Source organism: Enterococcus sp. AZ071 (genome assembly GCF_050499065.1).
Lineage (GTDB): Bacteria > Bacillota > Bacilli > Lactobacillales > Enterococcaceae > Enterococcus_A > Enterococcus_A ferrettii.
This window is the reverse complement of the sequence record NZ_JBIPAS010000001.1, coordinates 3,040,515-3,098,185: the sequence shown is the minus strand read 5'-3', so window position 1 is coordinate 3,098,185 and position 57,671 is coordinate 3,040,515. Positions and strand designations below refer to the sequence as shown.

At 37.3% G+C, this 57,671-nt stretch carries 41 protein-coding genes and 2 pseudogenes (1 of these 43 only partly in view); 6 read left to right on the top strand and 37 right to left on the bottom strand.

Translation table 11 applies throughout. The features are described from left to right. The 14 genes from IGI49_RS15180 to IGI49_RS15115 form a co-directional block, all read right to left on the bottom strand. A protein-coding gene (locus tag IGI49_RS15180) for a transketolase family protein (protein WP_429962372.1) crosses the window boundary here: on the bottom strand, nt 1–818 show its 5' portion. Its footprint begins 139 nt before the window's first position; only the first 818 of its 957 coding nucleotides appear in the window; it begins with the start codon at nt 816–818; its stop codon lies off the left edge, out of view. Next, nucleotides 819–1,664 (bottom strand): transketolase, encoded by an 846-nt coding sequence (locus tag IGI49_RS15175; RefSeq protein ID WP_429962371.1) that lies wholly within the window; start codon nt 1,662–1,664, stop codon nt 819–821. 17 nt (nt 1,665–1,681) lie between these two features. Further along, nucleotides 1,682–3,046, bottom strand: coding sequence for a PTS ascorbate transporter subunit IIC (locus IGI49_RS15170; RefSeq protein ID WP_207700547.1), 1,365 nt, complete (start codon nt 3,044–3,046; stop codon nt 1,682–1,684). Between the two features lie 59 nt (nt 3,047–3,105). Continuing rightward, a complete protein-coding gene (locus tag IGI49_RS15165; RefSeq protein WP_207700546.1) occupies nt 3,106–3,387 on the bottom strand; it encodes a PTS sugar transporter subunit IIB in 282 nt (93 codons plus the stop codon). Beyond that, nucleotides 3,387–5,411 carry a BglG family transcription antiterminator gene (locus IGI49_RS15160; RefSeq protein WP_429962370.1) on the bottom strand — a complete coding sequence of 675 codons (2,025 nt, stop codon included), beginning with the start codon at nt 5,409–5,411 and terminating at the stop codon, nt 3,387–3,389. The genes IGI49_RS15165 and IGI49_RS15160 overlap by 1 nt, the downstream gene beginning before the upstream one ends. Nucleotides 5,412–5,736: 325 nt before the next feature. After that, nucleotides 5,737–6,219, bottom strand: a complete 483-nt coding sequence (locus IGI49_RS15155; RefSeq protein ID WP_429962369.1) for a GNAT family N-acetyltransferase — start codon at nt 6,217–6,219, stop codon at nt 5,737–5,739. Nucleotides 6,220–6,303: 84 nt separating this feature from the next. Further along, the gene (locus IGI49_RS15150; RefSeq protein ID WP_429962368.1) at nt 6,304–7,215 is read right to left on the bottom strand and encodes an EamA family transporter; all 912 of its coding nucleotides are present in this window, start codon (nt 7,213–7,215) and stop codon (nt 6,304–6,306) included. 45 nt (nt 7,216–7,260) lie between these two features. Then, entirely contained in the window at nt 7,261–7,419 is a 159-nt protein-coding gene (locus tag IGI49_RS15145) for a hypothetical protein (protein ID WP_429962367.1), read from the bottom strand. 239 nt (nt 7,420–7,658) lie between these two features. Continuing rightward, the gene (locus tag IGI49_RS15140) at nt 7,659–8,192 is read right to left on the bottom strand and encodes a helix-turn-helix domain-containing protein (protein ID WP_429962366.1); all 534 of its coding nucleotides are present in this window, start codon (nt 8,190–8,192) and stop codon (nt 7,659–7,661) included. Between the two features lie 323 nt (nt 8,193–8,515). Continuing rightward, on the bottom strand, nt 8,516–8,941 hold the full coding sequence (gene spx, locus IGI49_RS15135; protein ID WP_429962365.1) for a transcriptional regulator Spx: 426 nt from the start codon (nt 8,939–8,941) through the stop codon (nt 8,516–8,518). A gap of 493 nt (nt 8,942–9,434) precedes the next feature. Further along, a complete protein-coding gene (locus tag IGI49_RS15130; protein WP_429962364.1) occupies nt 9,435–9,767 on the bottom strand; it encodes a MoaF-related domain-containing protein in 333 nt (110 codons plus the stop codon). Nucleotides 9,768–9,895: 128 nt separating this feature from the next. After that, nucleotides 9,896–10,498: a hypothetical protein gene (locus tag IGI49_RS15125; protein WP_429962363.1), complete on the bottom strand. Its 603-nt coding sequence runs from the start codon at nt 10,496–10,498 to the stop codon at nt 9,896–9,898. 142 nt (nt 10,499–10,640) lie between these two features. Beyond that, a complete protein-coding gene (locus IGI49_RS15120) occupies nt 10,641–10,871 on the bottom strand; it encodes a hypothetical protein (protein WP_429962362.1) in 231 nt (76 codons plus the stop codon). 303 nt (nt 10,872–11,174) lie between these two features. Further along, on the bottom strand, nt 11,175–11,957 hold the full coding sequence (locus tag IGI49_RS15115; RefSeq protein WP_429962361.1) for a PhzF family phenazine biosynthesis protein: 783 nt from the start codon (nt 11,955–11,957) through the stop codon (nt 11,175–11,177). Nucleotides 11,958–13,067: 1,110 nt separating this feature from the next. Here IGI49_RS15115 and IGI49_RS15110 point away from each other — a divergent pair. Next, entirely contained in the window at nt 13,068–14,552 is a 1,485-nt protein-coding gene (locus IGI49_RS15110; protein WP_429962360.1) for a helix-turn-helix domain-containing protein, read from the top strand. Between the two features lie 298 nt (nt 14,553–14,850). Here IGI49_RS15110 and IGI49_RS15105 read toward each other — a convergent pair whose 3' ends face one another. The 10 genes from IGI49_RS15105 to IGI49_RS15060 all read right to left on the bottom strand — a co-directional run bounded on the left by IGI49_RS15105 (nt 14,851) and on the right by IGI49_RS15060 (nt 31,695). Continuing rightward, entirely contained in the window at nt 14,851–16,086 is a 1,236-nt protein-coding gene (locus tag IGI49_RS15105) for a hypothetical protein (protein ID WP_429962359.1), read from the bottom strand. Between the two features lie 12 nt (nt 16,087–16,098). Next, entirely contained in the window at nt 16,099–16,857 is a 759-nt protein-coding gene (locus IGI49_RS15100; RefSeq protein ID WP_207705349.1) for a hypothetical protein, read from the bottom strand. Nucleotides 16,858–16,872: 15 nt separating this feature from the next. Beyond that, a complete protein-coding gene (gene lepB / locus IGI49_RS15095) occupies nt 16,873–17,409 on the bottom strand; it encodes a signal peptidase I (RefSeq protein ID WP_207705350.1) in 537 nt (178 codons plus the stop codon). Continuing rightward, complete coding sequence (locus IGI49_RS15090; RefSeq protein ID WP_429962358.1) at nt 17,406–19,568, bottom strand: glucosaminidase domain-containing protein; 2,163 nt, start codon at nt 19,566–19,568, stop codon at nt 17,406–17,408. Before IGI49_RS15090 ends, lepB begins: the two co-directional genes overlap by 4 nt. 9 nt (nt 19,569–19,577) lie before the next feature. Further along, a complete protein-coding gene (locus IGI49_RS15085; RefSeq protein WP_429964927.1) occupies nt 19,578–21,290 on the bottom strand; it encodes a class C sortase in 1,713 nt (570 codons plus the stop codon). A gap of 107 nt (nt 21,291–21,397) precedes the next feature. Next, nucleotides 21,398–22,063 (bottom strand): pilin N-terminal domain-containing protein, encoded by a 666-nt coding sequence (locus IGI49_RS15080; RefSeq protein ID WP_429962357.1) that lies wholly within the window; start codon nt 22,061–22,063, stop codon nt 21,398–21,400. Nucleotide 22,064: 1 nt separating this feature from the next. Beyond that, nucleotides 22,065–26,771: a SpaA isopeptide-forming pilin-related protein gene (locus IGI49_RS15075; RefSeq protein WP_429962356.1), complete on the bottom strand. Its 4,707-nt coding sequence runs from the start codon at nt 26,769–26,771 to the stop codon at nt 22,065–22,067. A 492-nt stretch (nt 26,772–27,263) separates the two neighbouring features. Beyond that, a complete protein-coding gene (locus IGI49_RS15070) occupies nt 27,264–29,057 on the bottom strand; it encodes a SpaH/EbpB family LPXTG-anchored major pilin (protein ID WP_429962355.1) in 1,794 nt (597 codons plus the stop codon). 221 nt (nt 29,058–29,278) lie between these two features. Further along, nucleotides 29,279–30,028 carry a winged helix-turn-helix domain-containing protein gene (locus tag IGI49_RS15065; protein WP_347298792.1) on the bottom strand — a complete coding sequence of 250 codons (750 nt, stop codon included), beginning with the start codon at nt 30,026–30,028 and terminating at the stop codon, nt 29,279–29,281. 560 nt (nt 30,029–30,588) lie between these two features. After that, nucleotides 30,589–31,695, bottom strand: coding sequence for a tyrosine-type recombinase/integrase (locus IGI49_RS15060; RefSeq protein ID WP_347298791.1), 1,107 nt, complete (start codon nt 31,693–31,695; stop codon nt 30,589–30,591). A 1,799-nt stretch (nt 31,696–33,494) separates the two neighbouring features. Here IGI49_RS15060 and IGI49_RS15055 point away from each other — a divergent pair. From IGI49_RS15055 to IGI49_RS15035, 5 genes and pseudogenes are all read left to right on the top strand, one after another. After that, nucleotides 33,495–34,472 (top strand): hypothetical protein, encoded by a 978-nt coding sequence (locus IGI49_RS15055; protein WP_429962354.1) that lies wholly within the window; start codon nt 33,495–33,497, stop codon nt 34,470–34,472. A gap of 139 nt (nt 34,473–34,611) precedes the next feature. Beyond that, nucleotides 34,612–35,013, top strand: coding sequence for a hypothetical protein (locus IGI49_RS15050; RefSeq protein ID WP_429962353.1), 402 nt, complete (start codon nt 34,612–34,614; stop codon nt 35,011–35,013). Between the two features lie 104 nt (nt 35,014–35,117). Then, nucleotides 35,118–35,726, top strand: a complete 609-nt coding sequence (locus IGI49_RS15045) for a hypothetical protein (protein WP_429962352.1) — start codon at nt 35,118–35,120, stop codon at nt 35,724–35,726. Nucleotides 35,727–36,026: 300 nt separating this feature from the next. Further along, nucleotides 36,027–36,184: pseudogene (locus IGI49_RS15040) on the top strand (IS256 family transposase); the annotation flags it as partial. A 351-nt stretch (nt 36,185–36,535) separates the two neighbouring features. Beyond that, entirely contained in the window at nt 36,536–37,888 is a 1,353-nt protein-coding gene (locus IGI49_RS15035) for a C39 family peptidase (protein ID WP_429962351.1), read from the top strand. A 536-nt stretch (nt 37,889–38,424) separates the two neighbouring features. Here IGI49_RS15035 and IGI49_RS15030 read toward each other — a convergent pair. The 13 genes and pseudogenes from IGI49_RS15030 to IGI49_RS14970 form a co-directional block, all read right to left on the bottom strand. Then, nucleotides 38,425–38,679, bottom strand: coding sequence for a hypothetical protein (locus IGI49_RS15030; protein WP_429962350.1), 255 nt, complete (start codon nt 38,677–38,679; stop codon nt 38,425–38,427). Between the two features lie 237 nt (nt 38,680–38,916). Beyond that, a complete protein-coding gene (locus tag IGI49_RS15025) occupies nt 38,917–39,381 on the bottom strand; it encodes a hypothetical protein (protein ID WP_429962349.1) in 465 nt (154 codons plus the stop codon). A 719-nt stretch (nt 39,382–40,100) separates the two neighbouring features. After that, nucleotides 40,101–40,322, bottom strand: a complete 222-nt coding sequence (locus IGI49_RS15020; protein WP_429962348.1) for a hypothetical protein — start codon at nt 40,320–40,322, stop codon at nt 40,101–40,103. Next, nucleotides 40,323–41,033 (bottom strand): ABC transporter permease, encoded by a 711-nt coding sequence (locus IGI49_RS15015; RefSeq protein ID WP_429962347.1) that lies wholly within the window; start codon nt 41,031–41,033, stop codon nt 40,323–40,325. Then, a complete protein-coding gene (locus IGI49_RS15010; RefSeq protein WP_429962346.1) occupies nt 41,017–41,760 on the bottom strand; it encodes an ABC transporter ATP-binding protein in 744 nt (247 codons plus the stop codon). Before IGI49_RS15010 ends, IGI49_RS15015 begins: the two co-directional genes overlap by 17 nt. Then, nucleotides 41,753–42,418 (bottom strand): TetR/AcrR family transcriptional regulator, encoded by a 666-nt coding sequence (locus tag IGI49_RS15005; RefSeq protein WP_429962345.1) that lies wholly within the window; start codon nt 42,416–42,418, stop codon nt 41,753–41,755. The genes IGI49_RS15010 and IGI49_RS15005 overlap by 8 nt, the downstream gene beginning before the upstream one ends. A gap of 261 nt (nt 42,419–42,679) precedes the next feature. Beyond that, entirely contained in the window at nt 42,680–43,372 is a 693-nt protein-coding gene (locus IGI49_RS15000) for a hypothetical protein (protein WP_429962344.1), read from the bottom strand. Between the two features lie 64 nt (nt 43,373–43,436). Beyond that, nucleotides 43,437–45,293 carry an RHS repeat-associated core domain-containing protein gene (locus tag IGI49_RS14995; protein ID WP_429962343.1) on the bottom strand — a complete coding sequence of 619 codons (1,857 nt, stop codon included), beginning with the start codon at nt 45,291–45,293 and terminating at the stop codon, nt 43,437–43,439. A 222-nt stretch (nt 45,294–45,515) separates the two neighbouring features. Next, nucleotides 45,516–45,623, bottom strand: a pseudogene (locus IGI49_RS14990) (recombinase family protein); the annotation flags it as partial. A 252-nt stretch (nt 45,624–45,875) separates the two neighbouring features. After that, nucleotides 45,876–46,229: a DUF3969 family protein gene (locus IGI49_RS14985; protein WP_429962342.1), complete on the bottom strand. Its 354-nt coding sequence runs from the start codon at nt 46,227–46,229 to the stop codon at nt 45,876–45,878. 12 nt (nt 46,230–46,241) lie between these two features. Then, nucleotides 46,242–55,661: a DUF6531 domain-containing protein gene (locus IGI49_RS14980; protein WP_429962341.1), complete on the bottom strand. Its 9,420-nt coding sequence runs from the start codon at nt 55,659–55,661 to the stop codon at nt 46,242–46,244. Between the two features lie 23 nt (nt 55,662–55,684). Next, on the bottom strand, nt 55,685–56,332 hold the full coding sequence (locus IGI49_RS14975; protein WP_429962340.1) for a hypothetical protein: 648 nt from the start codon (nt 56,330–56,332) through the stop codon (nt 55,685–55,687). Beyond that, nucleotides 56,295–56,969 carry a class B sortase gene (locus IGI49_RS14970; protein ID WP_429962339.1) on the bottom strand — a complete coding sequence of 225 codons (675 nt, stop codon included), beginning with the start codon at nt 56,967–56,969 and terminating at the stop codon, nt 56,295–56,297. Before IGI49_RS14970 ends, IGI49_RS14975 begins: the two co-directional genes overlap by 38 nt. Between the last annotated feature and the right edge of the window lie 702 nt (nt 56,970–57,671).

The following is a 57,671-nucleotide window of genomic DNA, read 5'->3' as shown; positions in this document are numbered from 1 at the left end:
TCTGCAATAACTTCTGCTACTGCACTGCCTAAGCCGCCAGTAATAGAATGATTTTCGATGGTGATGACGCCTTTTTTACCGATTAAACGTTCCAACAAGAGCTCTTCATCTAACGGTTTAATAGTAAACATATCTACTACATCACAGGTCACGCCTTTGGCTGCTAATTGTTCAGCAACTTCTAACGCTTCGGAAACTAATTGTCCCGTTGCTACTATTAAGTAGTCTGATCCTTCTTGTAGTAAGTTGCCTTTACCAATTTCAAAGGTGGAGCCTGGTGCATAGACATTACGTACACCCTTACGATTACCGCGAACATAATGCACACCAGCCATTTTACTAAATTTTTTGATGATCCAGTCCATTTGTACTTCATCGGCTGCATCGCAGATGACGATATCAGGGATCGAGCGCAGTAACGCAACATCTTCCCAAGTAGTATGGGTACCGCCATTATGCCCTGCGGCAAAACCAGGATCTGAACCAAAAATATTGATGGTGTTTTTCGAATATGCCCCTGACAGGAAGATTTGATCCAGCACTCGTCGGGTCGCGAAAGGTCCGAAGGTATGGATAAATGGGGTATAGCCAGTTAAATTTAAGCCAGCGGCAACGCCGACCATGTTGGCTTCAGCAATCCCGACATTAATGAAACGATCCGGATTGGTTTTAGCAATATCGGTCCATTTACTAGCACCACCTAAATCGGCATCTAAAGCGACTACTTTGTCATTTTCTTCCATAACCGCCTTCAAGGCATCAACAACGGTCGCGCGCAGTTCTTTACCAACTTCTTTATTCTCTGCAAGTGTAAACATCTAGGCACGCTCCTTTGCTTTTAGTTCCTGTAAGGCTTGGTCAGTAGCGATTTGGACCGCTTCACTGTCGAATTTTACGGAGTGATTGGCATCCATCTCTTCGAAGAATTTAACCCCTTGGCCTTTGATGGTGTCTAACACGATACAAACAGCTTGGTTAGTGACCGCTTTGCATTGATCAATGGCTTCATCAATGGCTGCTAAGTCGTCACCCTTCACCTTAGTTGTATGGAAGCCGAATGCACGCATTTTCTCTGCGATATCAAAAGGATTCAAAATATCCACTGTCGTGCCATCTAATTGCTTTTTATTTTCATCGATAATAACGATGCAATTGCTTAACTTGAAATGGGCTAAGTACTGGAAAGCTTCCCAGCATTGGCCTTCGTTCAACTCACCATCGCCGACGATCAAGTACACATAGCTGTCTTTTTTCTGCATCTTCAAACCGGTAGCGATTCCGGCTGCAACTGACGTCCCTTGACCAAGCGAACCGGTAGTAGCATCGACTCCTGGAGTTTTGGTCCGGTCAGGATGAGAAGGAAGCCGAGTCCCTCCTTCGTTCAAGGTGCTTAGCCATTCTTTATCAAAGAAACCAACTGCCGCAAGTGCACTGTACCAAGCTGGTCCAGCATGTCCCTTCGATAGGACGAGGCGATCCCGCTCTTCCCACTCGGGATTTTTAGGATCGTAGTTCATTTGTTTTCCATATAAAACAGCCAACAAATCAGCAATCGATAGGGAGCCGCCGATGTGGCCGGCTCCTACCCTGCGGATGGCTTCAATACTGTCGATGCGAATTTCAGCAGCAAGTGCTTCTAGCTTAACAAGCGTATCTTTTTCCATCTTGTGTTTTTCCTCCATTATTCAGAAACTGCTTTTGATTTTTTCCCTTTTGAAGCGACAGTCAAACCAATAAGAACAGCTAAGACTGCGAGAATTCCAGCAATAGCCGCAATTTGTCCCCCGAAGTTCGCTAGATTTCCTAGGAACAGGCCGGTTACACCATAGTCGGTATCTGAGAAGGTTGAGCCTTGGAAGCCCAGATCTCCCATAACGGGCATTAACAGAATTGGCATGAAGCTGATGATAACACCGTGGACAAAGGAACCTACTACTGCGCCGCGCAAGCCACCAGTCGCATTCCCGTAAACACCGGCTGTTGCACCACAGAAGAAATGAGGTACGACACCTGGGATAATTACGGTTGTTCCAGTGACAACCATGATAACCAAACTGACAATTCCACCAACAAAGCTGGTTAGAAAGCCAATTAATACAGCATTTGGTGCATATGGAAATACGATTGGGCAGTCCAAAGCTGGGATAGAATTTGGTACCAATTTTTCTGAGATTCCTTTGAAGGCAGGGACAATTTCAGCTAAGATCAAACGAACACCTGCTAGGATAACGAAAACGCCGGCCGCAAATGATCCTGCTTGCTGCAATGAATAGATAATATAGTTCGTACCGTTGCTTAAGTTTTCAGTTACAAAGGCATTTCCAGCAAATAAAGCCACGATTACGTAAACGACAGCCATTGTGATCGTGATACTTACAGTAGAATCACGTAGGAAAGACAACCCTTTTGGAAAGTTGATGTCTTCGGTCGATTTTTCTTTGTCGCCGACGTATTTTCCGATTAAACCGCTCAAAGCATAGCCGAAGTTACCAGTATGTCCTAGAGCAACCGTATCGTTTTTAGTGATTTGACGAGTGAATGGCTGAGCAATTGCCGGGAAAATGGTATTGGCTAATCCTAACGCCAGGCCACCGAACAATACTAATAGCACTGGGCTCATGTCAGTAACACTTAAAATCACAGCGATCATACAAGCCATGTACAAGGTAGCATGACCTGTTAAATAGATATATTTGAAGCGTGTGATGCGGGCAATCAAAATATTGAAGGCCATACCAACCAGCATAATAAGTGCGGTATACGTTCCAAAGGTGGTTAAGGCCAAGGCAACAATCGCCTCATTATTCGGGACAACCCCTTGCATGTTGAAGGCAGCTTGGAACATTTCGCCAAAGGGTGCCAAGGAGTTCTCAACTACACCGGCCCCCGCCGTTACAACTAAGAAGCCGACAAACGTTTTGATTCCACCTTTTACTGTGGAAGCTAAATCTTTTTTCTGCAAAACATTTCCTAAAATGGCGATTAAGGCAACCAACAATGCCGGGGTACTAGCGATATCGACTAGTAAATCTAAAATTCCATTCATTTTGTTTTTTCCTCCTATTTGTTAACCGTCTTGCCCTCTCCTAGGAAAGGGCGTTGAGTCTATAACAAGCCTTTTTCTACACAAACGGCTTGTACTTTTTCTTTCAATTCATCCATATCAATGATGCTGTCTAGGACTACTACTTCACCCAAATGTGTCGCGCTGTCGGCCAAGTCGATGCCAACAAAGAAGACATCTGCCAAATCTGGAGAGGCACTTCCCATATCATAATGTGATACCTCAACATCGTTGACTCCTAAATCCTTCAATACTGTGTTGATATTCATTTCTACCATAAAGCTTGATCCTAAGCCGGACCCGCACACTGCTGCAAATTTCATTATTCATTCTCTCCTTTAGATAAAATTGATAAGATTTCTTCTTTAGTTGTTGCGTTTAACAAATTCTCTAAATTTTCTTTATTGGATAATAGTTTGGTTAAGCTGGATAATGCCCGCAAATGTGCTTCGTTGTCGACAGCAGCTAAACAAACAAATAGTCGAATGGCATGCTTCTCATCATCTACCAGCAACACTGGTTCTTGGACTTTTAACAGCGACATGCCTAATTCGTTCACGCCATCTTCCGGGCGGGCATGAGGCAAGGCAATCCCTTTTCCGATATGAATAAATGGTCCGTATTGCTTTACCTTATTGATCATCGCGTCGATATATTGGTCCTCAATTTTCCCTTGAGTCACTAACGGCTGGGCAGTTAAGCGAATGGCTTCTTCCCATTCCAGTGGCTGATCGCTCAATTGAATCATCTCTGGGGTTATAAGTTCTGTTAACATTGGGCGGCGGTCCTCCTTTTTTTCAATCAATCGATTCATTTTTTTATTTAAGGTTTTGTACAGCTTTTCCTTAGTCACACCTGTTTTGACAGTAATATAAGGCAAAAGCGCATCTACGATTTCTTCGGCACTTGGCAATGAGAAGCCTGGAATCAATAGCTCCTGTTGAACGCGATTGATCAATTGGTTCTTTTCTAGCTGTGACATGAGTGGTTTCACTAGGTAGGCCCGTTTCGCAGTTTCTACTTGAATCGTAGAAAATATAACGTCGTAGCTTTCTTCTGAGATACTTTGCAGCTGATCGACTGAACTCGCTTCCTCAAAGTGAATGGTCGGAAATATTTTCTTCAGCTCGGTCTGTAAAATCAGCGAGGAGCTAATACCGTTCGGACAAACAATCAGGGCTCGAACTTCTTCCTGTGCAGCCTCTTCCTTTTGACGGGCTATTTCGCCACCAAACAGAATAGAAAAGAAGCCCACTTCTTCTTCTGGAATTGTTTCACCAGTCAATTTCTCCAACGGCAACAAGGCATCCTTGGTAAAACGATAAATTTCCGCATATTCCATTTGGATGTTGCCTATTAAAACATTCGGCAGATAAAAGCCGTATTTGATCCGAAAATAAGCTGGTACTAGATGATAAAACAGGTTCATCAGCAGCTCTCGGAAGTTAGAAAATTCAATCGCTGACAGGTTTTCCATCCGATGAATAATTTCGGCAGAGCAGCTCAGCAGCTGATCCAATTGGATATCCTGAATTTCTCCTTGTACTATGGTCATCAAAATGATGGTTAAATAGGCTGCTTCGTTTTGATTGTCATCAGCAAAGAATTGCTGGTAAATCAGCTGACCTGCTTGATAAGCTGTTAAGGAACACATCAAGTCAACATCTTCTAGCTTTTGCAGCGGACGAGTAATCATTCGATCTGCCGAGAAAGCCAAGAACAGAGCAACCTCATCAATTCGGCTAGGTACAATTTCTAGTCCGGCTTTCTTGGTTTGCTCCTGGATGGTATCCCGCCAGGTAGCATACCTGTCTAGATTTTGCTGATTGATCCAATGCAGCAGGCCAAATTTTCCAGTATTGCTTTGCAGCAGCTCAGCGACAAAGTTTTTGGCCAAGCGTCGCGCACTTGCCTCTTCTCCTTCAACTAGAAAACCTGTTTTCCGTGTGTACTCCAAACGAATATCAAAGTCAGACAATTCATTACGCAGTTTTTTGATATCGGCAATTGCGGTGCCCTTTGAGATTTCTAGAAAATCCTGAAAATGAAACAAGGAGAGCACTTCAAATTGCGAGTAGCTTAACAGATAAATTAAGGCGCGCCGTTCTTCCTCAGAATAAATAACTTCATTCTCATGGGTTAACCAGCTAGCCCATTGCTTCGCCGAAATCTTCGGCACGTAAAAGGCTCCTGCAGAAGTCCTTTTCGTTTTTTGCTTGCTTGTTTGCAATTCCCCTAATTGCTGCTGAACTTCTTTGGCAGACAGGCCTGTCTGAGTTTGCGCTTGGTCCAGTGTAATCAAGCAATCGGGTTTTTGGGATAGGAGATAACTCAATTTGTAATTCATCTCCGCCACCTCCTGACTTTAGTATAGGATGAAAACGATTCATTTTCGATTGTCGTTCAGTACAAAATACGTTTCAAAAATTGATTTCATTGTACCGAAGCCTGCGGTGCATCTCTTTTCAAGCCATAAAAAAAGAACAAACGCGTGCGCTTGCTCTTATCTGTTAAAAAATAAAATGATCATTAAATCAGCATCTAATAAGCCTTTTAGTCAGCCAGACCTTTGAATAAGATAACTAAAAAATAGCTATTCTATCCAATACACTACTGCAAGTAAATGCTAGTCAGCAGCTCTACAAGTTTATCGATGCTACCTTTTTTGTTAATCAGATCGTTTTTTTGAAGAAGACGTTATCGACATCCATTATGTGATAGTCTTTGGGCATGCCAGCCTTCGAACATTCAACAAACCCATTCTTTTTATAAAATTTTTGTGCAGCAATTAGAACATTCACGGTACCTAAATACAGCTCTTTATACCCTTGATCTTTGCAGTAAGAAATCAGTGTATCCAGCAGTTTTTTTCCTAATTGCTTTTCGCCACGGAAAGCCGGTGCCGAAAACATCTTTTTGATTGCTCCATTACCATTTCCTAGCTTAACTAAAGCAATCGTCCCCACCACATGATTCTCAGATAATGCAACCCAAAAATTACCGCCGGTATGAATATATTCTTCCTCGATTTGCAACAAATCGGGTTGGTCTTCTAATGTAACGTCAACGCCAAAATCATTCTGGATCGAAATAATCAGGTCAACAACTTCGCTTTCATACTGCTTTTTAAATGGGGTGATTGTAATTTCAGACAAAAATCATTCCTCCTTTAACAATTGTTTTTAGTATAACATGGACAGCTTCAGAAGAAGGAAACAGCAAACAGATAAACCTGCTCTTTATCCATCGTAAAAGCCCAAAATAATAATCCCTATCATAACGATCGCAATCACTACATATTGCTTCCAATTCAGCTTTTCCTTTAAGAAAATCCGGCCCAGCAGCACAGATATAATTGCATATGATGAAATCAAGGGTGCCGCAATCACGGCCTGCTTGCCAGCAATCGCTCCAACATAAAAGAATTGCCCAACTGTTTCAAAGAGAGCAGCTAATCCACGATTCTGCTCCTGAAAAAAATGAATCTTTTCATTTTTTCGGAAGTACAGATACCCCATTAAAAAAATCGCCACAAATAAGAAGGTCAATTCATAACTCATATTGGCCTGATCCTCTGACATAAGCTGCTTATACTCCAAATAATAGCTGTCTAAAAAGGTTCCCATGCCATCAATAAGCATATAAATAATGGGAAAGATGATTGCTAACGCGCCAAACCGATACTTTTCTTCTGGCTGAACACCTGCTTGCTTCAGCTCTTCATCCTCCGCCTGTTTTTCCAAAACTGACAGCAGCAAAATCCCAATCAAAATAAGCACTACTGCAAACAGCTGGCCTCCATTGATCCGGTTGCCTAACAAGATAACTCCCAGCATCGCAGTGACCGCTCCAGAAGAATTGGAGATCGGTGAAGAAATAGATACTTCAATATACCGTAAGCCAAAATAGCCCACAGCCATCGAACCAATGTACATTGAAGAAACTGGCAGGTAGCGGATCAAATTCATCCAATCATAAGAAATTCTTTCAATAACCCCATAATAAACAATTGCGTGCATCCCCATAACCAGTCCAACAATGATTGTCGTCTTCACAGCACTATACCGATCTTTCGGATCATTGCCCTTTTTATAGAATAAATCTGCACTCCCCCACGCTAGCACCGTCAGCATGGCATGAACAAACCACATGTGGATAACCCCTTTTTCATTTTTATTGACTGTATTTTCATATAGTTAGCGTTTTTTCTTTTTTTGCTCCCGATCCAATTTCTTCAATTTATTCGTGACTTCAGCGTTTGCAAAAGGTTGATTGGTGGGTGTCTTTACTACTGAGTCTTTCTTCTTTTCCTTCAAGAAAAAATCTCTGATCTTCGTTCGCAGCTTTTTCACCATTAATCCCTCTTTTCTGGATAGTGCAACTAGCTATTCTATTCACCTCGAGAACAAAAAAAGGCCGCCTACTTGTTGAGGCTGGCCTTACTTAATTATAGCATGTGCGTTTTAAGGAGAGAATAGAAGATTAGGTGTGAATGAAGCCCAAATGTAATTGAAATCTTTCAACGTCCACTATTGTAAGCAAGACAAGATCACAGTCAGCAAAAGCAATAAAATTCTTCTCGCATTTGCCCCTGCTAGTAGTCAAGCTGCTTTAACCGCAGCATGGCCTCAGAAGAATTCAGGAACTTGATGGTATACAGTGTCATAATATCGTCCTTTAAATTTTCTTCTTCTTTCTTGCCGCCAAAGGAATTAATCACTCTGTTGATTGCACAAACTACATATGAACCACTCCCACCCATGCCTAGCTGAAATCCTAGTTCTGCCGATTCGGACAATGAACTCTGCTTTATCTCTTTCGCCAAGGAACTGAATTCACCTTGAATAATAAAGACATCTTCTTTTTCTTTAACTTTCTGTCGTATTTCTTTTAAAGTTGAAGCAATATAGACAGCCTCACTATCTCTTATAGCCAATAATTTATCTAACACCTCACCAGGAGAATAACCGGTTCCTGAGGCAATAGCAACCAGTGTCTTTACTGAATAGGTTTTTGGATCACGTTTGGCAGCCTTCGACAGTGTTTGCTCTGAAATACCAACCTTCTTAGACAGATCATACCTGGTCATCTGATTCTGTTTTAAAAAAATGTCTAACACATTCTTCACAAAAATATCTCCTTCCACTACTAAAACGTATTTTACTAAACTATATTTTAGTATACAGTAAAAAAAGAAATTCTTCCGGTTAACATGCGAAATTTCGCAAAAAGAGTCGGTTTGACTGATGCTTAGATAAATTCTTTGATGAAAAGACATCTGAAATGTTTTACCTATTCCCATTTCCGTAAAGCATTGAAGTTCACATGTAACATGAACTTCAGCTTTCACACCCAAGACTTGCTTAAAAGGCCAGTGAAATGAATAGTTATCATTTCACTGGCCTCTTTTTTATTAGAAAGGATTGAATTGGCTTCACTCACCTGAATTTTTTAAACGAGCTGTTGCTGTCTCATTTCTAAATACATTAATTGTCTTGCTTTGTCCTTTGCATCGTAAAGACGAACTTTTCGAGGGACAAACTGATGAATATCTTCCTCATTGTATCCTACTTGTAGTCGCTTGCCATCAGTCATAATTGGCCGTCTCAATAAGCCAGGATTTTTTTCAATGAGTGCCACAAGTTCATTAAAGCTTAGGTCATCGAAATCGATAGCCAGCTTTTCATAAACCTTTGATCGAGTGGAAATAATTTCTTCTGTTCCCGTTTCTGTCAATGAAAGTATCTCTTTAATTTCATTTTTAGTGAGAGGTTCAGAAAAAATATTACGTTCTATAAAATCTAATCCAGCTTCAGTTAACCATGCTTTAGCTTTTCTACATGAAGTGCAGCTTGGAGAAACGTACAATTTAATCATTTTGACTTCAACCTTTCTTTTTTATTTAATAGGAATAACTCTTTGATGAGATAAATTTACCATTTCCCTTTTATTTTGTTAAATAATTAGTTTTTTATTTTTCCAATTTTACTCTATTGTCAATTCATGTTCCACATTTAAAATAACGTTGTTTCGAAACCAGAAAGAGATAAACTCTTACTTTTTGCAGTAAAAATGCGGCATAATAGTTACTGCCTACCCTTTTGATAACACCGTTGTTTTTGTTCATAACAATAAATCAAAATTTTCTCCAATGAAGAAAATTTTGATTCTTTGTTGCGAACAACGTAAAATAGTTTTTTTATTATCGTTTGGTTTAGTGATACTGGCAGTTTATTTAGGGTATAAAAATTTTATTTATACCTAATAGGATATCCGTATCAAGATTTCGAGAAATACAAAAAGAAGCAGCAATACCTACTAATTTGCTAGTAGCTATTGCTGCTTTGACTGGAGTCATTAATTAACTATTTTAAGAAATAAAGTGGAACGGTCCCTCATGAGTAAATGGTCTTCGTCCACCACGGTAATTCTCATCGGTAAAGGTCATAAAGCTTTTGACAAAATTGTTGGGTACATCGACTGTGTAAGAAACACAAAGTCCAGATTCTTCTACCCAGTCAATGGAATAAATACCGCCAGGATACTCTTCAAAGTGAATCGTCTCCACATCTGTTGCTCCAGCATCTTCTTCTCGAATGGATGTCCAGCGTAATTTGTTGTCTGGTAAAAAATCAATTCGAAATTGTAATCCTGAGTCAAACTTTATTTCTGCCGCTTTGCCTTCAAATAGGTTGCTCTTCATTACTGCACCTGCTTTACTTAATATTGTGTATATTTTCACTTATCTTAAGCTTATATAGTTTGGATTAGTTTAGCAATCTCTTAAGAGAAAGTTTTGTTTGTATGTTGTCTAATTGATCTTTTATCTATTTATGCCGTAACAAAAGAATTCAGCATCTCAGTAATAAGATCAGCATTCTTTTCAAAGAATGACGGAACTCCCATAAGATTAACAACAATATAGTCTGTCTCCGTCTCTAAGAAATAGTAACGAATTTCAATCTTTATCCCTTCTGTAACACCAGTAAAACTATATTCGCTTCCTGAATAATGCGCTGTTTGATAATCTGCTTCCGCAGCACTTCCCTCTTCGATTTGAAAGTCCTCGGTTGAAACGATCTGATCCTTCATGCCATTTTTGAAGGTCTCAAACCCATCTACATCGATCTTTTTCATCCCGTAAACCATTATTCCCTGCACACCTAATTCTTCTCTGGCACTAAACGGAATATTTTCCTCTTCTGGTTGAACTTCCCACTTGTCTAAGATTTTGATTGTATAAGTCGTTCCTTCAATTTGAAACTCCGTATCCTTTAGCTCAACCTTTTTCTCAGAGTCGGAAGTAGAAGAAGAAATTTCCGTTACAGCAGTCGATTCTGTAGTACTTTCTGACTTAGTAGTTTCCTCTGTTCCACCAGAACTACACCCTGCTAAAATACCTGCCATCACTACCAAAATAACCCATTTTTTCATTCTTGCTCTCCTAACATCCTTAGTTTGACACTTTTATAAAATCGTGATTGCCACTTCTACATTTTTAGTTTTTACAAAAACTTCTAGTGATTGTTCTCCAGAAGTTTCCTTTAGTGATCTTCATGCTGCTAGTTACTACTTCTTAATCAGAAAAATCTTCCAGTTTTGAATCAAGCCCCAGATCTGACCATTCATATTCAATAATAGGATGCATCTCGTCTTTGCTTAAATTATCAAATTCATATGCAAACCCTATTCGTAAATAAAGTGGAGGATAACGAGAAAAGTGTTTCTCTATACTAGATATTCCTACAAAAATCATAGATAACTCATTTTCGTCATACATAGCACGAAACTTTTCTAAATGCTGCAACTTCAATCGATCACTTTCATCAACAATGATTCAATCAATATATTTATAAAAATCTCTCTAGTGTTTTCCTCCTCACCAGATTTATCTATTAAATGGATAGCCCTTACTATGTTAATTCGACTGCACATCATACTACTATCTGAGCCGACACGAGTCATTTTCTGTACACTTAAAATTTGATTGCAGTTGATCGTTGCTACTGTTTCGTTTATTAATTAGATCCTGTTTTTAGTCTCTATTTTTTACAGAACTTTTTTCAGTTTGTTCATTTTAGATTTATATCCATTGTATTGATCCTCCTAATTAAATTTGATCAATAGTTAATTCACTAATTGCATATAAAATTGCTTGTCCAGCTAACTCAACCTTGTCCTTTGTTACTGTGCATTGGAGGGTTCCTCCACGAGCAGAGGCTTGCCTTGCGACTAATGTCTTTTTATTCAGTTTTTGTGCCCAAAGTGGGGAAATATGACAGTGCCCAGAACCACAGACAGGGTCTTCAGAAACGCCAAGTTTTGGTGCAAAGCTTCTGCTAACACAATCAAATTCTTGACCAGCTGCAGTCACATGTAAAAGAAGTCCAGGGAGCTCTTTTGCTTTTTCTAAATCAGGTTGAACCATTCTTACCGTTTTTTCGTCAGTTAAGACACAGACTAAATCACGCCCCATGTAGGCTTCTAGTGGTTTAAAACCAATGACTTCTGCCATTTCTTGTGTGATTTCTACTGGTGTCAAAGCATAACTTGGGAACTGCATTTGATAGAGTAGCTGCTCACGTCTTACGATTAATTCCCCACTTAGCGTATCAAAAATGACAGTCTTTAAATTTTTATCAATATAATTCATCAGAACAAAAGCAGTAGCCAGAGTCGCATGACCACATAAGTCAATCTCACCACCGGGTGTAAACCACCGCAAATGGTAGTGATTGCCTTCTTTGACAGTAAAGGCAGTCTCTGAAAGATTATTTTCTTGCGTGATTTTTAACATTAACTCTTCGGATAACCATTCTTCTAAGATACAAACTGCGGCAGGATTACCTTCAAATAGTTTTTCTGCGAAGGCATCGACAATATATTGTTTCATGTTTTTACACTCCTTTTCCTGAGAAAGTACAGACAATGAGCTCAACTTCACAAAGAATAGTTAAGGTCATTTTTTAACGCTACACAGGTTCTAGCTAGTTCATAAAAAAATGTTTGTAACTTTGATTAAATATAGGTTAATCTCCCATTGCAGTAAATAATTTCATGTACGAATCACTCCTTTTTTACTTATCTTTGTAGTGTCAGTAGTCAGTATAAATATAATGTTTTGCAGAAGATCATCGAATTAAATAGTCTTACCAAGGTGACCTAAGTATCGGGCGATGCTTCAATCTAATTATGTCGCATTCTCTTGAAGAAAAAACAGAACATCACCTCTTGAAGTTACTTTTTCCACAAAAGACCGATTGTACAAACAACGGAGATTCAGTGTAACTATAAAAAAGATAGCTACAATCTTACGCCAATTAATTTCGAGCAAAAATCTCATTAATAAAAGAAAGACCATATACAAAATAAAAAACCATCGAAGAGGAATGTTGATACTTGTAAAAAGGCTTAACAAAAATAAAATTAGTGAAGAAAAACCAATAAATAGCCACGTTTCCCCAAAAAAATTATTGGAATATCGGAGATACTCCTGTTTCTTTTTTGTTTATTATAGACTACGACAAAATCCTCTGTCTACAAGCAAGTGATGGCTAAATATTCCCTTACTCAGTTGGTAGAGTATCCTGCTCGTAACCGTCGGAGTGCAGGTATGTAAAATCCAGAATCTAACAAAAGTGTTAGATAAATAAATGGATAAAGGCACATACTTTTGCTATGCTTACACACTAGATTAGATATCTAAAAAATATTGGAATAATGATAGTTATAGCAATGATAGGTGTAAGTTATTTTGGATACGAATACCACTCAGAAATATATAAAACTGAAGCTGCTTATACTACCATTCCAAACGAAGACCCAAAGAAAGAATCCTCAGAAGATGCTAATAAGAAAGTAGTGGAAAAAAGCTATTTCTATAATTACAAGCTTAGATTTGTAAGGGAAATAGAGTATGAATTGTCAGGGACTGACCCACATGATTTCGAACCAGGCTCTTGAGTCAAGGCTGAGGTTAATAAAAAAAGGGAGGTTTCTTCTATTGCAAGTAGAATTATTCAAATTACTAGAAAATCGAAACAAATTTTGTTACAAGATAATTGAACTATTTCAAGTTGAGCAGGATTGGGTAGAAGTCCAAACGGTAAGTACGAATTTAGAAATTAGTGAACGCAGCGTCCAACGTTATTTTCACTATCTCGATGAAACCATAGAGGAGTATAATCAAACAAACAACAAGCACGTCAAATTCTTTTACGAAAAATTCAAAGGAATAAAACTAGAGTTTTCGGATTCCTCAGTTGAACAACTAAAAATTCATTTAGCATGCAATGACGAAAACTTGCAACTCTTACTTGATTTATGCCTTTTGAAAACCGATTATATCAAGAAATACTCCGAAAAAAAATTTATCAGTATTTACTCTATTAAACAGTCGGTTAAAAAAATTAATCAACTATTGTCTTCATTTAACCTGATCGTTGATGCCAATAAACTGGAATTTGTAGGGGAGGAAAAAACGGTGCGTTTCTTCTGTTACATTTTCTTATGGACGCTTTTCAAAAATGGGAATTGGCCCTTTGAATACATAGATGAAGATCGATTGCACCGAACGGTTGATCATGTAGAAGACGGATTCGGATATTGTTTTACGGCTGTTCATAGAAAAAAAATTGCCTATTTTATAGCTGTCTGTTTGCTGCGAAGTAAAAAGAAGTTCTTTATCGTTGATACAGAGAATTGGGATCAATATATTAATTTCAGTGCCTTTCGAAGAAAAGAGCTAGTTAAGACAGTCGAACGAGACCATCAAGTGTTTGAAGAAAATGAATTTATGTATATTTTCGTCATTCTGGAGATGACCCACTGGATGTACCGGCCTGGCAAAGTAAAGGATCTTATCTTGGAGCATCACCAAACAAGAAACACAGATGTGTATGTAGCAACAAATCTCGCATTTAAAAAATTTCAGAAAGACTTTTTTGAGATTCCTAATGGGATGCAGGAAATTTTTTACACCTTCTTCTTTTGTACTCATCTACAAAGTAGGATTTTTCCTGGTATCTACTTCGATTTGGATGACTTTACCTCCTTGGGCGAGTCTGGTTTTCCTAAAAATTTGACGATGAAGTTAAAAGAATTTATTCGAGAAATGAAGGTCTTATCCCAGCTCGAGATTTTTGACGAAGAAGAATTATTATTAAAACGGTATCTGTTGCTTTTCTCATATTTTGAATACTGGTCAAGCTTTGAACCAAAAGTCGAAATTGCTATTGATGCAGATCTCTCTTTTCTAGTAAGAGAACGAATGAGGAAAATGATTCAAAATCATTTTGACAGAAGATACAATTTAGAGGTGATCATTTCAAACCCCTCTCTCAAAAGAAACTGTTTGGTCGTGACTAATATGCCGTCTATTAACGATACAAATACTGGCAATATTTGTGTGGTAGACCCACCTTTGCGTCAAAAAGATTTTTTAATCATTGAAAAAAGAGTGGATAAACTTTTACGCGAATTGTATTAATGCTAAGGGCAAACTTCTGGCTGCTAGTTACCTTATTGTAATGAATACTTTAATTGAAATCAGTGAAACAACTGTGGGTTTGTCAACTAAACTGTGGAAATTATCTAACTAATAGTCTTTTTACAAGTAAGGATCTATCAGCAGCCTACCCAGTCATAAATGGTCTGATCGAATTCAGCTAACTTCACTTCTCTTTCGCATTGATATTCTCGATTCTAACCGATAGGTAGAACAAACTGTGTAAGTTGCTCAACTAAGTCGAGTGGCTTACACAGTTTATTCTATACGCTTGTTTTTTCTAATCTTCTTTAACAAAGTGTAACAACTGTTTTTCCATTTTTTCGTAGATTATTTGATACTCCTGTTGTGAGGCTACCAGGCTTCGATATAATTCTTTTGACTCGTCCTTCTGTTTTTGTATTTTTTCTTCCGCAACCAACATGATTTTCTCTGCCTGTTTTTGTGCATCCTGAATGATACCGTCTCCTTGCTTTCTGGCAGAAATTAAAATTTTACTGACTTCTTCTTGGTGGAATAATTTATCCTTTTCTTGTTGTTCTATTTTCTTTTCCAATCGTTGTGTTTTTTGTTTTTCCACATCATAAGTACCTTGTAGTTCTGCTATTTTTTTATTTAATTCATTGACTTGTTCAGCAGTAGCGATCAACTGATTGTTTTGAATTGCCAGTCGTTTACTTTGCTCGTGCTCTATATCTTTTTTTTCCAGAATTTTTTTGTGTAAAGATTCTACAGTACTCGTTAATTCCATATTCTCTTTCTCTAAGATTTCAAACTTATGATGTTCCTCTGTGGCTTGTTCCTGTAAGTGAATAATATTTCCATGTGCGGCATATAAGGCTTCTTTTAATTGACTGAATTCTTTTTCATCTGCTTCATTTGACGTACTTTCTGTAGAAGGTATCAATCCTTCTATTTTTTTTGTTAAGGTATTATTTTGTGAAATGAGCGCTTCTTTTTCACTTAATAATTGCTGCATTTTTGGTTTTAACTCTTCTATTTTTCTTGATAACAGTAGAACCTTATCTTTTAATTGCTGCCTTTCATAGATCAATTCTTGATTCATCAATTCATCTTTTTCTTCCTCTGAAATTTTGTCCGATAGTTTCTTGTTCTCTCTTTCTAGCTGCTCATTTTGTACCGTTAGTTTCTTTGTAATAGCTGTGACTTCAGACTGGTTATTCAACATGTCTTGTTGTATCTTTTCTAACAACTCTAATTGCTTTCGTAATTGCTGATTCTCATCTTTTAGTTTTTGACTATCACTTATTTCTTCTTTTATTTTCATAGGTAATATTTTTGGCGCTACGCTCCCTTGCCGACTCTTTTCTTCTTTAGAATTGCTTACAGCTGCGATAGAAGTAGGCTCTTCTTCTATTCTTTTCTGAGGCCCATTTTTTACCTTTTCTAGCTCGTCATCCACTTCCTCAGATAATTCATTTATCTCTTGCAATAGACTCTTACTAAAAAACCAACTATCTTTTTCTCGTTTCTTCTGTTTTCTTGTCATATCCATATCAATACTCCTTTACTTATTTGATGTTTCATCAACTAATTTAAACGATTGTTTATCATCCTTACGATCATAGGTGCAGCTATAAACTGTCGTATTTTTTTCGGAACTATTATTAATCTGAAAATGTACCTGTGTTAATTTAGGAACATCCTTTGCTTCTACTACAAACTTTTTAATATTTTCCTCAATGATCTCTTTACTGGATGACTGATTTGAATCACCAACTAGGGATAAACTAAGCGTTTTAGTGGGAATATCTATCGATAATATACATGTAGAGTAACCAAAATACGGAACTAATCGTTCACTTAAATCATTTTCAATACTTGATTGTAAATCAGTTTTCTTTTCTTCCTGAAATAATTTCTCCCATGAGTAATCTACTAAATTAAGCCCTTTTTTGGGATAGGTCTCCACAGGGATTTTTGTAATAAGCTGCTTTTGTTCCTTTTTTAATGCATAAGTTTCGTCATTTAAACGTCTACTTTCTGCTTGTAATACTTCTACATTTTTCTCTGTCTGAAAGGAGTACATAGACACACATAAGATGACTAATCCAATAAGAAATCCGTTGACTAAAAATACTTGGATATGTTTTGATTGCTCTTTTTCCTTAATATATCGCAGTTTTCTCTTTGCTTGGTGCGAGACAACTCCCTGTTGTTCCACTTTTCGAATACGTAAATTAATATAAAATCGATAACCATTCAAACTTAATATAATCAAAATCAAAGACACTATAGCTACTTTTAGAATAATCGATAGAAGCATGCGGAACCTCCTTTCTTAGTTAATCGGTCGTAACTTATAAAATGGATAAAGACTGTACTGGACTTTTCCTTCTATATCTGATAATTGAACGAGTCCGAAAGAACGGCTATCCTTTGATACCGCTGTATGATCTCCTAAAACAAAATAATAATCCTTAGGAATTGTTGTTTTTCCTGAAAGTTGATGCGCCACTCTAGGATCTATCTCAAAGATATACGTTGTTGAAAACTCCTTATCTCCTATACTTAAAATTAAACGATTCCCTTGGATGAGCATAGCATCTCCAGGTAACCCTATAATCCGTTTGACAAACATTCCGGATTCCTTTGGCATAGAAAAACCAATAATTGAATACCGACTAATTGGTGATTTCTTATTCACTAATACATAATCTCCATCCTGCAGAGAGCCTTCCATAGAAGTTCCTGCCACAGGATGAATTAAATAATTTGTATGCACCCATAACAAAACAAAAGCAACCATACAACAACTAAAAATGGCTAAAAGTATTTCTTTTAAAGGGTTAGTCTTTTTCTTTCTTGTTCGTTTCATTGCGGTCTTATATAGGAAACTAGCTGAGATTTTGCTAAATCATTTGGAATCACTCGATAGGAGATAACTGTCCCCCCTACAACATTCCCTTCAGAAATTAAAATACCTTGGTCTGTTACGGCCTCCACAAAAGCAACATGTCCATAGCGAGCATCTGAACCCGCTGTACCAGGACTAAAGGATATTAGATAACCTGCTTTAGGTGTCTGAGTGACTTCATAGCCTAACGAACGACCTTTCATTACCCATTCTCCCCCATTTCCCATGTAATCATCTACATGACCGCCTAACTGAGCGACACGATTATAAGCGTACCAGGTACATTGCCCCACAGGGTATGATCCTGAAAGATTATAGTTCTTTCCATCGTAGTCTGGAAATGTCATTTTCTTCCGATAGGCTTCAGGAATGCTGTCTTTACTCTGCAAGACAACGCTCGTGGCTGCTCCTTCTGCTGGTAGCTTTTCATCATACTTTGTTAAATGATACGCTGAAATAATAGAGCTAATCTTGTGATGATATAAGGTATCTGTCGCATACTTTCCAGTGAGCGATTGGGCAGCTCTTAAATAATTTTTGGCTTCTGACCGCCAAGCTTCTTGATAGTACTCCGAATTTCCAGAAATCCCTTCTCTAATAAGCGTTACGTAGTCCCCAAGAGACTCTGCATAACTAGGATATTTTCGAAATGCTGCAGAGATTGTGTAAAGTTCGCCCGATCCATTATCTTCTTGTGTCGCCAAGTTAACGCTCTGCCCTTCGTAGCTTCCTTTTACACCAAATAGATTGTAATTAGGTGCGGAGGATAAACCACTTGATCCAGACCCACTTTCTAGAATTGCTTGTGCGATCATAACGGAGGCAAAAACATCATATTTTAATCCCAATTTTTGCGCATCTTTCCCTATTTGGTCAATAAATTGCTGCGTGTTTTCTGAAATATCTATTTTTATATTTGAGGGGTACGTTGATAATATCTCTTTCCCATACGTTGTTTTAGTGAAATTGTCTGTCCGTTTCCCGATAATCGTTTCCCCAGATTTTCTTTCAGATAGTAAGGCGACCTTCACACTGTTTTCTGTTTCATCGTTCTCTTTGGACTTTTCTTTTTTAACAGTTAAATAGTGATCTTCTCCTAAATACATCCCTATAGGTTTATTTTTTACTAGTAAAGTGTCTCCAGGTTGTAATCCTTCTAAATGATCGATCGATTGGCTCTCCATAGCCGTAAACTCTTGATCAAATAATTGAAGATACATTTCTGACAATAACTGTTCATTTGTATAGGTTTCTTCTTTTTCTCCCAATTTTCTCAATCCTTCATACACAAGAAGCCCTTGATTCTCGTTGCCAAAAGAAGAAAGTAAGGGTAGTTCATAACCGTTTAAATCAGATTCTGCCACTTGACTCACTTTTAAATCTTCATCTAATGTCACCTCATGTTCTCCTAAGGGATTTGTATTTCCAATAGTAGGTAAGGGTGAATAATTTGTTGATACTGATCGTTGAGACGGATAAGGAACGATATTCGGTTGTCGCACGCTCGGGACAGTCGCTGGTTCATTTTTCCCACTTTCTTGATTAGGTTTTGTCGTACTCTCTGTAGTACTAAAGCTACCACTGCCAGGTTTGGTTGTACTCTCTGTGGAGTTTGAACTGTTGCTTGGCTTTGTCGTACTCTCTGTAGCACTAGAGCTACTACTGCTGGGTTTGGTTGTACTCTCTGTGGAGCTTGAGCTGCTGCTTGGCCTTGTTGTACTTTCTGTAACACTAGAGCTGCTACTACTTGGTTCGGTTGTACTCTCTGTGGAGCTGAAGCTACTACTTGGCTCCGTTGTATTCTCCGCAGCACTAGAACTGCTGCTTGGCTTTGTCGTACTCTCGTCACTGGATTGTGACACTAATTGTTCCGGTTCTGCAGGGGCTTCCACTACTTCAGAAGGGAAGTCAGGACTATCCTGCAGCTGACTATTGTCTGCAGGTGTCGTTGGTTCAACAGTATCCTCCACAATAGAAGCCTGCGTCGTCTCTACACTTGTTTGGCTGCTTTCACTCATAGTTATCTCATCACTTGCCTTAAGACTCTCTCCCTGGGCCATGTAAATAACCCCTCCTAAAGCGAGTACCACTAAACTACTTCCTAAAATTAGTTTTTTCATTTCTTTCTCCTATCTTATTAGTGCAAAAAATAGTATGGGTAAAACTAAGAAAATAAACATTGGTACCATTGTTTGAAGGGGCTCTGACACAAATTTTCCAGCAATCATCATGGCAAATTGCTGAAAAGGAGGAATCGGTTGTTTCTTTACTAACTTTTGAGGGCTTGCTCCCTTTTTTTTCTGAAGACCTAATTCCTTCAATCTTTCTTTAGGCGCCTCGTTCACAGATTCTTGGGTAACTAATTCCCCTTGGACGACCTCACGGTAGGGTGTCCCTATGTTTCCTTCGCAGCGAAGTAATGTAATCAATGGTCTGCCATTGACCTGCTTTTCCACTACACCTACTTCTGTATCCTCGATTACTTCATTACGAACTACTTTATACGTATAGACATCTTGAAAATCAGTGGCATAAATCAAATCTCCGTCATTTAACTGCTTAATACGATGAAGTAAAACATCCTGATCATAAATATTATGGGCAAGTAAAACATAATTATCCTTCCCTAACTGTTGGTCCGAACGATAGGTAGCTGCACCTGTCAAAAGATTTTCATTAGTCAACCCCGCCAGAATAGGTAAATCAATGGATACCTGAGGGATCGCTAACTTACCTACTCCCCAATTATTTGTCGATTCCATTAACATACTTTTGGCTTTTGCGTAATCTGATACATTGACACTGGCAATTTGTCGCTCTTCATAGTTTGCCCGTTGAATTTTGTCCAAATTATAATTACTCAAACTCTCAGTTTCACCAATCTCTATAGGCGCAACTGCCGTGTCTTCTTGCATTGTAAGATACCCATACGTCGCAATTCCTAAGATCGTTAACATAAATAGAAAGATAATAATAAAGTATGACTTTGTTATCAAAAATAAACGTTTCAACCGTTTTCGACCTTTATCCATCTTCTCTGGATCTATTGAGCGGAATTGTTTTAAGTAATGACGATAGAGAAGCAATAAAAGTAAAAATAGTAAGAAATTAAATAGAAGAGCGAATAAGACAATATTTTGGTAACTCCACAAATTTCTCTTTTTAACCTGCTGTTTTAACGCTTTTTGATAAGGAATACGATGACCGGTTACCAATAAGCGATAGGTGTTTATCCCTGGCGGCGTGCACGTTAATAAAGTAACTTGATCCTTTCCCGGATTAATATGCACCTTCTCAACTTCATTTGGCAAAATCTCCTCAAATGAGTCAATTTTATAAGCTAGCTTTTTTCCTAAAATATTAATGTAGAAGATATCCCCTTTTTCTAAGCTTTTAATATCACTAAAAAGCACTTGGTTTTTCACGCCACTGTGACCAGTAATCACCGATCGCGTATTTTCTCCACCGATGGGAATGGAACTCTCTTCATAGTGACCCAAGCCTTTATCTAAGGTCTTATAAGAAGTGCCATGATAAAAAGGCATTTGTTTGATAGATATTGCTGGAATATCGATAGTTCCCATCACTTTAGAAGATTGTTTAATGACTTGCTGGTAATCAATTTTCGGCACTTCATTTCCTTGTTGCTTTTGAAATATGTATTGGTTATATTGTTGTGCCAATTGATATTGTTGTTCTCTTTCTTCCACGGTTAGATGTTTCAACTCTTCATTATATGAACTTGAGGCAGAACTGCGTTCTCGATTAGCCAATATATTTCCAACAATTGGATACAATAAGACCAGTACACCAGAAACAATCATAATAATGGCAAACACCATTAATCCAGAAATTTTCTTTTTAGGTTTCGTTTTTTCTTGCTTAGCCACAGACGGTCTCCTCACTTTTTAGAAAATCAGGAGTAACCGTTCGGTTACTCCTATTGTTACTATTTGTAATGATTTTTTTTTCTGAGGGTCCACAATCCTAACATTCCCATAATCATAAGAAATCCTAAGATCATTATTAATGATAAGTAAGTACCTATATTGCCACTTGTTTGAGGCAGTCGACCAGAAGCAGTATTTCCTCCTCCAGTTTTTGTTCCTGTAGAAGGAACCTTTGTATCAATGACACTGGATTTTGGATAGAGATATACTTCATTTAATGCCGGTCCTGACCGTTGCGGCAAAGGAAGTTCTAAAATAACTGGCTCCATCACTTTAGATAAGAGACTGTTGCTTTGTTCTTCAACCCTGTAAGTTCCTTGCGCCAAATGGCTCACCTTAGCGAGTCCATTCCCATCTGTCGTAATGGTTGTTGAAAATGCATCTGCTCCTTCTACTGGTTGGAAATCTGTCGTTTCCTGTACTGGGGAAACCCGAGTAATGACATAACTGATTCCTGCTAAAGGGGTGAGGCCGTCTGATCCGACCTCTGCTTTCGTCCCATCTACAGGAAAGGTCTCTGTCTGTTTACTGTCCGTAATTTTATATTTGACAATGGTAATAGACAAGTCAGTCTCCTCAGCCTGTACCTTGTCCGAAGAAAAGGTCAGAAAACTGATTGGAAGAAGCAAGATCATCAGTAACCCGAACAGTATTTTTTTTATCATCTTATTTTCTTCCTTTCACTTTTCTGGGACGGTAATACAACATCACCACTAGAAAACCTAGCAAGGTGATACTTGTGGCGACAATGAGAAGAAGCATGAATACACTATTTCCCCCGGTAAATGGTAAGGTAGTTTTTTCATTATTAGAAACATATAAGGGAATCGTTTGGTTTCCTTGGTTTACGGTTATCTTAATTGGGTCTTTTAATTTTTCGTACCCACTAGGCGCTTTTGTTTCTACCAACGTATAGTCTCCAGGAAAAAGTTTATCGAAGGCAATCAATCCGTCAGCATTCGTCGTAGCCGTATCAATTTTTTCTTCTTGATTTCCTGTGTAAATATCAAACACAGCACCTGATAGTGGTGTGCCACTAGCCTTTTCCGTATCACTCAACTTGCCATCTTTATTGGCATCTATTGCGGTTCCTTCAATATATTTGAATAAACGAACATTTCCTGGACGAATCAAACCAATATTTATATCTTTTACATGATAAATGGAATCATCTGTCCCATAGATTGACGCTAAATCATTGACCGTAGGTAACAGATATTCGGGTGTCTTATAATCTGTTGGACTGGCTTTTGAATTTAACTTTGGATCATTTCCTACTAATTGTTTGGTGACTTTTACTTCTTTTTTAGTAACCATGCCGTCTACTATAAATTCTGCGACATAGTCTCCTTCTGGTAAATTTTTAAAGGTATATTTCCCGTTGGCATCTGTTTTAATTAAGGAATCGCCAGAAGCATCCACAAACTTCTCACCTGTAAGACTTTCCTTCACTAGCTCATCTTTGTAACTAGTATTGTCTTTACTAGTACGATAAAGCTTGACTGGAATATCTTTGGCATAATCTTCTGGTGCGGTACTAGAAGTTTTATTCCCAATTAATCCATCTAAACTATCGTCATACCAAGCGACGCCAGAGATATCTCGACCTACCACGCGAACTCCTCGGTTCACCCCTTGAACAAATTGATTCAAACTAGAGTTTAATGATGGAGAGTTCACGTAAATATCTCCCGCCTGTTGTTTATCTGGTCGTAAAGTGATTTTGAAAGAGAGTGTCTCTCCAGGGTCCAATTTATCATAGGTAAACATGATGGCTTTCGCATTTTTTACGACAGATAAATCACTGCCAATGGTATACCAACCGGAATTCAAGGCAAGGCTATTAGGATCTCTATCTACAGCTACGGCGTTATTGGTATATCGTTTTGTCCCTGTCGTACTGCCGGACACTTGATCGACATTCACTACAGAATAAGTACCATTATAATTCGTCCCACGGTCGTCCCCTATAAAAGGTAAAACATCCAATACCCGTATATCACTCATGGCCACGGTTGAATGATTTTTAAAGGAGACCGTATACGTAAAGTCTGTTGGGTGGGTATCACTACTATTGGCAGGATCCACTTGATTTCCTGATTCGATATACGGTTTATCCACTACTTTATCGACGGTTATCGTCCCTGAGTTGGTGACAATCACACTCGTCCCAGCCGTTCGTTGACTTTCTGCAGAAGAATCTCGAATGGTATCATCCTTTTCTAGCCAAATATCACTGACCACAGAAGCTTTTAACGTGGCAGAATTTAATACAAAATTCAACTGAGAAGGCACAATCGATGTGTCAAAGGTTATCTTAGGATTATAGGTACTCCCTGCTGCATAATCTAATACCCAATTCAGCGTCCAACTACCGTCGGAATTTTTTTCCATGCCACTGGGGTCTGGTAAGGGATTTCCTTGATAGTCTACCGCTGTACCATTGGTATATTGAACTTCTTTGGGAATCGTCACTTTAAACTGAACCTTATGATTTGAATCTGCACCACTATTTACATTCCCGTCAACCGTCCATCGAATCGGCTCTGATGGGATATAAGCGGTTTTATTGGCACTAATAGTGGGACGAATAGTCATTGATCGAATGTATAAGGAATCTGTCCAATTTTCTTTTGGTGACATCCCTGTTTTTATCCCCCCTTGGTCTGTATACGTAGGCGCTTGATAGTTTAAATCACTGGAGGTCCCTGGGGCATACCTAATTTGTTTGTCTTCTGAATCATAGACAAATGCATTCGTAAATAACCCATTTGGATTACCAGAAGCATCTTGAATGCCTACTTTTCCACTAGCAATTAACGGAACATATAATCTTGGCATTGTAGTTCCACTAGGATCTACAACCTCCCAAACCATTTTTACAGCAGAAATTTCCCCATTAGCCTGTGCAGTAGCTACATCTGGATACCATGTATATTCGTTGTCGATCTGGTTCTGATTACGGTAAGTTACATCAGGAACCCCTCCCACTCCATAGTATAGTTTTGTTAACTGCGAACCACCGGTCCAATCATTGGGCATATAATACCTGCTGGAGTCGTATTTAAGACTATTGCTATTCCATCTACCATACTGAACAACTTTTTTGGCACGATAATCAATTAAACTAGTATACACACTACCAAGCAACTTACTCCCTTGAGTCACTGAACCATCTCCATATGATGCATATTGCCCACTGCTAGTCGTATTAGTGCTTAGACCTACTGCTGCAGTATTAAGAAAAGCACTATAAGTGATAAAACTTCCTGGCCATTGTTTATTCCAAGACATTAATAAACTAGATTCTACATCTTGTTCGATACCTTCGTATTTTACTTTTGATACGCTTAAGGTATAGTCCATACTAACTGAAGTTGCGCCTGTCCCCGTTTGTTTTTCTAAATATTCATAAGGAAAAAGTACTTGCATGGCTACAACAGAGAATGGTTCATCTTTGGAATCCATTTGTTTACCACCCAAAAACATTTTATTTTTTCCTATACTAGCTGGTGTGTAATCTGTATTTGTAATTTTTATAGTATTATTTGAAGCAATATTTTCTGCTTTTGGATTCCCAGTATCATAAATACCCATATTGGCTTCCGGTTTTTGAGTGGGCGGATACGTTTTCCGAGTATAACCTACAGGTGCTAGTAAGCCTTGACGAGAAATTGGTTTATAAATAGAGGCGTAAGCACTATATTCAGAAGTATATTTAGGATTATTTGCTGAAGTTGAAGGTAAACCATCATACATGATCACTTCCATAGGATCTGTGTCTGTTCCAATAGTTAAATTTTTACTAGTTGCTCCTGCTCGGTATACCATCTTTTGATCAACAGAATATTCTATCCCACCCACTGGATAAGTGCTTCCTTTGATACTATCTTTGGCCGTTCCCGTTCTTCCTTCCAAAGGTTTTAGTTGTGCATAAGCAGCCACAGTACTAATCATTGTGTTAGGTTTATCTTTATTGCCATTTGTTGCCTGTTCAAAACTAGTTTTTTTAGAACTGTTCCATACTAATTTGACATCCACATAAGGCTTCGCAGTAATCTCAGCCTCAGCCCCTGTAGCCATCTCTGGAATCACACTACTATCTACTACTTGGTTAACAGCTACCGTTGTCCCATCCGTTTTCTTTGCACTAATAATCGTTAAAGCAAACTTTGGTTGAAGCAAGTCTCCATTAACGCCTCCATAGGTGTCGATATTTACCGTGAACCATCCCTGTCCGGTCCCTGCTAAAGTTGTCGTCACACCATACTTAGAAGTTTTTGAACCATTTGCTTCTGTTGTGACGGTCCCATTGGTAATTTCTGCTGTTTGCCTTAACTTACCAGAGGAATCTTTTCTCCATGCATTCGGTAAGACCGTATCTAAACGAACCTCTAACGATTCATAATCTGAACTAACTGGAATACCATAATTAATCGTATATTGGACTGCATCGAAGGTACGAACCAAATCATTGTCTTTCCCACTGTCATATCCATCCCCACTTTTTGTATCAAAGGGGGCAACACCTGTTTCTTTTCCTACATCTACAGTCACTTTAAAAGGAGCGTCTTTACTAACTGCCCGTGATTCCAATAATGAGTCGCTAGATATCCCTTCATCCGTTTCTTCCTCAGGTAGGGCAGTTCCTTCTGTTTCTTCAGGAATAACAGCTTCTTGGTTTTCTCCCTCTGTTTCTTCTGAAGGATTTTCAGGAGTTGCTTCAGGGACTACAGGATTAGTATCTATTGGTTCATTTTTAACAAACTTCATTAAGGTTTGTTGATTCTCAGGCGCAAAGGCTTCCTGAACAAATAGTTCTATTCCTTCCTCAGTATGTTTTGTCACTCGAATCTTTTGTCCTTGATTGGCCTCTAATTTTAGATAAAGATCTTTGTTGCCATTCCCAATGTCTACTTGTAAATAAGGGACCAATTCCACTTTAGGGATTTCAGAAGAAGTCGTTGTTTCCTCTGTTTGTTCTGTCTCTTCGGTTACTTCAGCGCTTGCTTCAGTTAATTGAGACTGCCAACTTTTAAGAGTCTCTTTTTGTGTAAACTCCTCTTGACTCATTTCAGGAAGAGAAACCTCGTTTCCTGACTCACCAATAGGAAGGACTTCAAATTGACTATTCATTGGAATCTTTACTACTGTTGTTGTAGTAGATTTTAAAGTCAACTCTGCTGACTCTTCTTGTGTTTCAAACCCTGTCGCAGGAGCAGCTTCTTCTCCTGTAGTAATGGATACAAAAGGATTTTCATTAGAGGCTTTTAGTCGGTCCCCTCGAGGAATCATTACTACCAGTATCCCTATAATCAACAGGAGGGGGAAGACAATTACTCCTACTCTTTTAAGATTTAATTTCTTCCGCATCATTTTCCTACCTTTCTTCCTTCCTAAAGAGAAACTTTAGGTAACATTATTTCCTTAACCACTATGACAACCATTCTTTCTATAGAGGCTTGAGAGATTTCAATAAATAAACCACTAATTACATACCTTTTTTTATAATGACGCCTCGTCATTCATTGGTTCTCTAGTGTTAGATGATCCAAAATGAAAAGACGAATATTTTCATTAATTATTTACGATCGTTTGTTGACTAACTTAATAGATATCGTGACTGAATCAATACAATTTTTTTTGTTACTTGCTGGCGAAAATATTACTCACGAACTATTTGTTTAAGAAGGATAATATAGTTGATTGAGCTGTTTATAGTACTGTTTAACTTTGTATAGTATCTTTCATAGTTTTAGTGACACAAACTTTTAGGGATAGTGAATATACTTACTCACTATCCCTAAAAGGTATGATTTAGGAATAAGAAAAATATTCTTTTTACTTTTCCTTTCAGTTTTTCAATTATGCAGCGCGGCGTTTTTTCTCAATCACTACTGCTGCAGTACCTATTGTAATTGCTCCCAGGGCGATCACAATTAGTAAAGTCATTCCCGCACCCCCAGTAAATGGTAAATCACTTTTCTTTTTATTTTCTACATCTACGACAAGATTCGTATCTGTATCTAATTTAACTGTGACTTGTACTGGTTTTTTCAATAATTCATATCCAGATGGTGCTTTTGTTTCCACGATCCAGTAATCTTTTTGAATTTTGTCTTTTGTCCAAGTGGCTTCACTAGTGATACTCGGATCTTGTTTGCCGTCGCCATTGGAATCTGTAAACCAATTAAGAGCTAATCCGTCAAATTGTGCTACACCACTGGCATTAGAAGTTGAAGTAAGATAAGTAACACCACTAGGCAAAACAGGATCTGAAGATCCATCATCTTTTAATGTGTAAGATTTACCATCGGAAGCTAAATACTTCTTCGCATTCGCATTCGCTTCACTATCTGCAATATAAAATTCAGCGCCTTCTAATTTTGTATCTTTCGATTCTGCTGTTTTATTAATCTTGAATCCACCATTATAAGATTCTGGTTCATTACTTTCTTTTTCCACTGGTTTTTGTCCAGGTATTAAATAATTCAAATTGTATTTATTTGAAATTGTTCCGTTAAAGTCTTTATTTACGTGGGTCTTATACACTACTCGTAAATAAGGCATTTTCTTCTCAGTTAATTCTTTCATTCCTGCTTGTGTTAAATCTACAACTACCTTTTTAGCGTCTCCTGCCGTTGTGTTGGTCACAGGATTTCCAGCTACCACTTTTGTACCATTCAGAGTGACTGTATACTGTTTATCATTTGTTAACGTGGTCCATGAAGAACCATCGGTAGAAGACTGTACTTCGATATCATCTAGTAATAAGGCAGTGTTTAAATCATCGGTTACAGTAACATAGTTGGCATATACTTCATCTCCTGCAGCTACTGGTTTATCTGCAGTCGTTCCTGAAGTTGGATCATACACATCCGTAATAATCATTTCTTTATCTGCTTTAAAATATAAACCGTCTGGAAGCTTAGTCGTTGCTTCCCATTGGAAGTTATTTCCAGCTTTAATCGAGTACCCTTGCCCTTCTTCAATGGTCTTATCTAATTCAGCGTCTGTCACAATATTTTTTGGATAGACATTCACGTCGTAGATAAGTTTGCTTGTATCATCTCGTTTTGTTTGTGGTAACCACACGAAAAATGGATCCATCGGTTTCGCTACTTCACCAGTTTTGCCTTCTGTATCTGTGTAACTATATTTACCGCTAGAATCTTTCACTTCTCGTACCAGATAAATGCCATCTGCCTCTTTTTTATTAGTTAAGTCTTTGCTTACATTAAAAGTTAAACTACCATCGGCACCTGTCTTACCTGTCATTTTCGTGAAACTTGAATCAACTGTATAATCGGTTCCCTCTTTTTGTTTTAACGGATCTGTTAATGACACGCCATCTTTAGGTATCACACGAATCAATTCAAAGTTGACATCCTTCATGACTTTCTTTCCAGCCAAATCAGGCGCTGAACTAGGATCTAAGGTTTCTCCATCTCCTCGCCCACCTAATTCAGAAGTACTTTTGATTTCATACTTCCAAACGGTAACTGTCCGATCTGTTGTCGTATCTGAACTGGCATTACTACTAATGGTTTGTTCTGCATAAGCACTTGCACCCAATCCTATAGGTAATCCACCACCTAACATCACCAGTGCAGCTGTTGTCACTACTAATTTTTTTGTGAAACGAATCTTTCTATTCATCTTCATACCCCTTTTGTTTTTTATATTGATAATACAACCTACTGTTATTTCTTGATGTACGTTGTTTATAAATACCGATTTTATAAAAACCTTTAAATAACTTTTGGACCAGCAGCTAATTCTTTGTAATGTCTGGTATAACCCGTTTATCCATAAGAATGCCTCTTTGGAAATGGCAACACTTTTTAAACATGAACTTCAGCCAACAATCTCACAAACCTTCAATGCATGAAGGCTGTGTTATTTCCTAAAGCTTGCTGCTTTCCCCTCAACTCTCGTCCAATCATTTCTAATTGGTATCCTTTACCCCAACAAGTAGAAATTAATAAGTTTTCAATACCTTTAGCCTTGAATTTTTGTTTAATTCGTTTGATAATACAGGAAAGTTGACTCATATTTGAAAATGTCTCTCCGTCTGTCCAAAGTTGTTCGCATAATTCTTGACGACTGACAATATTCCCTTTCGCTTGAACTAATGTATGTAGTACTTCTTTTTCTTTCTTAGACAAACGGATGTGGTAGGTTTCCAATTCATCCTCAAAAAACTCAAAAGAAAAGAATTTCGTACTCTTCAAGCTATCTTCATTTTCAATATTTGTGTATGCTCGAAACATTTTTTCTCGAATTTCCGAAGCTAATGCTTCAGGGTCTATCCAGTCATGTATTCCTTGTTCTAGCCAGTAAAGCTTTTCTTCTTCTTCCAATTTAGTGTCTGTTTCTCGTAATAAAACGAGCGAATGATCGGAGAAGATCTCTAGTAATAGTTGCGTTTGCTTATCACCAATTGTGTTGCTAAATATGACTACCTGAAATTGTTGGCAAATCAAACTGACTATATTTTCTCTTTGCAGCTGACCTAATAATTGCGAGGAACACCAGACTTCATTGTTTAATGATTGCAACTTGTTCTGTAAACTCTTAGTTGCCAGAATATTTTCAGTTAAGACTAAAATCTGATATATATCTATCACCCTCCTTCAAAAGATTCAATTGTTTATAAAGAATCGAAATATTCTGTTATGAAACTGTAGGTGTACTTTCTGGAACTTTTCCTTTCACCTCCATATCGATGGTCATCTTGTTTTTCTTTTTCTGTTGACTAACGGTGTGTCTATCTAGGAGGGTGCCTCTTTCCCTAAAAAATTTTTTTAGGCGGCGCAACCTTTTTTTCTAACGGTTTATTAAAAAAGGCATTTCGATAAGATGCAGTATTAAGCTTGATAAGCAGCTAATCGATTACATCTATCAGAGACATCCTCTACTTGTTTCTGCGAAAAACAAGAATCCGATCAAAATCCTTGTCATATCAACATTTTTCATTGTGACCAGAAATACTGACGGGTAATGCTCTTGATTTAATAGATAAATAAATAACAGCTATTAGTCCTATTACTCCCTTAATCTATTATCCTTGTCCTCAAAAAAAGTCTCTTTAAGCAGCTGGAAAAGATAGCGCTTTCTTTAAAAAAAAGAAAAAAAGCCACCCCATAAAAATATTTACTTTTTTTTTTTTAATCTCTTCAGCGATGCACTAGGCTTTTATTAAGTTTTCCATCGATGAGATAATCCAGACACGTTGCTCCAACATCGAATCTGCATAAATATCTAAAGTCATTTGTGTAGACGAATGACCTAATAAGGAGCTTAAAGAAGCGATATCTGCTTTTGCTTCTAAGCAACGTGTCGCAAAGGTATGTCTCAGTTGATGAAAATGAATGTCTAACAGATTAGACTTTTCTTTCATCCGTTGAAAATGATAGGTAAGTACTCTTGGTTCACAAGGCTTATTATTTACTGAGAATACATAGTCACTAGTTGTTTGTTTTTTTAGTCTCAGCAACAATTTCTTAACCTTATTGGATAACGGAATAATCCGTTGGGAAGCAATACTTTTCACGGTCCCATAGTGCAGCTTCGTATGGTTCGTATTAGGCACCATAATTCGTTGAAAAGTAGATTTCACATGAATTAGAGAATCCTCAAAATCAATGTCCGCCCATTTTAGAGCAGCAATCTCTCCAATTCTCAATCCTGTGTGCAATGCCAAAATAACCGCTCTACTGTTGTTATTTGAATCCAACTCAACATTTTTTTCTAGGAGAGCCTGTTGCTTCTGTGATAAGGCACCTACTTTGTTCCTTCCTTCCTTTGGCAATTGAATAGTCAAACAAGGATTCTTAGTGATTAATCCTTGTTTAAATGCTTGATTTAGCATACTGCTCAATAATCGCATGACAACTTTAATACTGCTTGTTGACAACCCGTAGTCCTTCCAGCGTTCTAAACTCTCTTGAATTTCTTTAGCGGTAATGTGTTCAAGAAAAGTGGAAGAAAAATGGGGAAGCAGATAATGATCAATTTTATAGCTATAACTAGCTAGTGTAGACTCTTTAATTTGTTTATCACGAATCTTCAGAAATTGTGTGGACCATTGTTGAAAGGTTACATTTTTCGATCTCTTATCTAGAATCGGCGGTAACTGATCTTTTAGAATCTGCAGTGCTGATTTGACTTCTATATAAGATTTCCCATAAATAGACCGGTATTTTAATCGCCCATTTTTTTTTCTTCCGACAGGGTATCGTCCCTCCCAACGATTATCTTTTCTGAAATAGATGTTCTCTCCACTTCGTGCCATAAAAATAACAAACTCCTTTCTTAGGTTTGACGAGAAATTGTGACCACGAATTAAAAACAATTTTTCGTCATTTCTTTGTCAATTTCTCCTACTATTTTATTTTTATTTATTTATAATAGGCGATTATCATGTTGAATCTCTATTTGACTTGTTGTATACTCAGGATATACTAGAAAAGAAACTTCTTTTCTGATCCTTTTTTTCATGTTTCTCTTATTTTTTTCTTGTTTTTCGCAGAAACAATACAGGTTCTGTTACAAAGACTCTTAACAAGCTCATATTTAGGTTAAAAGGAAAACAGTACTATTAATATTGTGTGATTGACACAAACGGATTAATTTTAGTTAGTTGGCTACAAAAAAACTGATACATAAGCTGCACATACATTCTTGAAACGGCTGAAGAAACAATTCAGAGAACCATACGTTCTAGTAGCCAAGACAGCCCTCTCTATTAGTAATACTTTAAAAAATAAAAAAATGTCTCCTATACTACGACAGACTGCTGAATACTCGTCCAAGACTTGGACGAAATTAAGCGTCGGAGTAAATTTTACCAAGATATTCGAACAGCTTTGTCTACGTTTGAGGGTCTTGGAAACTTTTCAAGGAGTATACAAAAAAGCCAAAAAGACGAAACTCTTTTTGGCTTTTCAGTCTGTACAGAAGTAAAGATGTTAGTAGAATTCCCTGCCTAATCTATCGTCAAGAATATCCAAGTACGACTTATTTTTAACTTTGCAACAGAACTGCATTTTGGATATCGCATGACGGGAATATTTTATTGGTTAATTCACACGTTCCTACTTAAAATGAGTAACGACACAAGTTCTTTTGATGGCAACTGATGATTTGAGAGCTAAAGGCGTGTCAGAGTAATCCCTTACTTCGTGTGTAAATTAGCAACAGAGAGAAGTTAGGGTAATGAATAAGCTACCTGTTCTTTCGTTGGGATTTCAGATATTCTTCCACTGGAAAATTCGAAGATCATTTGTGAAATGTCTATTTATATTGCAGTAATAGTACCAGGATCTATCGTTTACTATTTCAATTATCCTAACCTACATTATGATCTGCTAAATATAATGCGTTAAATGCACTCAATGTTGACTGTACCGATACCAATCCTTTCTATTGGGCTAACGTTTTTAATCCAATTCAATAGTCTCGTCAAAGCACTTCGCCTTTCTGTTAAAACTAGAATACCGTACATTTTTGGGTAAAATTAGGGTGTTTATGACGGATATTCCGACAGATATTTTGGTTTTCTATGTCAAGAATCAAAACAGAAAAAGAGAAATAGTTATTTTCAGTAAAAAAAGTATTTGCAAATAAATTGAGTAACTTATAAAAGCTGATCCCTATTGTATCTGTCTAATCCCAACTATGGCATCCTTTATTGTTTTAAATTCTTGGAAATTTATGTATTCACGTTTCAAAATTGAGTGCAACCCTTACAGAAATTATCAAGTATGTATTTATCCATTAATTTTATTCTATCTTAATTGAAGACTAAACGTGACCTTAAGAAGAAAAGTCGATAATTCTCTATAAATATAGGAAATCCAGTTCGTATTAGAAAGCAGCATACAAAAATATTGTAAGCTTTTTTAGACTAAGTAATTTGAAATTATTATTCTCCTGTTTGTACACAATATAGTATACTATGTTGAATGTTGTATCCAAAATCAGTAAAAATCAGTTCTGTTTTATGGTCTTTTTTGGATAGATCTTTTATTAATTATAGTTTAATGTTACTAAAAATTTAATGATCCCAAATTTTGAAAGTGAGTGAAAAAAATGACTTGTTTTAATTGTGGTGAACCTTTAAATTCTTCATATACGATCTGCCCTATTTGTGGAGCCACGCAACCATATGTATCTGAAGAGCCATCCTTTACGCAACAATTTTCGAGTGAAATGGGCGAAGCAGCTGGCGGTGCCGCAAAAGGCATAATTGTTGTGACAATAATAGCTATTTTATTACCTATTTTATTATTTAACCCGATTACCATTTATTTTTGTCTGTATAAAAGGAGGATGTTTCCAAAACTTCATAAGTATTCTGAAAGTTTCATTTTGATATCTTCCATACTATTCACTATATCTTCCATTGGAATATTAGTCATAGGACTGAATAGTGTTTATGAGACAAAACCTTCAATAACCAATCTATTTAGTGCTTTAGGTGGATATTCAGTACTTTTTGTCTTACTATCATTATTTTTACTGGCTATAGCAAGACTCATGGAAAAGAGAAGCGTACTTTCAAAAATTGTTTTTGTTTTCCTCATAGGTTTTTTCTCAATAACCGTTCCATTGTCCATCGGTGCTTTAAAAAGCTATTTCGATTTTCCTGTAAATGGAGAAACTCGTCTAGCAAAGCAACAAGATAAAGTTGCTAAAGAAGAGCAAATAGAGCAAGAAAAAGCAGAAGAAATTAAATCAACACCAATGACCAATGAGAATGTTCTTAAACAACTAGGAGCTTCTGGCTATATGGTAAACGAAGTTACTGGAATGGCAGGAACAACCTTTAAAATATCTGATACTCATTTTCGAATAAGCAGCAAAAAGAACTCTGATGATACCGCAGACATATTTATGCTACCAGAGGATAGTGAAAGTCTAGAATTCAAACAATTGTTAAGTGATTACAAGATTAGTAACAGTGATGCTCAGCCTGGAGAGTGGTATATATCCTATGATTTCCCTTCAGGAAACCCTTCGCCTGCGAACCGAGTATCCTCATTAGATAAACTTCCTAGTGAATTTTAAGAAGATAAATACATTGTATAAAAAATCTTCTTATCGATCATAACTATAATAAACAGCGTGAATTTTAAGAAGATAAATACATTGTATAAAAAATCTTCTTATCGATCATAACTATAATAAACAGCGAAAGGAGACCTTTATGCAGCAACGATTAACGACCTTAATATGGCTTGTTTTGTTTGTCGGAATAGCTACCCTGTCTCTATTCCTCCTAGGCTCTTGTGGGAATGAAAAAGTCCAAGTAGGAGAACTCTTATCAACTGATCAACAATCTTGGAAAGTATCGACTGATCAGCAAAGCTATCAGATGACCTTTTCTCCGAATGGACTTGCAGAATTCAAAGATGGCGATGTCAATGGACAAGCTACCTTTGACATTAATGAGAGTCAAACAGAAATGATGATCTTGTTTATGCAGAAAAGTCCAAACAGTACCAGTGGAACAATAAAAAATTTGCAGGTAGAAAATGAGCGAATGATTGTAGGAGATTTTTATAAAGAAGATAGTGTGAAGAGTGTGCCTATTCAGCTCAGTAAGTAATTTTCCAAAATCAAAAAAACATCTAGTCCATATTTTCCATAAGAGCAGAATTACTTTATACTAAGAATAGAAAAATAAAAATTAGACAAAAGGAGACTAGCCACATGAAAAAAATAAGTCTAGCCAGAGTGTTGTTTGGTTTAGCAGTAACAATAGGCTTAAGTAGTACAGCATTTATACAAGCAGAGAGTGCAGGTGCAGCAACGCTTTACAGAGCGTACAACCCGAATACTGGAGAGCATTTGTACACGACTAACGGCAATGAGATTCCTTCGGTAGTAGCAGCTGGATGGAAGAACGAGGGGACAGCTTGGCAAGTCCCATCAAACGGTACGCCTATTTATAGAATGTTCAACCCGAACAATGGTGGTGACCATCACTACACCCCAAATCAAGCAGAAGTAAACATGTTGAAATCGGCTGGCTGGCGTTATGAAGGTGTTGCTTGGCAATCAGGTGGTAGCATTCCAGTCCACCGGTTGTATAACCCGAATGCGAAAACAGGGACTCATCATTTTACGATTGATGCAAATGAAAAGGACGCTTTAGTCAAATCTGGCTGGAAGTATGAAGGGGTAACCATGTATTCAGGTGGGGATCAAGCGAAAGCACCTAGCTTTGAAGGGAATGATGCTCCAAATAGTAATGGTATTATGGGCAATGAAGCACCCAATGGTGCCGAAATGGAAACTCCAGGTTGGGGTTATAGATAATACAATGTGAGCCTGTTTAGACTGGCTTTTCTCTTTAAAGAAGCGAATGAAAAAATTGACGATTACGAAAGTAACGCAATCAGTTTTTGTTACATTCAGAAAAAAAGATATTGAATTAAAACAGAAATTTGATTAGCTTATCCCAATTTTTTTGTAGAACGAAAGGAAACTAGTCTCTTTTTATACTAAATAACCGAGAGTGCAATATAAACCGTGTAAGTAACCATTATCCTAGGTATGGGGTTGCTTCATGGTTTTTCTTTTTCTAAAATAAGGCGAAGAGGTGATTACACAATGGCAATGGCTAAGAAGAAAAGAAACCCTAAATCTGTGAAGTTAGCTGAACCCATCCCAAATACTTACCGGCCAGAATCTGCGGAAGATATGCAAGAGGCTTTGAAAGACGTATCCGGTCCGTTGTTTAAAAAATGCTACAGGGAGAACTAATGGGCTATATCAAAAAGTTCGGTATTAGTAGGATAAATTTGTTTATTTTTTTCTGGGAATACAATGTCTAATTTAACAAAAAAATTGACCGTAAAGTTAGTGATAGCTTGTTATTATGTCTAAATGTACTTAGTTTATTGTCCCCATTCGGGGCTATAATATCTATTTGTAGTATCCCTTTTCTTAGCAGAATTAAGACATTCCGATTAGCTATAAAATTATTGATTGGAGTGAATATAATTTTAGATATTTTTTTAATTTTTATGTAACCTATAAAAATCCAGTTGTTTGGATGTTTTGGAAGTTAGCTCAACGTCCGGATTAAGCTGGAATACCCAATAAACTTTTAAAAGGAGAGTAATATGACGCGAATAAAGTTGGTAGCTGTAAGTCTTTTTTCAGTATCCCTGTTAACAGGTCCGATTCAAGAGATTGTTCTTGCGGCTGAGAATGATGTAAGTTCAACCGAATTACAGGAAACAAGTATTATAGAAAGTTCTTCAGAAGGTACGATTCACAGTGACGAGAATGATAACATCAATAATACAGATAAGGGAGAAGAACCCCCAGTACCAAGAGATGATCAGAATTCTGAGAGCCAAGATCCTGAAACAGCAATAATTAATGGGGAAATAGTAGAACTTGAACCTGCAATAAAAGAAGGTCACGACGAAGCTAATCGAACTACAGCTCCAAAAGAGGAACTTAATCAAGGATTTAGTCGAGCATCTCGGGCTTCAGTCGAGTCAATTCCACTCTATCGTATATATAATCCAAACAGTGGAGAACATTTTTATACCAAGACCACTGGAGAACGTGATCACTTAAGAGGAGTTGGGTGGCGGTACGAAGGAATAGGTTGGCAGGCACCCGCGAGCGGCAACCCTGTGTATAGGCTATATAATCCGAACGCTGGAGATCATCACTATACATTAGATGCTAACGAGAGGGATCATTTAAAGAAGGTCGGATGGAAGGATGAGGGGATATCATGGTATTCCCCTGCCAAGGGAACACCGCTATACAGATTGTACAATCCGAATGCTAAATCTGGATCGCACCACTATACTTTAGATGCCAATGAACGAGACCATTTAAAGAAAGTCGGTTGGCGGGACGAAGGCATCGCGTGGTATGCTGTTGGAGGCGGAGAGCAAAGTAATGAAGATTATAGGTTGCTAGGAGTTAAAAACTATAACCAATATGCTCTAGGGGCACCAAGCGGATGTGAAGGGGCATCTCTCTTACAAGCTCTACAATACAAAGGAAAACTAACCGGTTGGAGTTTAAGATCTTTTTTAAATACTATTCCTAAGTCGCTTGATGGAAATCCGAACAATGGGTTCGTAGGATCACCGTTCGTAGAAAATTCCTGGACGTATTCTGCAATTTATCCGGCACCTTTAACTTCGTGGGGAAAAAATTATGGAAACGTTCAAAATATCTCGGGTAGCTCGATGGATACGTTAATCAATGAGGTGAAAAACGGTAATCCTGTAGTAGCATGGGTAACGATCAATTTCCAACCAATCAGGTGGGGTAATTGGAATTTTGGAGTGGCAGTAAACAATAATCATGCCGTAACACTCGATGGATTCAACAAAGCAGGGAATCAAGTACATGTATCTGACCCAATAAGCGGTTCTTATTGGATTAATCGGAATACTTTTGAGAATATCTACAATGCCCGTAAATACGCTGTAGTAGTTCGCTAATGTACAAAATGAATGGTGCGTAATTGAAAAAAGAAATAGATTAAGTTCATTCTTGGTATACTTGCTATTCTACTCTCTGAGGGAAGTGTCGCATGTGGAGGAATTTCAAGTGACTTATTTGCTCCATTTGAAGATATTCTTTCTCCGAGCCAAGAAATAATTGAAAAACCAAACGGTCCAAGGAGTACTGTATTACCTAGTACTTCCAACAGTTGCCAGAAGATTTAGAACTATAGGTGAAACAGGTATTTATGGTTTATATAGATCTCACGAATGAAACAAATTTGCTAGCTAGCAAACAAATTAGATGTTTCAAGTTTCCCATTGTTTTAAATAGCTCAAACCCTTGCGGCTCTAAGGAAAAATCATTTTTCTTTCAGTCGCTTTTTTGTTCGTTCATTTTGAACGCAACATAACCTATGCTGCGGCGTATTTTTGTTATATTTACACGACTGTATTCACACCTACAAAAAAATGAGAAGGTTACCCTTCTCTGTCATAGATTTTGAATACATGAATACTTAATGATATTGAGTTTATTGTGGTGAATGATGTTCACTAAATGTCAAATTATTCTGAAGCGTTTGGAAAAATTGAACAACATCATGGTGATAATCAGTTTCTTTCATTGCAACAACGACCGGTTTGACTTTTCGAGTATTATTAGAGTGATATCCACTTTTATCAGCAGTAGTTTTGGCAGGTGGAACTAACTGATTATCATCAATGATACTCAAAATCTCATCAGGATCTCCGGCAGTGATCAAAACTTCGATCAGTCTTTTAAACAAATTAGATGTAAAATACTTTTTTGAAGTAATGCTACTACAACAATATCCATATATCTCTCATAAATTTAAAACAATTTCTGTGGCGGAAGAATTTTGTTTATTTTTATTATTAATAAAATAGATGAATCTAATTCCAGAGACCCATAATCGGTAAAAATATGCCTAAACAAAAACTCCCGTATTAATTAACGAGAGTAAAAAAGTAGTTTTATTATTATTTCTTTGCTAAGTGAGTTACTAATCTAATATCAAATCCACAGTTAAAAACTCTTCCAAAGCTTTCTTTGCTTTTTTCTCAAATCTTTTATTCAATGGTAACGGAAGTACTATCACCGTGTTTTTTCCATCATTTAAAAGTGTAAGAACTGGATAGTGGTGTCTAGTTAGTTTTAATTGTCCCGCAGCTGCGGTTACTTCCAACGTTCTAAAATTTAGGTTATAGACATCGGATCTTCGTATAATCATATTAGTATGCCCAGTCACTTGAATCACTTTTTCATAAATCGAAACAGATTCTTTTCTTTTGGATACATAATAGTACATTAAATAAAGTAAGAATCCTCCAATTATGATTTTCCCCATAATAGTTGGAATTCCAACTATCAGTAGTAGACAAAATAAAATTAATAGTATAATCAACACTCTAATTGGTAAACTGATTGTTTGTCTCTTAAAAAGTAGTTTTCCGTAATCTTTTTCCATTTGTTCTCCTTGTAAAATTGTATTCAGGGAACTGACTAAGAGCTAATCATATGTGATAGCCAATACCTTTGCTTGATTTTAACAGAGTTGGAAACAAATGCAAAGAGTAAGACCATGTACAGTAACAGGCAATCCAAAATCTAACGAAAAAAATTGTGAGTTGACTATTTGTTGTATAGTCATTATTGTAGTGACTATTCGTATTTAAAAGTAAGCTGAGAAGAATTCCTATAGTGATTTCCTCTCAACTTACTTATTTAACTTATATCTCACCTGTTTAAACAATATCAAAGTATCATTGTCCTCAGTGTTATCCTCAGTTTGAATAAATTGAACTTTCGGGTTATAAACCGTTGAGTGAGCATCTTCTATTCTCTTAATATAATCTATATTGACAACGATATGTTCAATTGAAAAATGACTCCATTTTTTTATGTTACAATTATGTCCATTAAATTTCGAAGATGGTTGGTGTTTTCTTTTAACTATCATGGATCTTCATTCGAGGAAAATCATCGTCTACCATTTTGCATACTGATTTAGGCTAACAATATACAAGAAATGAGTATGAAAAAAGCTGTAAGAATTTTAATGTCCTTTAGCACGTCATTAAAGAAAGAACATGTGTAACAAAGACCTATTTATCTTCCTATTTTATCTACATGAAAAGCCTCTCGTAAAAAGTGTCTCAGCTAGTGACTCTGATCCACCTTGAGATTCTATATCTGTATAAATCCGCTTATAATCGCCACTACACCAAGGAATAAGCATATTATACCGCCGTAGCCCCTACAATTTTTTTCCTTTTTCTTTCTACTACTCAAGATTAGGACAATCCCTGTTATCACGAGAACAATCCCTACTCCTACACTAAAGAAATATAACTCTGAAGATAAACTTTGCAATTTATTATCGATTGCATTTTCTATGACTTTTTCCATTTACTCAACCTCCATTTTTACAACTGCTCTCATCAATATTAATGTACTAAGGATCCCAACGATTAGAATAATTACTGCAAATAAGTACATAATAATCATGCTTGTAGTAGTGTTTACCATAACATTACACAATAATGATGCAATAAGGACTGCCGAAATAATGGTGGCTGGAACGGATTTCTTAATAAAGCCTATTCCGACCGAGATAACTCCAATGCTAGCAGCAGTAAATGACATTACACAAATTTTTTGAACTGTTTGAAGCATCAGTGAAATCGTAAACTTTTCATTGACCAAGTTTACAAATTGTTCGCTTATTCCAAATAGTCCGAAGATGATCAGATTGCTTACCAACATTGATAGAATTGTAAAAATTGATACTACGCATATTTTGGATAATATAATTTTTTTTCTGCTCAAAGGGTAAGAAAAGAGTAAAATAGTTTTCTTACCAGAATATTCTTCAATGATCAATTTGGAATACATGACAGCTGCTAGTACACCGTACACTGCCATATTCAACACCTCAAATAGTGGAATAAGGTTTCTATATCCAGAAAAAATGAGCATGTCTTCATCTTTTGGCTCCAATAGGGGAGCATAAGCAAATAGATATAAAAAAACTAACATAGTTACAGTAACAAGCAACGTCGAAATAAAATACGTATGAAAATTGGTTTTTCTAAACTCTAATTTAATAAGTGTTCTCATGTACATTGACTCCATTCATAATATCTATAAAATAGTCCTCTAAACCAGAAGGATATTGAGCTCTTATTCCCATCATAGGAACTTCTTTGATGATTGTTCCATCAACAATTACCCCAATAGTATCGGCAATATATTCGATTTCTGTCAAAATATGACTTGAAATTAACAATGTCATTTTTTGTTCCTTTACTAACGTTACAAATAAATTTCGAATTTCTTTAATTCCCATTGGATCCAGTCCATTAATAGGTTCATCTAAGATAAGCAACTTAGGTTTATGAACGATTGCTCTTGCGATGGCTAGTCGTTGCCTCATTCCCAAAGAAAATTTGGATACCGGTTGCTCATTACTGTATTTTAGTCCTACTTGGGATAATACAGCTTCAATATCCTCATTTTTTTTCCCCATATATTCAAGATGAATTTTCAAATTTTCAGTGGCTGATAAATGTTCATAGAAGATAGGTGTATCAATGATTGTTCCAATTTCCCCTAAGACACTTTTAGATTCAGATACCACGTTTATCCCTAAGACCTGAGCACTTCCTGCTGTGGGAATTAATAATCCTGATAAAATCTTGAAGAGGGTTGTTTTGCCAGCACCGTTTGTTCCTAAAAATCCGTAAATAGTGCCTTTTTCAATGTGTATACTACAATTTTTTAGTACCTCATGAGTGAGGAAAGTTTTGGTGATATTATCGGTTTCAACTGCTAAATTACTATTCATTTCTTTGTTCTCCTTCAAAATACAATTTTTGCAATAAATTGACTGTTTTTTTAATTAATACATCACTCAGTACATCAACTCCCATTTTTATCATCATGGTTTGCAAAAATTTTAAACGCGCATCTAATTTTTCAATTGTTCCATTGAAAACTGCAGGATCACACCAAACATTTAACAACAATAGAAAAGTTTCCGCGATTTCATCAGGGAAATCTGTTGTTAACGAGCCATCTTCAATGCCCTTCTTGATTATTTCTGCAATAAAAGGTGCCCCATTATGTACAGAATCTTTCATGTATCTTAAAACAAATTCAGCACTTTTCATGCGAGCAGACATCACGTCATCTAAGCAATGGACCTCCTGACTATCAATGTTTTTCTCAAGTATGAATTGCAATTTTTCTTTTCCATTAAGTGTCTCAGCTTCTAACAGCCATCTTTCCATTATTTCCCGAATAGTTACCTCCTGCTGAGTTGTGACAGCCTCGACAATTTCTTCTTTTGATTTGAAATGATGATAAATAGCACCTTTTGAAATTCCAGCAGCCGTAGCAATATCATTCATACTTGTATTACTAAAACCTTTTTCTAAAAAAAGATTTGCGGCGTGAGACAGAATCTCATTGATTGTACCTTGCGAGTCATATTTTTTTGCCATATAAAACTCCTTAATACCGACCGGTCGGTTTTTTTAAAATAGTAGCATTTAGTCACCGATATGTCAACAGGATCAGATTCAATAGCTAGGACATATTTTTGTGAGAGATGACTTTATGTTGAGTATCCTGTATTTCATTAAGAGATACAGGATACTCAACATGAAGTTATCTCTCGCAGAAAGTGTCTCATCTATTGACTCTGATCCACTCTATTTCTTCTTGACTATCTTTTATCTGGATTTACCTATTTCAGCTTGATACTAAATCCCGAAATGAATAACAAATTTATCTTCAGCTATAGCCGTTTCCAAAATTTGCTTTAAAGTATCCCATTCATCACCTACGAAATATTTCGCTTGCTCTGATTCATTCCCCGCCAAAAATGCTTCCACCGTTTGAAGTAGTTTTTCAGCAATCTCAGGAGTGATAATAGTTATTCCATAATAATTGAACCCTTGATCTTTAGTATCTAGGTTATTCCAATACATTTTCACATCCTTGAAAACATTATAATTCTCTTCAATAAATTGATCTTGAATTTTAATACTAGTACTTTTGTACTTTCTTGGATTAAGATCTTTGGGTATTTCTTTGCATAAAATAAAATCATGAATAAGACTTCCTGTCAGGGGACTTCCATCTATGTGCAAAACTTGCTTTCCATTAGAAAGGCAGTCTTCCAAAAATGACCTGAATTTCGCATACTCTGGTGAAATGCTACTTTTTAAACTAATACAATTTTGAACATACAAGATATCTTCCCTATCGAGTAAAGTATCATTTCCACTAAGTCCGTAAACTTTCTTTTCCGAATTATATTCAGTGAATTGATGCTTATTCAAGCAATTACCTAAATCTTCTATTAAACGATTCGATATTTGAATGTAATCATCCTTTTGAAAAAATTGAATTTGAAAATTTTCATCATACTTATAAAATTTATGATTTAACATATTTACCTCCAAAAAACATTTCCAAATAATTGGATAGACTCTATCTTATAAAACTTTAATTCAGTTACTTGATCGTTCCGTGTGAAATGATTTTGTAATCTAAAATTTTAGGTTGTCCAAGTAAATCCGTTCCCATGACGTGTTCTAAATCAATATATTTACCATTGTGTTCATACCTATATACATTAGGAGTTTTTCCTTGAACCATTTTTTTAGGTTTGGTACCTTTTTTCAATACAGTGTCTTTGAAGGCATCTGCTTTTCTCGTATAATCATTAAAATCTTTAGCTCCAACTTCATTTCCGTGTTCATTGTAGTGGTATTCCGCATCCGACTGTTTATTCTTACCACCCCAATCAGAATATTTAGACTCACTATAATTATTCCCATTCAGACTATTTTGCATCACCATGTTCGCATGTGCTCCAATTGCTGCAGTGGCTGCTGTTACTAATGCCATTTCTGCTGCAATCATACTTGGTATCGCTGGAGTTGCAGTTCCACCACTACCAACTTCCACAAACAAATCGAATGTTCCGCTTCCAACAGTACCTGCTGCAAACGTTAATCCTGCTGCAACATACTCTGTCATTGCTTGAGCTAAACCAGCTAGTTTCCCAAAGAATATACCATTATTGTATGCTGGATTTTCCTTAATCCAATCTTGATCTAACCACATTGCTAGTCTTGAATTTATAGGAAGTACTATATTATTATTGTGTAGCGTCTGCTTGATATATCCAGCACCAAATGAAGCTCCTGTTTCAATAATATTTTTTCCAGCCTTTTTAGCCTTAGTACAGAAATTGGTCAATGTATTATTTAAAGAATCTCCCCAGTTTTTAAGCAGGTTCTGCCCTTCCTTAGTCTTTGGAATACCCTTATTTCCAGTAGCCTTAGCATAGGCACTGCTAACATATTGTTGACGCTGAGAAGTTTGAAACGCTACTTGCTGCGCATAACTATTATGACCGTAACTAATTGGTGCTCCAGCTGCAGTTGGATAGTAGCCTCCGAAAGAAGAACTATATCCCGCTGCATAGTTTCTGGCTACCGCTGGTGAAAGGAAATTTTGTACCCCAGTCAAAGCTTTGCTGACAACATTTTTAGCACCGTTAAAAACATTACCAACAAACTTTTTAGCACTGTTCCATGCGTTACTTACAAATTTTTTGGTACTGTTCCATGCATTACTTACGAATTTCTTAGTACTATTCCATGCGCTGCTAGCCTTTTTCTTCACACTAGACCATGCACGTTGGAAAATATTCTTCTTATGCCCAGTCGGATCCGTATAATTAATCGGATTATTCTCAACATAGGTATACCCATTTTGACTAAGTGGATTGTCTTCTTCGCCTTCGTAACTATCTTGAGTAAGGAAGGTTCCAGTTTGACTATCGTAGTAGCGTGCCCTTAGATAATTATACCCTGTTATGTCTTGTGCTTCACCTGTATAACCGTACGGATTTCCAGTATCATCTACTTCTTCTGACATTCCGAATACTGAATAGCTATTCGTGCTGTTAAGCTCTCCATCCTGTGTCATGCCTGTCACACTGCCTCTAGCATCCGTCAGATATTGATACTCTTCCTTCGTTTGTTCATTCATGTAGCTGAGCCGTTCGTTCCCATAGGTATAGGTTTCGCGAGCCTTTAGTTCATCATCATACGTTTGAAGTACTTGCGTATTTTCTTGGTTAACATCATTTACGTAGTTTCGTACTTCGTAATAGTTATAGCTGTCCTCTCGAGTGGTATAAGGAATCAATACTTCCTGTACCTCAGAAGAGTAGGTCACTTCGCCTTCACCTGGCAGGTTGCCTAAGCTTGGCGGATTAACAACAATTCCTTCCTCATTCGCTCGATCCTTCGCAATTTTTTGATGATAGGCATGCGAGACAGTGTCAAAGACATCCATCCAAAGATTACCGACTGTTTCCGGTAGACTTGAAATTCCTTGAATAACATTCTCGCTAAATCCGTACCAGAAGAGGGAATTTTCTTCCCCATTCGGACATGTTTTCGGTGATTTTCAGCCACCAGTGTTTGGTATCTTGTTAGACGAAGACGATGATTTACCTGAAGAAGATTTCTTTGCATCCTTTTCTTTCCGTTTGAAGAGCTGATAGGCTGTTTCATCTTCTGTAAATATTTTCTCACAATCAAATTTACTTAAACGGTCTTCTTGTAAATCCAAATGTTGTAATCCGGTAGAGACCCGAGTGTATCCGATTTTAAAAAAATCTATTTCAAAAACTATTGTGCCCTAACTTCATCTTCATAGTTTTTTTGAACATAGATTCTGATACGGGATGTTGAACACGAAAAAGATTCCTTACGATAAAAAACTAACAAAAAAAGGTGTACAGAAAAGGGTCATTTTCTGTACACTAAAACAGCATTTTAATTGACGAAAAAATTTATATAATAGTTGTACCTTCGTTTGTTAATTTGAGATTACTATTGACTCAAACTACTTCTTGTTAGAGCATCCTATTACTCATTTTTTATTTAACCATTTTTCTTCACCATAATAGATTCCTTCTGGTTTAATTTCCTTCAATAATTCTTTTGCTGCATCATACAGCTCTTGTATATTAGCTTCTAGTCTGTCTGGTAACAATGACTCTATATCTTCTAATTCAGTTCCCAAATGCACAATATCAATGATTCTTTTATCTACACCTTTTCTTCGTAAAATATTTAAAGTGTATGGACTAAATAGGTATTGTTCACACTCTTCTATTGCCAGTATGCCACTTTTTAAAGAGTCTAATAATCCAATAATACACACCAACAACATTATGCCAGAATCTGTTTTATTACGTGTAGATAGCTTCATTTTTGTTCTCATCTTTTCCTCCTACTATTTATTTAATCCATTACTCCACTTATTTTTAACTTTTACATCAAAAACCTTTCCTGACTTACTTTCAAAATAATGTATTGAAACTTTATTACCGTTTTTATCATACCCATCTTTGTATACTTTTTTCCATTCTCCTGATTCAATTTTCCTCAAATCTTCTAATGCTTCTCTATTTGTAACCTTATTTTTTTGAAGACCATTTTTCCTTGGTGTGAATCCTTCAGGATATTTTGGTGCATCTTTTATTCCATTATAAACATTTTTTATACCTGAGCCAGAACTATAATTACTACCATTCATCATACTTTGAATAGACTGTCCTAAAACCATAGTTGCATGTGTGACTGTTGCTGCTGATGCAGCTGTAGCGACAGGAGATAAAGATAAACTTGCTCCACCTGTAAATGGTGATGCAGAAACACTTACGCCATTTCCACCGGCAAACATCGCCGCAGCAGCATTATATTCCACTGCTGCCTGAAAGAAACCTGATAGTTTTCCTACAAAAACTCCTGTATTGTGTCCTGCGTTTTCTTTAATCCAATCTTTATCAGTCCACATTGCAAATCTAGAAGTTGGTGAAATGGTTATTCCGTTATTTTCTGCTACTTGTTTAATAAAACCTACACCAAACGAAACTCCTGTTTTAACAATATCTTTTCCAGTTTTTTTAGCGTTAGTACAGAAATTCGTCAACGTATTTTTAAAAGAATCTCCCCAGTTTTTAAGCAGGTTCTGCCCTTCCTTAGTCTTTGGAATACCCTTATTTCCAGTAGCCTTAGCATAGGCACTGCTAACATATTGTTGACGCTGAGAAGTTTGAAACGCTACTTGCTGAGCATAACTATTATGACCGTAACTAATTGGTGCTCCAGCTGCAGTTGGATAGTAACCTCCGAAAGAAGAACTGTATCCCGCTGCATAGTTTCTGGCTACCGCTGGTGAAAAGAAATTTTGTACCCCAGTCAAAGTTTTGCTGACAACATTTTTAGCACCGTTAAAAACATTACCAACAAACTTTTTAGCACTGTTCCATGCGTTACTTACAAATTTTTTGGTACTGTTCCATGCATTACTTACGAATTTTTTCGTGCTGTTCCACGCATTGCTTGCTTTTTTCTTCACATTGGACCATGCACGCTGGAAGATATTCTTCTTATGCCCAGTCGGATCTGTATAGTTGATCGGATTATTCTCGACATAGGTATACCCATTCTGACTAAGTGGATTGTCTTCTTCACCTTCGTAACTATCTTGAGTAAGGAAGGTTCCGGTTTGACTATCGTAGTATCGTGCCCTTAGATAATTATACCCTGTTATGTCTTGTACTTCACCTGTATAACCGTACGGATTTCCAGTATCATCTACTTCTTCTGGCATTCCGAATACTGAATAGCTGTTTGTACTGTTAATCTCTCCATCCTGCGTCATGCCTGTCACACTACCTCTGGCATCCGTCAGATATTGATACTCTTCCTTCGTTTGTTCATTCATGTAGCTGAGCCGTTCGTTCCCATAGGTATAAGTTTCACGTGCTTTTAGCTCATCGTCATAGGTTTGAAGTACTTGCGTATTTTCTTGATTGACATCATTTACGTAGTTTCGTACTTCGTAATAGTTATAGCTGTCCTCTCGAGTGGTATAAGGAATCAATACTTCCTGTACCTCAGAAGAGTAGGTCACTTCGCCTTCACCTGGCAGGTTGCCTAAGCTTGGCGGATTAACAACAATTCCTTCCTCATTTGCCCGATCCTTCGCAATTTTTTGATGATAAGCATGTGAGACCGTGTCAAAGACATCCATCCACAGATTACCAACTGTTTCTGGCAGACTTGAAATTCCTTGAATAACATTCTCGCTAAATCCGTACCAGAAGAGTGAATTTTCTTCCCCATTCGGACTTGTTTTCGGTGATTTTCTGCCACCAGTGTTAGGAACCGAGTTTGATGAAGAGTCCGATTCACCTGCAGAAGATTTCTTTGCATCCTTTTCTTTCCGTTTGAAGAGCTGATAGGTTGTTTCGTCTTCTGTTCGACTGGCTGTGAACACGCGATTGTCATCCCCATCATACAGAGCTGCCATCAGGAGACCTTGATTATCTTTTACCGCAAGCAAACGATTTTCCGTATCATAGATATAATCTAATACTTCGTCGGTACCGCTTTGTTTAATCCGATTACCATTCTTATCGTACTCATAACGGATGGTTTGTTCAGAATTTTCCATACTGATCAATCGATTATTGTCATCATACGTAAAATTAGTCGTTTGTTCTTTCCCATCGATGGTTTCCGTGCTGCTTAGTTTGTTTCCAGCTAGATCATAAGAATATGCGTAGCTGGCTAACTCATTCTTTTTCTTCTTATCAGAGACCGTCATTTGAGCAACTTGACCAAGACTATCATACTCATAGGTTTGAACGATGATCTTGCCATCTTGAGTAATCGTTTCTTCAGAAACATAATTATCTGCATCGTAAGCGTACTGATAAGAGGCAATTGTTTTTCCTTTCTTATCTTGATGGACGATTTTCTCCACTCGATTATCCAAACGATAACTTAGCGTTGAGACTGTTCCATCCTTACGTTTGATCTTCGTCATGTTTCCTGCTTCGTCGTATTCATAAGTGGTCGTTTTATTATCGCTATCAGTTACCTTTGTTAGACGATCTAATTCATCGTAGTTGTATTTAACTTCTGATCCATCCGCATAGGTTAGTTTCTCGATATTTCCATAATCATCGTAGTCGTACTTGATTAGACTACCATCGCCTTGACGAACACCAGTGATTTCATCTTCCTCATTGTACTCATAATTCGTTTGACCGGTTAAATCATTCATGGATACCCGACGACCTTCTGCATCATAGGTATACATGACCGTACCATCCGATTTTTCTGAATAGTTCACCTGCAGAAGTTGATCTAACTTATTGTAATCGTACTTGATCGTTTTCCCGTTGGCTTGCTGAACACTGTCCAGACGATTGTCTACGTCGTAGGTATATTTCGTCGTGTCTCCTAAGCTGTTCACTTTTTCGACTACATTGGACAACTCGTCATATTTGTACTTTGTCACTTTGCCATTTCCGTTGGTGATTTCAGTTACATTTCCGACTGAATCGTAGGCATAGCTGGTTTTAGAGGCTTTATCTCCTGATCCAGTAGTTGCTTCGATTAATTGGTCAGCCTTATCATAGCTATAGCTGTTTACCCGCTGTCCACCGGAAGTAACATTGGTTAAATTATTGTTCCCATCGTAAGCAAATTCGTTGAAGGCTCCTTCACTGGAGGTTACCTTTGTTAGTCGATTGTCTTTATCATAATTGTACGTTGTGATTCGTCCGGCTGTATCTGTCTCAGCGATTAAACGGTTTTCTTCGTCATAACTGTTAGTGGTTACCTGTCCTAATGGATTAACGGTTTCTGTAAGATTCCCATTTGGATCGTATTTGTAGGTTTCTTTACGTTTGCCATTAATTGTTCTTGTGGTTAATTGTCCTACAGGATCATACTCGTAAGCTGTTTGACGACCGGTTGGCTGGGTCACTGTTTCCAAGCGATCTAGCACATCATAGCTATAATTTGTTTTTATACCGCTAGGGCTTACTGCTTCAACTAAATTCCCAGCTTCATCATAGTCAAAAGTAGTGGTTAAATCAGCAGGATCAGTGGTGGTAAGCAGTCGTCCAGCTTCATCATAGGTGTACTTGGTGGTACGTTTTGATTGATCTTCTTGCTGAATCAAATTGCCAGACACATCATAGCTATAACTTTGAGACAATCCTTTAGGTGCTGTCTGTTGACTTAAGCGCCCAAGCTTGTCATAGGCATAGCTATATTTGGCACCAGTTGGCAAAGTACGACTCATCGCTTGTCCATAAAGGTCGTTTTCATAGGTTGTTTGGTGCCCATTCTCATCAGTTTCCGACAGAAGACTGCCCGTTTGGTCATAGGTATATTGACTTACACCACCCGTTGGTTTTGTAACACTTGCCAAGCGGTTCATTTCGTCATAGGTATAGCTGGTCGTATTTCCTTCTCCACTTGTTTCTGTCAGTGGATTGCCCAGATTGTCATACGAATAACTTTGTACGGCTCCTGTTGGACTGACTTTCTCCATTAGATGATTCAATGGATCGTATTTTAATGCTGTTGTATTTTCTTTTGCATCTGTATAAAGGATTAAGTTTTGATTGGCGTCGTATCCATAACTGGTTTTTTCACCCTTTTCATCGGTTATGCTCGATACATTTCCCAGTACATCATACGTATAGGTAATGACTCCTCCGGCTGGATTCGTTTCTGTCACAATTTGATTAATATCATCATAAGTGTAAGAGGTTATCCGTCCTTTGTCATCTGTTGCTTCTTTGAGATTGCCATTTTTATCGTAGCTGTACGTCGTTAGTTTTCCTTCAACATCTGTCGAGGTTAACATATTCCCCATGTCATCATAGGTGAAGGCTTCACTTGTTTTATCGACATATTCTACCTTGAGTAAGTTACCTTGAGTGTCATAAGCATACGTAGTGGTTTCACCTAGACTATTAGTTTCTGTGAGACGTTTGCCGTGATTATTGTAGGTATATGTCTCATCTAACCCCTGATTGTCCTTCACATGAACCACTCGATCACTTGCATCATAGTCGTACTCAGTGACTAAACCGTTCGAATGTGTTTCTTTCACCAATCGGTCCAGAGCATCGTAGCTGTTAGTTAAGGTTGTCCCATCTGGTTTCTCGATCTTTTCTGTTTGAGCTGTTGGGGTGTAGGATAGCTTGTGAACATTCCCATTCTCATCTGTGATAGCTGTTGGATAACCGAGTTCGTTATAGGAATAAGTCTTTTGGTTGCCAAGAGCATCTGTGGAACTGGTTATTTGTTCTATCTGATTATAGGAATAGGTTGTTTTATTTCCTAATCCATCCGTTACAATTGCTGGGAGATTGTGACCGTTATACGCAGTGCTGGTTGTGTAACCTGCTGCATCGGTAACACTCGCCTGGTTGCCGTTACCATCATAAGAAATCGATGATTTGTTCCCAAGTGCGTCAGTAATTGTTTCCAATGCGCCGCCTTTTGTATACGTATAAGAAGTTTTCTTCCCTCGAGCATCAGTGAAAGATAAAATATTTCCCATTGAATCATAGGTGTACGTATTTATTTCTTGGTTGGGATGAGTCACTTGAGTTACATTTCCCAATGAGTCATAGGTATAGCTGGTAGTTCGCCCGTCTACTGTTTCACTTAGCTTATTCCCATTAGCATCATACTCATAAGTAGAGACTACTCCGGCCTCATCAGTACTCTTAATCACTTGACCTAGATCATCATATTCCATGATCACTTGGGTTCCATCAGGATGTTCCGTTTTAATGATATTACCGGAGGCATCATAGGTATTGCTGGTTATCTGATTTAATGGATCCGTGATGGTTGCGATTTGATTAGCTACTTCGTCATAGGTATATGTGCTGTTATTTCCAGCTTCATTAGTATCGCTTAGCAGTCGTCCTAGTGCATCTCTTTGATAGGTCAACGTTTGACTAGCAGCATCTGTTTCACTTAATAGACGGTTCCGCTGATCATAGACATAAGTGGTGCTATTCCCTTCAGCATCGGTCATTTGGATTCTATTGCCGACACCGTCATAGACGTACGAATAGCTGCCGCCTTCGCCATTTGTCTTGGTCAAGGGGTTTCCAACTGCATTATAGGTATAGCTCGAAGTAAAGCCATTTCCGTCAGTTTGAGCGATTACTTGACCAGCACCATCAAAGGTATAAGCGGTCTTCTGCCCATCTGGTGTAGTTTCACTGGTTTTCCGTCCCTCATTGTCATAGGTTAGCGTTGTAACTCCACCTAGAGGATTCGTCATGCTAACTGGAAGACCATGAGAATTATAGTCAATAGTTGTTGTCCCTTTAAGGGGATTCACTATTTTATTTAGGAATGCCCCGGAATAACCATAAGATGTTGTATTTCCTTCAGAATCGGTCGTGCTAGTCACACGTCCTTGTTTATCTACTTCAAAAGCTGTACTCGGACGATCATTGATTTGAATAGCTTTTAAATTACCAGAGCCATCGTAGGTATAGAGAGTTCTCTTGCCATCAAAGTCAACTTCACTGGTAATATGATTTTTTGCATCATAGGTTGCTTGTTTTACAGCACCATCAAATCGTGTTTCGGTTAGGATATTTCCATTGTCATCGTAGGTATAGCTGGTGGTCTGACCTGCTTCATTTGTCTCACTCGTCAGCCTGTTAGCTGCATCATAGGTGTTAGAGACACTTGTTCCATCAGGATAATCGATTCCCGTTGTCCTGTATTGCTTATCATAATGATAGGTGGTACTGTTTCCGTTCCCATCCGTTGTATGTGTTTGTCCATTGCTATACTCAAGAGTGGATACTGCTCCTGTACCATCTACCTGCTTTACAACGCGTCCTTCTTTGTCATACGTATTTTCAATAATCTTGGTTCCATTTCCGTCATACCAAGCAGTCATAAGACCTTCGTTATCATATTCGTACCGAGTTTTTACACCCGTTGAATCAGTAAAGCCAGTTAAATGTCCAGTGCCATCATATTCATAGGTTAATTTGGACCCATTAGGCACAGTAATACTTCCGATATACCCTTCTTCGTTCATAGAAACATTGTAAAGAGCTCCTGTAGGATCAGTGATTGCTGTTAATTGTGCATTCTTATTATAATCAAGCTTAGTAACGTTCCCTTTTTCGTCTTTCTGACTCGCCAGAAGACCAAAATAATTAAAGATTTTTTCTTGATTTTCACTATCTGTAATATGGTATTCTTTGACAGTGTATTTTTCTTTTCCATTGCCAAAATCGGCTTCTTTTGTTTCTTTATCTTTCACTGACAGAGTTAAGTCGTACCCTTCAGGCGCCACATACTTGTTGCCCTCTTTTTTTAACTTTAAGATACTGCCATCGGTCCGCGTATAATAAAGATTGCCTTTTTCATCACTGGTTACCTGCTCGTTGTAGGCAAACGACCATCCTCGACCAAAGAGACTATTATAATCTGCCCCTTTAGAATTGTATGAACGGGTTATCTCGAAGTCGCTAGTAAAACTCGGAATCGATACATCTGTACGATCTAGATAAAAATTCCCAGTATTAAGGTTGATTGGTTCAAATCCAAACTCACAATGCAGTCCTCGCCCCATTAATAAGCTGTCAATATCCTCTTTTGTTCCATCAGAAAGCTTTGGTGGATTATAAGGTTTATCCGCATTCTTTTTCGGATTACGAATAAAGAGTGTATTATTACTCAAAAGAAGCATATCCTGCACACGGTTATCATAAACAATTTGTGCCAACGGAACGCCATAATAAGCTGCTATTTTAGGCAGAGTATCATATTGAGTAACCTTATAAACAACGAATTTTTCGCTATTCTTCTTTCCGCTGCTATTTCCATCCTTTTTACTCTCAGCATCTATCGTATAAACTTTATTAAAATCAGGACTAGTAAAAGGGATTCCAGTTTGCCAATTGGATAATTTGTCTCTATATTTGGTTGTTCCCTTTGGAAAATATGAATCAAACAAACTTGAATTAGGATACTTGTAGGAATAACTTGCATAAGACTGTCCGCTATAGCTCTTTCCTGCATCACTCAATTCGTAATCGACAATCGCTCCAGGAGTAGTTAACCCATCTGAAAACACCCCTTGAAATTGCAGCTTCCCGCTTTTGTCTGTTAGCATCATAGAACGAAGTGCAACAGAAGTATCCTTAAGTGGATAATTTGCATCAACCGGATCAGGAATCGACCAATTAATCGTCATACTTGGTCGTTTGTCCGGAGTGAAGTCTACCTGTCCTGGGCCGCCAGTTGAATAAGTTGTATAGAAGGCTCCACCATAATCATTTTCATTAGTTGCTTGAACAACGATTCCATAGTTTGGACTTGTTCCTTGAACCCAGCTGTTTACCGCATCTCGAATATCAAAATTGTGCATTCCATGTTTAGCAGGACTAATAGCTTTTTCGCCTGTAGGCTCTTGTGACAGACCCACAGAGTTATCCCAGGTTAAAGCGTTAATATCATAATCCTGTGTTAGTTTGTAGCTAGAAAAAGTCGCAGTTGTTTGTGGATATTGGATATATTGGTACAAATTATAGGTAGCATTATCGATTTTTGCTTCTTTCGGAATCTTCGAAAAATCATAGTTTACTTTGGTATAGATCCTGGTACGACCCACATCCTTGGCATTCCATATACCGGTCATTGCTTGTGTGATATATCCAACATACCCATAGCCACGTCCTTGATAAGTTCCATGAACAGAACTGGTTACCGTATCAATCAGGTTTTCAGTTGGAACTGTTACTGTAGGATCGATTCGAACAGGATATGCTCGATTTGTGTCCTTAAGCCACTCTTCACTTGCATCAATTGTCAGTTCATACTTATCTTTTTGTTCTTTTAAGCTTAATTGAATCTCATCACTCGTTTCCCCAGCACTATCGATCATTACAGGAGCAGACAATACAAACAGAACTTCCTTTTTTCCTTTTCTGGTAATAATGACCTGATTGTTTTCTACAGTTGCTGAGTATTTATCAGAAGAAAAATAGTAAGTAAACTGATGCTTCTCTCGCCATTCCTCCAAAATAATTTCTTCTTTAACGCCATTATCAGTAATTGTATACTGGACATCATCTGCTTCATCGACATTGTTGTACAAAAGAGCATTTTCTTTTACTGTGGCATTTTCATAGGTCACATCTTTAGGAATTAGCTCTAATGTATCTTTTCCTTTAGAAACTTGAATCCCTTGATTTTTATCTACTTTACTAGGCAGCACAACATCTACTGGACTGCTGTTGGGTTTAAAGACTGTTCCATCACTTTGATTATCGGTTATCAGACTTAAATCAACAGGTGTTTCCGTCCCCTCGTCATCTTTGTACGTTTTTACATCTCCGCTAATATAAGTGATGAAATGTGTTTCATCCACTTTATAAATTTGTTCTTGTCCATCTACTAAGATCGGTTCGCCATACTTTTCTCTTAAAGCTTCTTCTTCAATACTATTCTTTTTCTCTTCTACTTCGGGTAAACGAACCTCATAGTCTTTGGGTTCTTCAGCTTTATTTTCCGTTGACTCTTCCGGTTGGGTCTTACCTTCCTCTTCCGACTGCTCACTAGAAGACTGACCTGTTTCCTTTACCTCTTCAGTAGAAGGAACCTCAACTGAATTTCCTGCATCAGGAACAACAGATTCTTGAACACTTTCAATCGTATCCTTGTAATAATTTTCTGCCTTGCTTTGATCAACTGCTTCTTTAATATCCTCCGCATATGCAATAGGCATACTTCCCATTATCAAGCTTACCAACATGACATATTTAACAAACTTCCCTAAGTTCTTCTTCATATCTTCTACCCCTAACAAAATTTTTAAGATCGGATCAATTCCTTATAAACAACTCCTATCGCAATAACTAAGTCAGCAATGAACATCGCTAACGAACCCATCATTGGGAAGGCCAGACTAATCCCTATAGATATACTTAATAGTAGAAATACACCCAGTAACATTTTTTTTAATAATGGATTTTTCCAACTAAAGGGTTTCTCTAACAGGAGAGTGAGACAATAATAGATAAAAGCAAACCGTAAAATTCCTTGTATATAAGTGGTCACAACCCAAATGAAGCTCTTCACCCATTCATAGCTCATGGCTGTGGACCGATAAATCCCCTCTCCAATTAATCCAAGGGCAACTCCAGAAATTAGAACCACCAGTACGTAATTTCTAATTGCTACGCGTGCCTTGTCCTTGGAAGAAACGCGTTTATAGAACTGGTAAAACAAAATCAGCAACAGGCCTAAGCCTACACTTATCGTTAAAACACCTAAAACATAAAATAGATTGGCGTTCCTGTTAGCATCAAACATAGAAACCAACAGCTCATTTAAAAATAAGTAATTGCCCATTCCATAAAACATCAAACCTAAAACATACATAAAAAAATAGAGTCTTTTTGGCGCTATCTTTAATTGATTTTTAAACTGGTCTTCTTTCTCTTTCAATCGCGTGAACAACAAATCTTCTCCCCCCATCTTCCGCATCACAAGTAGATAAAATTAATAACCTGTCAGTAGTTTTTCTCTTTAATTCACGATAATTCCCACCTAGCTCTACAGAAAGCTCTTTGATTTGCCCAAAATAAGCATTTACGGCATTCTTATTTTCTAGATGAAACGTATGATAAATGTGTTCATCGGTAAAACTGTATGCCGCAAAAACCTCATAAGAGATCTTTTCCTGCTGTGTTTGGACGGTAACTCGCTTATTTTTGTTAAAAAATTCAGGATCCGCAAAGTATGATAGTGTGCCAAACATAGTCCCATCCTGTGTGGCATGACCATAAATAATAGTTGCCAAATCATTGAAATCCTTTGCATTTACTCGTTCTGTAAAAATTGCGCCATAGATCGATTCGTTATGATCGACATCATGGCTAAGATAGTAGCTGTCATCAGTTGGATGCTGTGCAACAGGATAATCAATATTCGTATCCTCAACATGCAAGTATGCATAGACTTCTTTGTCGTTGCTGAGAGAACTAAGCGTTTTTTCAGAAGCTGCCTCCATTGACAACTCATTTAAGTGAGTCACCTTAACCCAACAGAAACATAGAATGCCTAGTATTAAAATAAAAGTAAGGAATCGCTTCAATTAATCACCTCTCCTTCAAAGTTCATTTGCGAAGAGACCAACAAATAGCTCTTCACTTTTCGTCATTTCACCAGTAACCATTAAAATAATGCAGCTTATTTTCAAAACGAAAAAATATAGTAACTACCAACAAACTTCATCTCCCACCTCTTTCAATTTACTCACTATGCACGAAACAATCTGTACAAAAATATAACTCATTGATTTCTTTTGCTTTTTCTCACACCCGCAAGTTATTTGCGTCATAAACGCTGAAATATCTACTCAAACACAGCCTCATTTTTTGTGAAATCAGTAGACCTGCCACTCTTCATTAAAAAAAGTAAAATATTAATAAAAAGGGCATATTAATAAAAGTATAAAATATTTGGGAATAAGAAGAGGTTTTTCATCATAAAAGACTCTTTTTGGTTCATAATCGGTAGTATAATGAGATTCTTCTCCCTCTCAACTACGAGGTTCAGATGAAATTATTCAACACTAAAAATAAAGATTAGAAGTTTTTGCTGTACAAAAATAGTATATAAATAAATCACATATAACTTGCCTGCACTTATTCAATCTTTTGGAAAACTCGTACAAGTCAGAAGTATCAAAAGTACTTTTGTATTGCTTAATTTCTTGAAAATCTACTTTTTGAACAAACAATTTTCCAGAAAACATACCTGATTTTCAAACAGGTTTAAATAACCTTCGTTTTCT

Bases quoted from the DNA above. Each gene is read 5' to 3' on its own strand.
- IGI49_RS15175 (WP_429962371.1), bottom strand. From the start codon at position 1,664: ATGGAAAAAGATACGCTTGTTAAGCTAGAAGCACTTGCTGCTGAAATT.
- IGI49_RS15170 (WP_207700547.1), bottom strand. From the start codon at position 3,046: ATGAATGGAATTTTAGATTTACTAGTCGATATCGCTAGTACCCCGGCA.
- IGI49_RS15165 (WP_207700546.1), bottom strand. From the start codon at position 3,387: ATGAAATTTGCAGCAGTGTGCGGGTCCGGCTTAGGATCAAGCTTTATG.
- IGI49_RS15160 (WP_429962370.1), bottom strand. From the start codon at position 5,411: ATGAATTACAAATTGAGTTATCTCCTATCCCAAAAACCCGATTGCTTG.
- IGI49_RS15150 (WP_429962368.1), bottom strand. From the start codon at position 7,215: ATGTGGTTTGTTCATGCCATGCTGACGGTGCTAGCGTGGGGGAGTGCA.
- IGI49_RS15145 (WP_429962367.1), bottom strand. From the start codon at position 7,419: ATGGTGAAAAAGCTGCGAACGAAGATCAGAGATTTTTTCTTGAAGGAA.
- spx (WP_429962365.1), bottom strand. From the start codon at position 8,941: ATGATTAAATTGTACGTTTCTCCAAGCTGCACTTCATGTAGAAAAGCT.
- IGI49_RS15130 (WP_429962364.1), bottom strand. From the start codon at position 9,767: ATGAAGAGCAACCTATTTGAAGGCAAAGCGGCAGAAATAAAGTTTGAC.
- IGI49_RS15125 (WP_429962363.1), bottom strand. From the start codon at position 10,498: ATGAAAAAATGGGTTATTTTGGTAGTGATGGCAGGTATTTTAGCAGGG.
- IGI49_RS15115 (WP_429962361.1), bottom strand. From the start codon at position 11,957: ATGAAACAATATATTGTCGATGCCTTCGCAGAAAAACTATTTGAAGGT.
- IGI49_RS15105 (WP_429962359.1), bottom strand. From the start codon at position 16,086: ATGGATATGACAAGAAAACAGAAGAAACGAGAAAAAGATAGTTGGTTT.
- IGI49_RS15100 (WP_207705349.1), bottom strand. From the start codon at position 16,857: ATGCTTCTATCGATTATTCTAAAAGTAGCTATAGTGTCTTTGATTTTG.
- lepB (WP_207705350.1), bottom strand. From the start codon at position 17,409: ATGAAACGAACAAGAAAGAAAAAGACTAACCCTTTAAAAGAAATACTT.
- IGI49_RS15090 (WP_429962358.1), bottom strand. From the start codon at position 19,568: ATGAAAAAACTAATTTTAGGAAGTAGTTTAGTGGTACTCGCTTTAGGA.
- IGI49_RS15085 (WP_429964927.1), bottom strand. From the start codon at position 21,290: ATGGTGTTTGCCATTATTATGATTGTTTCTGGTGTACTGGTCTTATTG.
- IGI49_RS15080 (WP_429962357.1), bottom strand. From the start codon at position 22,063: ATGATAAAAAAAATACTGTTCGGGTTACTGATGATCTTGCTTCTTCCA.
- IGI49_RS15075 (WP_429962356.1), bottom strand. From the start codon at position 26,771: ATGCGGAAGAAATTAAATCTTAAAAGAGTAGGAGTAATTGTCTTCCCC.
- IGI49_RS15070 (WP_429962355.1), bottom strand. From the start codon at position 29,057: ATGAATAGAAAGATTCGTTTCACAAAAAAATTAGTAGTGACAACAGCT.
- IGI49_RS15060 (WP_347298791.1), bottom strand. From the start codon at position 31,695: ATGGCACGAAGTGGAGAGAACATCTATTTCAGAAAAGATAATCGTTGG.
- IGI49_RS15055 (WP_429962354.1), top strand. From the start codon at position 33,495: ATGACTTGTTTTAATTGTGGTGAACCTTTAAATTCTTCATATACGATC.
- IGI49_RS15050 (WP_429962353.1), top strand. From the start codon at position 34,612: ATGCAGCAACGATTAACGACCTTAATATGGCTTGTTTTGTTTGTCGGA.
- IGI49_RS15045 (WP_429962352.1), top strand. From the start codon at position 35,118: ATGAAAAAAATAAGTCTAGCCAGAGTGTTGTTTGGTTTAGCAGTAACA.
- IGI49_RS15035 (WP_429962351.1), top strand. From the start codon at position 36,536: ATGACGCGAATAAAGTTGGTAGCTGTAAGTCTTTTTTCAGTATCCCTG.
- IGI49_RS15025 (WP_429962349.1), bottom strand. From the start codon at position 39,381: ATGGAAAAAGATTACGGAAAACTACTTTTTAAGAGACAAACAATCAGT.
- IGI49_RS15020 (WP_429962348.1), bottom strand. From the start codon at position 40,322: ATGGAAAAAGTCATAGAAAATGCAATCGATAATAAATTGCAAAGTTTA.
- IGI49_RS15015 (WP_429962347.1), bottom strand. From the start codon at position 41,033: ATGAGAACACTTATTAAATTAGAGTTTAGAAAAACCAATTTTCATACG.
- IGI49_RS15010 (WP_429962346.1), bottom strand. From the start codon at position 41,760: ATGAATAGTAATTTAGCAGTTGAAACCGATAATATCACCAAAACTTTC.
- IGI49_RS15005 (WP_429962345.1), bottom strand. From the start codon at position 42,418: ATGGCAAAAAAATATGACTCGCAAGGTACAATCAATGAGATTCTGTCT.
- IGI49_RS15000 (WP_429962344.1), bottom strand. From the start codon at position 43,372: ATGTTAAATCATAAATTTTATAAGTATGATGAAAATTTTCAAATTCAA.
- IGI49_RS14995 (WP_429962343.1), bottom strand. From the start codon at position 45,293: ATGGATGTCTTTGACACTGTCTCGCATGCCTATCATCAAAAAATTGCG.
- IGI49_RS14985 (WP_429962342.1), bottom strand. From the start codon at position 46,229: ATGAGAACAAAAATGAAGCTATCTACACGTAATAAAACAGATTCTGGC.
- IGI49_RS14980 (WP_429962341.1), bottom strand. From the start codon at position 55,661: ATGAAGAAGAACTTAGGGAAGTTTGTTAAATATGTCATGTTGGTAAGC.